52 protein-coding genes and 1 pseudogene (1 of these 53 running past the window's edge) are annotated in these 57,671 nt (G+C 60.7%); 18 read left to right on the forward strand and 35 right to left on the reverse strand.

Features of this window, described 5'->3' with window-relative positions; all coding sequences use genetic code 11:
• Positions 1–123: 123 nt before the first annotated feature.
• The 10 genes from tadA to lptF all read right to left on the reverse strand — a co-directional run bounded on the left by tadA (position 124) and on the right by lptF (position 10,700).
• Complete coding sequence (gene tadA, locus Q7C20_RS20480) at positions 124–621, reverse strand: tRNA adenosine(34) deaminase TadA (protein WP_348060877.1); 498 nt, start codon at positions 619–621, stop codon at positions 124–126.
• Positions 621–1,997 carry a multicopper oxidase family protein gene (locus Q7C20_RS20485; RefSeq protein ID WP_375069820.1) on the reverse strand — a complete coding sequence of 459 codons (1,377 nt, stop codon included), beginning with the start codon at positions 1,995–1,997 and terminating at the stop codon, positions 621–623. Before Q7C20_RS20485 ends, tadA begins: the two co-directional genes overlap by 1 nt.
• A 239-nt stretch (positions 1,998–2,236) precedes the next feature.
• Positions 2,237–2,980 carry a pyridoxine 5'-phosphate synthase gene (gene pdxJ, locus Q7C20_RS20490; RefSeq protein WP_348060881.1) on the reverse strand — a complete coding sequence of 248 codons (744 nt, stop codon included), beginning with the start codon at positions 2,978–2,980 and terminating at the stop codon, positions 2,237–2,239.
• A gap of 51 nt (positions 2,981–3,031) precedes the next feature.
• Entirely contained in the window at positions 3,032–3,715 is a 684-nt protein-coding gene (recO, locus tag Q7C20_RS20495) for a DNA repair protein RecO (protein WP_375069822.1), read from the reverse strand.
• Positions 3,716–3,963: 248 nt separating this feature from the next.
• Positions 3,964–4,866 (reverse strand): GTPase Era, encoded by a 903-nt coding sequence (gene era / locus Q7C20_RS20500; protein WP_375069824.1) that lies wholly within the window; start codon positions 4,864–4,866, stop codon positions 3,964–3,966.
• The gene (rnc, locus tag Q7C20_RS20505) at positions 4,859–5,548 is read right to left on the reverse strand and encodes a ribonuclease III (protein ID WP_076951328.1); all 690 of its coding nucleotides are present in this window, start codon (positions 5,546–5,548) and stop codon (positions 4,859–4,861) included. Before rnc ends, era begins: the two co-directional genes overlap by 8 nt.
• Positions 5,549–5,698: 150 nt before the next feature.
• Complete coding sequence (gene lepB / locus Q7C20_RS20510) at positions 5,699–6,553, reverse strand: signal peptidase I (protein ID WP_375069826.1); 855 nt, start codon at positions 6,551–6,553, stop codon at positions 5,699–5,701.
• Between the two features lie 5 nt (positions 6,554–6,558).
• Positions 6,559–8,358, reverse strand: a complete 1,800-nt coding sequence (gene lepA, locus Q7C20_RS20515; protein WP_049709830.1) for a translation elongation factor 4 — start codon at positions 8,356–8,358, stop codon at positions 6,559–6,561.
• A 151-nt stretch (positions 8,359–8,509) separates the two neighbouring features.
• Positions 8,510–9,589 (reverse strand): LPS export ABC transporter permease LptG, encoded by a 1,080-nt coding sequence (gene lptG, locus Q7C20_RS20520; RefSeq protein ID WP_375069827.1) that lies wholly within the window; start codon positions 9,587–9,589, stop codon positions 8,510–8,512.
• Entirely contained in the window at positions 9,582–10,700 is a 1,119-nt protein-coding gene (gene lptF, locus Q7C20_RS20525; protein ID WP_348062152.1) for an LPS export ABC transporter permease LptF, read from the reverse strand. The genes lptG and lptF overlap by 8 nt, the downstream gene beginning before the upstream one ends.
• A 284-nt stretch (positions 10,701–10,984) precedes the next feature.
• On the opposite strand from lptF, the gene Q7C20_RS20530 reads away from it, so the two are divergent.
• The 5 genes from Q7C20_RS20530 to rlmF all read left to right on the forward strand — a co-directional run bounded on the left by Q7C20_RS20530 (position 10,985) and on the right by rlmF (position 17,690).
• Positions 10,985–12,475 carry a leucyl aminopeptidase gene (locus Q7C20_RS20530; RefSeq protein ID WP_375069829.1) on the forward strand — a complete coding sequence of 497 codons (1,491 nt, stop codon included), beginning with the start codon at positions 10,985–10,987 and terminating at the stop codon, positions 12,473–12,475.
• Positions 12,476–12,530: 55 nt separating this feature from the next.
• Entirely contained in the window at positions 12,531–12,959 is a 429-nt protein-coding gene (locus Q7C20_RS20535) for a DNA polymerase III subunit chi (RefSeq protein ID WP_348062550.1), read from the forward strand.
• Positions 12,960–12,966: 7 nt separating this feature from the next.
• Complete coding sequence (locus Q7C20_RS20540) at positions 12,967–13,341, forward strand: DNA polymerase III subunit chi (protein ID WP_375069831.1); 375 nt, start codon at positions 12,967–12,969, stop codon at positions 13,339–13,341.
• A 207-nt stretch (positions 13,342–13,548) separates the two neighbouring features.
• A complete protein-coding gene (locus Q7C20_RS20545; RefSeq protein ID WP_375069832.1) occupies positions 13,549–16,395 on the forward strand; it encodes a valine--tRNA ligase in 2,847 nt (948 codons plus the stop codon).
• A gap of 275 nt (positions 16,396–16,670) precedes the next feature.
• The gene (rlmF, locus tag Q7C20_RS20550; RefSeq protein WP_375069834.1) at positions 16,671–17,690 is read left to right on the forward strand and encodes a 23S rRNA (adenine(1618)-N(6))-methyltransferase RlmF; all 1,020 of its coding nucleotides are present in this window, start codon (positions 16,671–16,673) and stop codon (positions 17,688–17,690) included.
• Positions 17,691–17,881: 191 nt separating this feature from the next.
• Here the strand turns inward: rlmF and Q7C20_RS20555 are convergent, their stop codons facing one another.
• On the reverse strand, positions 17,882–18,163 hold the full coding sequence (locus tag Q7C20_RS20555) for an HU family DNA-binding protein (protein WP_003212743.1): 282 nt from the start codon (positions 18,161–18,163) through the stop codon (positions 17,882–17,884).
• Positions 18,164–18,559: 396 nt separating this feature from the next.
• Between Q7C20_RS20555 and yejK the strand changes: the two genes are divergently transcribed.
• Positions 18,560–19,564 carry a nucleoid-associated protein YejK gene (gene yejK, locus Q7C20_RS20560; protein WP_348060401.1) on the forward strand — a complete coding sequence of 335 codons (1,005 nt, stop codon included), beginning with the start codon at positions 18,560–18,562 and terminating at the stop codon, positions 19,562–19,564.
• Entirely contained in the window at positions 19,564–19,914 is a 351-nt protein-coding gene (locus Q7C20_RS20565) for a glutaredoxin family protein (RefSeq protein ID WP_375069837.1), read from the forward strand. Before yejK ends, Q7C20_RS20565 begins: the two co-directional genes overlap by 1 nt.
• Positions 19,915–19,980: 66 nt before the next feature.
• On the opposite strand, the gene Q7C20_RS20570 is transcribed toward Q7C20_RS20565, so the two are convergent.
• From Q7C20_RS20570 to Q7C20_RS20595, 6 genes are all read right to left on the reverse strand, one after another.
• A complete protein-coding gene (locus tag Q7C20_RS20570) occupies positions 19,981–22,221 on the reverse strand; it encodes a TonB-dependent receptor (protein WP_375069839.1) in 2,241 nt (746 codons plus the stop codon).
• Positions 22,222–22,410: 189 nt separating this feature from the next.
• Positions 22,411–23,388, reverse strand: coding sequence for a FecR domain-containing protein (locus tag Q7C20_RS20575; protein ID WP_375069841.1), 978 nt, complete (start codon positions 23,386–23,388; stop codon positions 22,411–22,413).
• Positions 23,385–23,963, reverse strand: coding sequence for an RNA polymerase sigma factor (locus tag Q7C20_RS20580; protein ID WP_375069843.1), 579 nt, complete (start codon positions 23,961–23,963; stop codon positions 23,385–23,387). Before Q7C20_RS20580 ends, Q7C20_RS20575 begins: the two co-directional genes overlap by 4 nt.
• Before the next feature lie 7 nt (positions 23,964–23,970).
• Positions 23,971–24,297 (reverse strand): DUF3325 domain-containing protein, encoded by a 327-nt coding sequence (locus Q7C20_RS20585; RefSeq protein ID WP_375069845.1) that lies wholly within the window; start codon positions 24,295–24,297, stop codon positions 23,971–23,973.
• Positions 24,298–25,872 (reverse strand): PepSY-associated TM helix domain-containing protein, encoded by a 1,575-nt coding sequence (locus Q7C20_RS20590; RefSeq protein ID WP_375069847.1) that lies wholly within the window; start codon positions 25,870–25,872, stop codon positions 24,298–24,300.
• A complete protein-coding gene (locus Q7C20_RS20595; protein ID WP_375069848.1) occupies positions 25,869–26,171 on the reverse strand; it encodes a DUF3649 domain-containing protein in 303 nt (100 codons plus the stop codon). The genes Q7C20_RS20590 and Q7C20_RS20595 overlap by 4 nt, the downstream gene beginning before the upstream one ends.
• A gap of 170 nt (positions 26,172–26,341) precedes the next feature.
• Between Q7C20_RS20595 and Q7C20_RS20600 the strand changes: the two genes are divergently transcribed.
• The 3 genes from Q7C20_RS20600 (at position 26,342) to fecA (ending at position 30,195) form a co-directional block, all read left to right on the forward strand.
• A complete protein-coding gene (locus Q7C20_RS20600) occupies positions 26,342–26,830 on the forward strand; it encodes a sigma-70 family RNA polymerase sigma factor (RefSeq protein ID WP_375069849.1) in 489 nt (162 codons plus the stop codon).
• The gene (locus Q7C20_RS20605; RefSeq protein ID WP_375069850.1) at positions 26,827–27,768 is read left to right on the forward strand and encodes a FecR domain-containing protein; all 942 of its coding nucleotides are present in this window, start codon (positions 26,827–26,829) and stop codon (positions 27,766–27,768) included. The genes Q7C20_RS20600 and Q7C20_RS20605 overlap by 4 nt, the downstream gene beginning before the upstream one ends.
• Positions 27,769–27,858: 90 nt before the next feature.
• Positions 27,859–30,195 (forward strand): TonB-dependent Fe(3+) dicitrate receptor FecA, encoded by a 2,337-nt coding sequence (fecA, locus tag Q7C20_RS20610; RefSeq protein ID WP_375069852.1) that lies wholly within the window; start codon positions 27,859–27,861, stop codon positions 30,193–30,195.
• A 58-nt stretch (positions 30,196–30,253) separates the two neighbouring features.
• On the opposite strand, the gene Q7C20_RS20615 is transcribed toward fecA, so the two are convergent.
• Positions 30,254–31,126: a LysR family transcriptional regulator gene (locus Q7C20_RS20615; protein ID WP_348057927.1), complete on the reverse strand. Its 873-nt coding sequence runs from the start codon at positions 31,124–31,126 to the stop codon at positions 30,254–30,256.
• A 106-nt stretch (positions 31,127–31,232) separates the two neighbouring features.
• On the opposite strand from Q7C20_RS20615, the gene Q7C20_RS20620 reads away from it, so the two are divergent.
• Positions 31,233–32,744, forward strand: a complete 1,512-nt coding sequence (locus Q7C20_RS20620; protein WP_375069853.1) for an MFS transporter — start codon at positions 31,233–31,235, stop codon at positions 32,742–32,744.
• Positions 32,745–32,803: 59 nt separating this feature from the next.
• Here the strand turns inward: Q7C20_RS20620 and Q7C20_RS20625 are convergent, their stop codons facing one another.
• On the reverse strand, positions 32,804–33,214 hold the full coding sequence (locus tag Q7C20_RS20625) for an HPF/RaiA family ribosome-associated protein (RefSeq protein WP_348057929.1): 411 nt from the start codon (positions 33,212–33,214) through the stop codon (positions 32,804–32,806).
• 212 nt (positions 33,215–33,426) lie between these two features.
• Positions 33,427–34,374: a LysR substrate-binding domain-containing protein gene (locus Q7C20_RS20630; RefSeq protein ID WP_348057930.1), complete on the reverse strand. Its 948-nt coding sequence runs from the start codon at positions 34,372–34,374 to the stop codon at positions 33,427–33,429.
• Between the two features lie 137 nt (positions 34,375–34,511).
• Here Q7C20_RS20630 and Q7C20_RS20635 point away from each other — a divergent pair, with 137 nt between their 5' ends.
• From Q7C20_RS20635 to Q7C20_RS20645, 3 genes are all read left to right on the forward strand, one after another.
• Complete coding sequence (locus tag Q7C20_RS20635) at positions 34,512–35,888, forward strand: L-serine ammonia-lyase (RefSeq protein ID WP_348057932.1); 1,377 nt, start codon at positions 34,512–34,514, stop codon at positions 35,886–35,888.
• A 60-nt stretch (positions 35,889–35,948) separates the two neighbouring features.
• On the forward strand, positions 35,949–37,235 hold the full coding sequence (locus tag Q7C20_RS20640) for a serine/threonine transporter (RefSeq protein WP_375069855.1): 1,287 nt from the start codon (positions 35,949–35,951) through the stop codon (positions 37,233–37,235).
• A gap of 275 nt (positions 37,236–37,510) precedes the next feature.
• Complete coding sequence (locus tag Q7C20_RS20645) at positions 37,511–37,828, forward strand: DUF3509 domain-containing protein (RefSeq protein ID WP_375069856.1); 318 nt, start codon at positions 37,511–37,513, stop codon at positions 37,826–37,828.
• 8 nt (positions 37,829–37,836) lie between these two features.
• On the opposite strand, the pseudogene Q7C20_RS20650 reads toward Q7C20_RS20645, so the two are convergent.
• A pseudogene (locus Q7C20_RS20650) lies at positions 37,837–37,917 on the reverse strand (phosphate-starvation-inducible protein PsiE); the annotation flags it as partial.
• 145 nt (positions 37,918–38,062) lie between these two features.
• Between Q7C20_RS20650 and Q7C20_RS20655 the strand changes: the two are divergent.
• Positions 38,063–39,196 carry a lactonase family protein gene (locus tag Q7C20_RS20655; protein ID WP_375069857.1) on the forward strand — a complete coding sequence of 378 codons (1,134 nt, stop codon included), beginning with the start codon at positions 38,063–38,065 and terminating at the stop codon, positions 39,194–39,196.
• 268 nt (positions 39,197–39,464) lie between these two features.
• On the opposite strand, the gene Q7C20_RS20660 is transcribed toward Q7C20_RS20655, so the two are convergent.
• Positions 39,465–39,914 (reverse strand): phosphate-starvation-inducible PsiE family protein, encoded by a 450-nt coding sequence (locus tag Q7C20_RS20660; protein ID WP_348057940.1) that lies wholly within the window; start codon positions 39,912–39,914, stop codon positions 39,465–39,467.
• A gap of 571 nt (positions 39,915–40,485) precedes the next feature.
• Here Q7C20_RS20660 and Q7C20_RS20665 point away from each other — a divergent pair.
• Positions 40,486–40,746: a YebG family protein gene (locus Q7C20_RS20665; RefSeq protein WP_003171979.1), complete on the forward strand. Its 261-nt coding sequence runs from the start codon at positions 40,486–40,488 to the stop codon at positions 40,744–40,746.
• A gap of 55 nt (positions 40,747–40,801) precedes the next feature.
• On the opposite strand, the gene Q7C20_RS20670 is transcribed toward Q7C20_RS20665, so the two are convergent.
• Complete coding sequence (locus Q7C20_RS20670; protein ID WP_375069859.1) at positions 40,802–41,821, reverse strand: Leu/Phe/Val dehydrogenase; 1,020 nt, start codon at positions 41,819–41,821, stop codon at positions 40,802–40,804.
• A 187-nt stretch (positions 41,822–42,008) separates the two neighbouring features.
• Between Q7C20_RS20670 and Q7C20_RS20675 the strand changes: the two genes are divergently transcribed.
• On the forward strand, positions 42,009–42,812 hold the full coding sequence (locus Q7C20_RS20675; RefSeq protein ID WP_375069860.1) for a SirB1 family protein: 804 nt from the start codon (positions 42,009–42,011) through the stop codon (positions 42,810–42,812).
• Positions 42,813–43,136: 324 nt separating this feature from the next.
• Here the strand turns inward: Q7C20_RS20675 and Q7C20_RS20680 are convergent, their stop codons facing one another.
• The 4 genes from Q7C20_RS20680 to hmgA form a co-directional block, all read right to left on the reverse strand.
• Positions 43,137–44,507: an MFS transporter gene (locus Q7C20_RS20680; protein WP_375069862.1), complete on the reverse strand. Its 1,371-nt coding sequence runs from the start codon at positions 44,505–44,507 to the stop codon at positions 43,137–43,139.
• A 136-nt stretch (positions 44,508–44,643) separates the two neighbouring features.
• Positions 44,644–45,279 carry a maleylacetoacetate isomerase gene (gene maiA, locus Q7C20_RS20685; protein ID WP_375069864.1) on the reverse strand — a complete coding sequence of 212 codons (636 nt, stop codon included), beginning with the start codon at positions 45,277–45,279 and terminating at the stop codon, positions 44,644–44,646.
• A 12-nt stretch (positions 45,280–45,291) separates the two neighbouring features.
• Positions 45,292–46,578, reverse strand: a complete 1,287-nt coding sequence (gene fahA / locus Q7C20_RS20690; protein WP_375069866.1) for a fumarylacetoacetase — start codon at positions 46,576–46,578, stop codon at positions 45,292–45,294.
• A gap of 3 nt (positions 46,579–46,581) precedes the next feature.
• The gene (hmgA, locus tag Q7C20_RS20695; RefSeq protein ID WP_375069868.1) at positions 46,582–47,865 is read right to left on the reverse strand and encodes a homogentisate 1,2-dioxygenase; all 1,284 of its coding nucleotides are present in this window, start codon (positions 47,863–47,865) and stop codon (positions 46,582–46,584) included.
• 120 nt (positions 47,866–47,985) lie between these two features.
• Between hmgA and Q7C20_RS20700 the strand changes: the two genes are divergently transcribed.
• Positions 47,986–48,765: an IclR family transcriptional regulator gene (locus Q7C20_RS20700; protein ID WP_348057955.1), complete on the forward strand. Its 780-nt coding sequence runs from the start codon at positions 47,986–47,988 to the stop codon at positions 48,763–48,765.
• 1 nt (position 48,766) lies between these two features.
• Here the strand turns inward: Q7C20_RS20700 and dacB are convergent, their stop codons facing one another.
• The 8 genes from dacB to Q7C20_RS20740 form a co-directional block, all read right to left on the reverse strand.
• Positions 48,767–50,218 (reverse strand): D-alanyl-D-alanine carboxypeptidase/D-alanyl-D-alanine-endopeptidase, encoded by a 1,452-nt coding sequence (gene dacB, locus Q7C20_RS20705; RefSeq protein WP_375069869.1) that lies wholly within the window; start codon positions 50,216–50,218, stop codon positions 48,767–48,769.
• A gap of 314 nt (positions 50,219–50,532) precedes the next feature.
• Positions 50,533–52,947, reverse strand: coding sequence for a TonB-dependent siderophore receptor (locus tag Q7C20_RS20710; protein ID WP_375069870.1), 2,415 nt, complete (start codon positions 52,945–52,947; stop codon positions 50,533–50,535).
• A gap of 108 nt (positions 52,948–53,055) precedes the next feature.
• Positions 53,056–53,991, reverse strand: a complete 936-nt coding sequence (locus Q7C20_RS20715; protein WP_375069872.1) for a glutathione S-transferase family protein — start codon at positions 53,989–53,991, stop codon at positions 53,056–53,058.
• 75 nt (positions 53,992–54,066) lie between these two features.
• The gene (locus Q7C20_RS20720) at positions 54,067–54,339 is read right to left on the reverse strand and encodes a GIY-YIG nuclease family protein (RefSeq protein ID WP_348057963.1); all 273 of its coding nucleotides are present in this window, start codon (positions 54,337–54,339) and stop codon (positions 54,067–54,069) included.
• 36 nt (positions 54,340–54,375) lie between these two features.
• Complete coding sequence (locus Q7C20_RS20725) at positions 54,376–54,846, reverse strand: nuclear transport factor 2 family protein (RefSeq protein ID WP_348057965.1); 471 nt, start codon at positions 54,844–54,846, stop codon at positions 54,376–54,378.
• Between the two features lie 280 nt (positions 54,847–55,126).
• Positions 55,127–55,762 (reverse strand): response regulator, encoded by a 636-nt coding sequence (locus tag Q7C20_RS20730; protein ID WP_375069875.1) that lies wholly within the window; start codon positions 55,760–55,762, stop codon positions 55,127–55,129.
• A gap of 188 nt (positions 55,763–55,950) precedes the next feature.
• Positions 55,951–56,775 (reverse strand): response regulator, encoded by an 825-nt coding sequence (locus Q7C20_RS20735; protein ID WP_375069877.1) that lies wholly within the window; start codon positions 56,773–56,775, stop codon positions 55,951–55,953.
• 474 nt (positions 56,776–57,249) lie between these two features.
• Positions 57,250–57,671: the 3' portion of a CynX/NimT family MFS transporter gene (locus tag Q7C20_RS20740; RefSeq protein ID WP_375069879.1), read on the reverse strand. The gene runs 841 nt beyond the window's last position; 422 of the gene's 1,263 nt are visible here — the last part of the coding sequence; its start codon lies beyond the right edge, outside the window — the gene reads right to left on this strand; its stop codon occupies positions 57,250–57,252.

Raw genomic sequence — 57,671 nt, forward strand, 5'->3', positions numbered from 1 at the left:
ATTTTGTTCACACTGGGGGGGGGGGGGGGGTCCCCCCGGGGGTTTTTTTTAATAATTTTTTTGCCCCCCCCCCCCCCCCCGCGCCCCCCCCCCCCCCCTCCCACATTTGATTCTCTGTGTTGGCTAAATCTGGGGCTTGGCTCTGCGGGCCTTGAAGAACTCACTGAGCACAGCCCCACACTCCTGCGCCAACACCCCGCCTTCATACAGCACCCGATGATTCAAAAAGCCCTGGGTAAAAAACTGCCCCTGGCTTTGCACGATCCCCGCCTTCGGTTCCAACGCGCCATACACCACCCGCGCAACCCGCGAATGCACGATCAGGCCCGCGCACATGCTGCAGGGTTCCAGGGTTACATACAGCGTGCTGCCCACCAGCCGATAGTTGCTGATCGCCTGCGCCGCTGCGCGGATGGCGACCATTTCGGCATGGGCGCTGGGGTCGTTGCCGCTGATAGGGCAATTGAAACCACGGCCGATGATTTCACCGTCCTGCACCAGCACCGCGCCCACGGGCACTTCACCCAGGGCTGCGCCTTGTGCGGCGAGGGCCAGGGCTTCGCGCATGAAATCCTGGTCGCGGCTGCGATCAATAATCGCGGCGGGGCGAATCTGGCGCATCACGCCACCTCAATGGCGGCCATCAGGCCGGTTTCCATGTGGTCGATCACATGGCAATGGAACATCCACACCCCCGGATTATCCGCCACCAACGCCACGCGGGCGCGTTCGTTTTTGCCGAGCAGGTAGGTGTCGGTGAAATACGGGATCACCTTGTGGCGGTTCGAGGCGATCACCTTGAAGCTCATGCCGTGCAGGTGAATCGGGTGCTGGTATTGGGTCATGTTTTTCAATTCGAAAATGTAGCTCTTGCCCTTTTCCAGCCTGGCGATCGGGCGGTCGGCGCAGGTCTTGTCGGTGATGTCCCAGGCCTTGCCGTTGATCTGCCACAGGCTCGGCGGCTTGCCGTCATCGACAGACACAGAGCCGACCCATTCGAAATTGAAGTTGAGTTTCTCGGCATTGGCCAGGTCCGGTTCGGCAATCGGGTTGGCGGGCAGCGCCGGCGGCCATTCGCTCGGTGCGTCGCTGTTGGCCACCGAGCGGAAGGTTCCCAGGCGCACCGGGCCGTTGCGGATCGACAGTTCTTCACCCGCAGGCGGCGCCTTGATTGCCAGGCAAATGCGCATGCCCGGGCCCAGCCAGTATTCCTTGCCCAACGGGCGCGGCTCGATGGGGTTGCCGTCCAGCGCGTAGATCTGCGCTTCGACGTCGGGGATATTGATGCGATAAGTCAGGGTGTTATCGAGGTTGAGCAAGCGCACGCGGGTGATCTGCCCCGCCGGTAAATCGACCACCGCCTGGGGCACGCCATTGATCGTCGACAGTCGCCCGGCCGTACCGCCACGCGCCGCTTCACGGGGGATGCTGAAGGCCACGAACGCGCCCTCCTCGTCCACGTGCCAGCTTTTCAGGCTGAGGGTGCGTTCGTGCTTGAAACCGGTGGGCTCGCGCTCTTCGATGATCAGCGGGCCGACGAGGCCCCGGCCAAGTTCTTCGCTGCTGTTCACATGGGGGTGATACCAGTAGCTGCCGGCGTCGGGCACGCGGAATTTGTAGTCGAAATATTCACCGGGCAGCACCGGCAGTTGCGAGACGTAAGGCACGCCGTCCATTTCCAGCGGCAGGCGGATGCCATGCCAGTGGATGGTGGTAGCGACTGGCAGGTGGTTGATGAAGCGCACTCGCAACCACTCGCCCTGACGCACGCGCAGCTCGGTGCCCGGTGCGGAGGGGCCGAATGCCCAGGCTTCGGTTTTGTGGCCCGGCACCAGTTCGACGTCCAGCGGCGCGGCAATCAGTTGGTAATCGTGCCCGGCCTCGGATTCGGCGACTTTTCCCAGCCAGTAGCGATAGGCGCCACCGGCACCGACGCCCACAACGGCCAGGCCTGCAAGGCCACTCAGGATTTGTCGACGGGAAAAGGATCGGGACACAACAACCTCACGTATCTGCGGCGGGCCAGGGGCCTGCAAAGGGCAGATACGATACACCTGCGTCGGCTAAACAGTAAGGCTTCGCATTGCCGCATGTGCTGCATTACTGAATTCACCGGAGTTCAAATGTGGGAGGGGACTTGCTCCCGATGGCAGTGTGTCAGTCAGCTCATCTATAGCTGACACACCGTCATCGGGAGCAAGCCCCCTCCCACACGAGCCCACTCCACACTGGATTTTCAGTGCTTGGCGGCGGCCAAGATCAAGGCCTTCATCTCGGCCACGGCACCTTTGAAACCGACGAACAGCGCATGGGCCACCAGCGCGTGGCCGATATTCAGCTCGTTGATGCCCTTGATCGCGGCCACAGCTTCGACGTTGTGGTAGTGCAAGCCGTGTCCGGCGTTGACGATCAGGCCTTCTTTGAGACCGCAGCTCACGCCGTCAATGATGCGTTGCAGCTCATCGGCGACTTCAGTCGGCGTAGTAGCATCGGCGTAACGGCCGGTATGCAGTTCAATTGCCGGTGCGCCGACGCGGCGCGAGGCTTCGATCTGGCGCTCATCAGCATCGATGAACAGCGAGACTTCGCTGCCGATCTGCGACAGGCGCTCAACCGCAGCCTTGATTCGCGCTTCCTGGCCGGCCACGTCGAGGCCGCCTTCGGTGGTCAGTTCCTGGCGGGTTTCCGGCACCAGGCAGATGTGCGCCGGGCGGATACGCTCGGCGAACTGCATCATTTCCTCAGTGACGCCCATCTCGAAGTTCATGCGGGTTTGCAGCACGTCCTTGAGCACCAGTACGTCGCGCTCCTGGATGTGGCGGCGGTCTTCGCGCAGGTGCACGGTGATGCCGTCAGCGCCTGCTTCTTCGGCGTCCAGCGCAGCCTTGACCGGGTCCGGGTAACGGGTGCCCCGGGCCTGGCGCAGGGTAGCGACGTGGTCGATGTTGACGCCAAGAAGAATGCGATTGCTGGTGGTCACGGAAGCGCTCCTGAAAAGGGAAAGAAACGATGCACAGCATACACGGGGATGTCAGGGCTTTCGAAACAACTCGCGACTGACCAGCGGCCGGCCGCCCAAGTGCACGGCGAGTGCCTGGCGCATCAGGCGCTTGGCGGCAGACAAGGCGCCAGGCGCCGTCCAGTCGGCTTCGCTCATGGCCAAAAGCTCAGTGCCCTGGAACAGGCCGGGTTGCAGCAGGTACACGCGCTCAAGGCCAGCGTCGACTTGCAGCCGGTACATGCCGTCGGCGGCGACGGGTTCGCCGTGCAGGTCGTTGGTGAGTTCAAAGCCGTAGCCCAGGTCGTCGAGCAGGCGCCATTCGAACGCACGCAACAGCGGCTCCAGTGGGCGGCCTTCGGCCAGGGCAAGCAAGGTGGCGGCGTAGTGATCGAAGACGCCGGGGTGAGGGTCTTCGGCCGGCAGCAGGCGAATCAACAGTTCATTAAGGTAAAGGCCACTGAACAGGGCCTCACCGTTCAGCCAGGGGGATATGCCCACGCTTTCCAGACGACCGACGTTTTTCAGCTCGCCCTTGCCCCGAAACTCCACGTCCAGCGCCACGAACGGCCGGGCCTGCGTACCGGCCTTGCCGCGTGCACTGCGCAAGACTGCGCGCAGGCGGCCCTGAGGCGTGAGGAAGTCCACCAGGGCGCTGGTCTCGCGGTAGGCGCGGCTGTGCAGGACGTAGGCGAGTTGGCTGGTGGGTTGGGACATGGGTTCTCACTGCTGGAATGCATTTTTGAAAACTACATAAACCGAATGTGGGAGGGGGGGTTGTACCCCTGGGGGGGTGTGCGGGAACTGATTTTGAGCGGAACCCCCCCCATCGGGGGGCCGGCCCCCCCCCCAATTTTTGGGGGGGGGGGTTGGCCCCGGGTGGGGGTTTTACCGCCTTTTATTCGACCCCGCCCCCCCCCCTTCGGGCCCCACCCCCCCTCCCACATTTTTGTCCTGCGGTGTGCTTACAGGTCGCCGTAGCCCAAGGAGCGCAGTGCGCGCTCATCATCAGACCAGCCACCCTTCACCTTCACCCACAGGTTGAGCATGATCTTGGAATCAAACAGCACTTCCATGTCCTTGCGCGCTTCGGTGCCAATGCGCTTGATGCGCTCGCCCTTGTCGCCAATGATGATTTTCTTCTGGCCGTCACGTTCGACGAGGATCAGCGCGTGGATATGCAGGGTTTTGCCCTGCTGCTTGAACTCTTCGATTTCGACGGTGATCTGGTACGGCAGCTCGGCACCCATCTGGCGCATGATTTTCTCACGCACCAGTTCGGCGGCGAGGAAGCGGCTGCTGCGGTCGGTGATCTGGTCTTCCGGGAAGAAGTGCTCGTTCTCCGGCAGGTGGCCGGCGATTACGCGTTCCAGGGCTTCAAGGTTATGCCCGTGCTGAGCCGAGATCGGCATGATCTGGGCGTTTGGCAGTTGTTCCTGCAGCCAGCTCAGGTGCGGCATCAGCTCGGCCTTGTCTTCGATGCGGTCGGTCTTGTTCAGCGCGACGATCAACGGGCCGGTGACGTACTGCACGCGCTCGAGGACCATCTGGTCTTCGTCGGTCCACTTGGTGCGGTCAACCACGAAGATCACCACGTCGACGTCTTTCAACGCCGCCGAAGCGGTCTTGTTCATGTAACGGTTGAGGGCTTTCTCGCCGCCTTTGTGCATGCCCGGAGTGTCGACGTAGACCGCTTGCACGGTGCCTTCGGTCTTGATGCCCAGCATGTTGTGACGGGTGGTCTGCGGCTTGCGCGAGGTGATCGCGAGCTTCTGGCCGAGGATGTGGTTCAGCAGCGTGGACTTGCCCACGTTCGGGCGGCCGACGATGGCAACATAGCCACAGCGTGTTGCGGTTGAATCAGTCATGGCCATTCTCCACGCCCAGGGCAATCAGTGCTGCAGCGGCCGCTACCTGTTCGGCAATACGACGGCTCACACCCTGACCTCGGCTTTTTTCGTTCAATAAGGTGATTTCACATTCCACGAAGAACACGCGGCAATGCGGCTCGCCCTGGATATCCACCACTTCGTAACGTGGCAGTTCGCAACCACGGGACTGCAGGTACTCCTGCAGGCGGGTCTTGGGATCTTTGTTGGTGTCAACCAGCGTCAGGCTTTCGATCTCCGAAGCGAGCCAGGCGACTACGCGCTCCTTGGCCATCTCCATACCTGCATCGAGGTAGATCGCACCGATCAATGCTTCCAGCGCATCGGCCAGGATCGACTCGCGACGAAACCCACCGCTTTTCAATTCACCGGAACCCAACCGCAGGTACTCGCCCAAGCCGAAACCGCGGGCCAGCACGGCCAGGGTCTCGCCTTTGACAAGGCGCGCACGCAGGCGTGACAGCTGGCCTTCGCGCGCTTGAGGGAAACGCTCAAAGAGCGCCTCACCGGCGGCGAAGTTAAGGATGGCATCACCGAGAAATTCCAGGCGTTCGTTGTTACGCCCTGCAAAGCTGCGGTGTGTGAGGGCAAGGACCATCAATTCCTGGTCCTTGAAGGTGTAGCCGAGCTGGCGCTCGAGACGGCTTAGAGAAACGCTCACGGTTTACCCATATCTGTGTGGTGGCACCGGCGGCCATCGACGATTGACGCAGTGTTCAAATTCAAATCCTATTGGTACAGCAAGGCGCCGGGCCAATGATTGCCCAACCCCAGAAAAGCATTCGGCGCTGTGTTCACAGCGCCGCCTGTATTACTTGATCAGCCCGACCCGCGAGAAGTTCGGCAGGTGGCTGAGTTTGGGTTCCGGCCAACTCATCCAAACTGCAAAGGCCTTGCCGACAATGTTCTCGTCGGGAACCATGCCCAGCAGGTCCTTGGGAATGTTGGGATCATCCCAGTAACGGCTGTCGTTGGAGTTGTCGCGGTTATCGCCCATCATGAAGTAGTGCCCGGCAGGCACCTTCCATTCGCCATCAGGCATTGCACGGTAGCGGCTCATTTCCTTGCGGATCTGGTGCTCGACCGTGCCGAGTTTTTCCTGATACAGCTCGGCGCTGCCCAGGGTGTTCGGTTCGGTACCGAGCAGTTTCTCGGCCACCGACTCACCGTTGACGAACAGACGCTTGTCGCTGGTGTAGCGAATCACGTCGCCCGGCAGGCCGACTACACGCTTGATGTAGTTGACGGTCGGGTCGCTCGGATAGCGGAACACCATCACGTCGCCGCGCTGCGGGTCACCGATCGGGATGACTTTCTTGTCGATCACCGGCAGGCGAATCCCGTAGGAAAACTTGTTCACCAGGATGAAGTCGCCCACGTCCAGAGTAGGTTTCATCGAGCCCGAAGGGATCTGAAACGGCTCCACCAGGAACGAACGCAGCACCAGCACGATGAACAACACCGGGAAGAACGATTTGCCGTATTCAACCAGCAAAGGCTCTTTGTTCAGCTTCTCGACTACCACCGCATCGGGCTGGCTGACGCTGCCCTGATAGGACGCGATAGCCGCCCGCCGACGCGGGGCGAAGAACACCAGATCGAGCAACGCCAGGAGGCCGCAAACGGCGACAGCGATAACCAGCAACAGCGGGAAATTTAGCGACATAGGACCTAACTATCCAACCTGAGCACCGCAAGGAAGGCTTCTTGTGGAATTTCCACGTTGCCCACTTGCTTCATGCGTTTTTTACCGGCCTTTTGCTTCTCAAGCAGCTTGCGCTTACGGCTTACGTCACCGCCGTAGCATTTGGCCAGTACGTTCTTTCTGAGTGCCTTGACGGAGGTCCGTGCAATGATCTGCCCGCCAATGGCGGCCTGGATCGCGACGTCGAACATCTGGCGCGGAATCAGTTCTTTCATCTTTTCGGTCAACTGACGACCTTTGTAGTGCGCGTTGTCCTTGTGCACGATCAGTGCAAGTGCATCTACCTTGTCGCCGTTGATCAGCACATCCAGTTTGACCAGATTAGCCGATTGGTAACGATCGAAATGGTAATCCAGCGAAGCATAGCCGCGACTGGTGGATTTGAGACGGTCGAAGAAGTCCAGGACCACTTCGTTCATCGGCAAATCGTAGGTCACTTGCACCTGGGTACCGAGGAACAACATGTCGTGCTGCACGCCACGCTTTTCGATACACAGGGTAATTACGTTGCCCAAGTGCTCTTGCGGTACCAGGATATTGGCCCGCACGATTGGCTCGCGCATGTCTTCGATGGAAGACAGATCCGGAAGCTTGGACGGGTTATCGACGTAAATCGTTTCACCGGTTTTCAGCAACAGTTCAAAAATAACGGTCGGCGCGGTGGTGATCAGGTCCAGGTCGTATTCGCGCTCAAGGCGCTCCTGGATGATCTCCATGTGCAGCATGCCGAGGAAGCCGCAACGGAAGCCGAAGCCCAGGGCGTCGGAGCTTTCCGGGGTGTACTGCAACGACGAGTCGTTGAGGGTCAGCTTTTGCAGGGCTTCGCGGAAATCTTCGAAGTCGTCGGAGCTGACCGGAAACAGGCCGGCGTAGACCTGCGGCTGGATGCGTTTGAAGCCCGGCAGCACGTCGACGTCAGGGGTGGAGCTCAAGGTCAGGGTGTCACCGACCGGTGCACCGTGAATGTCCTTGATGCCGGCAATGATGAAGCCCACTTCACCGGCTTTCAGGTCAACGGTTGCCGTGTGTTTCGGGTTGAACACACCGACGCTGTCCACCAGGTGGATCTTGCCGGTGGATTTGACCAGGATCTTGTCGCCCTTCTTCACACGGCCATGGCGTACACGTACCAGGGAAACAACGCCCAGGTAGTTGTCGAACCAGGAGTCGATGATCAACGCTTGCAGCGGATCTTCGTAGTTACCGGTGGGGGCAGGGATGGTTTTGACCAGGCGCTCAAGCACCTCATCAACGCCCAGGCCAGTCTTGGCGCTGCACTCGACGGCGTCGGTGGCGTCAATGCCGATGATTTTTTCGATTTCTTCCTTGACGCGGTCCGGGTCAGCCTGCGGCAAGTCGATCTTGTTCAGAACCGGCATGACCTCAAGGCCCTGCTCGATCGCGGTGTAGCAGTTGGCAACGGACTGGGCTTCAACGCCCTGCCCCGCGTCCACCACCAGCAACGCACCTTCACACGCGGCCAGCGAGCGGCTGACTTCGTAGGTGAAGTCAACGTGGCCGGGGGTGTCAATGAAGTTCAGCTGGTACTTGATACCGTCTTTTGCGGTGTAGTACAGGGTAACGCTGTGGGCCTTGATGGTGATGCCGCGCTCGCGCTCGAGGTCCATGGAATCCAGTACCTGGGCTTCCATTTCACGCTCGGCAAGGCCGCCGCACATCTGGATAAATCGATCGGCCAGCGTCGACTTGCCATGGTCAATGTGGGCGATGATGGAGAAATTGCGGATATGACTCAAATCACTCACGGATCAACACTCAAAAAGGCTGCAGGCAGATTGCCCGCTGAAAAATAGCCGGGAATTGTACCTGATGCTCAGGCCGGACGTCATCTTTGCTGACCAGAACAAAAATGCCCCGATCTCTCGACCGGGGCATTTTTTGTCTATAAGCGCAGTATCAGCCGGCTCGGCGCAGTAGCCAGAAGCCCGCCACGCCGCAGATGGCGGTAGGCACCAGCACCGCGAACAGCGGTGAGAACCCGAACACAAGGCTCGACGGGCCGAGCAAGTCCTGGGCGATGCGGAAGGTGAAGCCCACCAGTACGCCGGTAAACACACGCTGGCCGAGGGTCACGGAGCGCAGCGGGCCGAAGATGAACGAAATCGCCATCAACACCAGTGCTGCGGTCACCACCGGCTGCAACACCTTGACCCAAAACGCCAGCCAGTAGCGGCCATTATTCAGGCCTTGCTCCTTGAGGTAGTGGATGTAGCTCCACAACCCGGAGATCGGCAGGGTTTCCGGGATCATCACCACGGTATTGAGCAATTCCGGCTTCAGGGCGATATCCCATGCCTCGGTCGGCACATTGATCACTTCGGTGTAAGCCTTGGTGCCTTGGCCCACATTGCGGAAGTAGGTAGTGGTGACGTCGCTCAGTTCCCACTTCTCGGCAGCGTACTGCGCGCGCTTGGCGAAGCTGGAGGTCAACATGTGACGCTCCTTGTCGAACGTGTAGCGCGTTACCCCGATCAACAGGCCGCCCGGTTGCACGGCGTTGATGTGGATGAACTCGTCACCCTGGCGGTGCCACAGGCCGTGCTTGGCACTTTGTGCGTCGCCCGACCCCTGGGCCAGGGCGCGATTGGCCTGGGCAGTGGCTTCGGCCGGCGGCGCCACGTATTCGCCGATCAGCACGCTGCAGGCCATCAGCATCAGCATCGGCTTCATGACGGCCCAGACAATACGGCCGATGGAGACACCCGCCGCCCGCATGATGGTCAATTCGCTGCTGCTGGCCAGGCTGCCCAGGCCGATCAGGCAACCGATCAGCGCGGCCATCGGCATCATGTCGTAAAGACGACGTGGCGCGGTCAGCGCAACGAAACTGAGAACATTGGTGACCGTGTAGGTGTCGGTGACATTGCCCACTTCATCAATGAAGGCGAACAACGAAGCCAGGCCGAGGATGATGCCCAGTACCGCCAGAATGGCGACCAGTACGCTGCTGCCAATGTAGCGATCGAGCTTAACCACGAGCCAACTCCTTCTGGCCGCGACGGCTCTTCATTTTCAAACGGATAGGTTCCCAATAGAGCAGCCCCAGGCCAATCGCCAGGAAAATGCCATGCACCCACCACAGGCCCAGGGTCGGCGACAGCTTGCCTTTCTCCAGGGAGCCACGGGCGGAAATCAGGATAGTCAGGTAGGCCATGTACAACAGGATCGCCGGCAGCAGCTTGAGAAAGCGGCCCTGACGCGGGTTTACGCGTGACAGCGGCACTGCCATCAAGGTCACGATAAACACCAGCAACGGCAGGGAAATACGCCATTGCAGCTCGGCTATAGAGCGCAGTTCCTGGCTGCCGAACAACGAGGCCGTCGGCAGCGCGTCGCGGTCGGTGACCTCTTCACTTATTTCGGGCTTGGCCAGCATTACGCCATAGGTGTCGTACTTGATCGCCCGATAATCCGCCAGACCCGGGCTGCCGTCGTAGCGATAGCCGTTTTCCAGGATCAGGTAGCGGCTGCCATCAGGGCGCACTTCCTGGCGACCGCTGTCGGCCACCAGAATCGAAATGCCACGGTCTTTCTGGTTTTGCCCGAAGTTTTTCTGGGAAATGAACACACCGCCGAGGTTGGCGCGATCATCCGTCATGGTTTCGGTGTAGGTCACCCGCGTACCGTCGTTCAGCGCTTGAAAGCGCCCCGGCTCAAGGGTGTCGAATTCGGTCATCGCGTCCTGTTTGTTCAGCAACAGCTGAAACTGCATGGCGCCCTGAGGCGCCAGGCTCATGCTCAACCAGGCCACCACCAGCGCAACGCCCGTGGCTGGCACCATGGTCATGGCCAGCAACCGCTGCTGGCTCATCCCGGTAGCGGACAGCACGGTCATTTCACTTTCAAGGTACAACCGGCCATAGGCCAGCAGTATGCCGAGAAACAGGCCAAGCGGCAGGATCAGCTGCAGGAAACCCGGCAGGCGAAAGCCCATGATCAGGAACAACGAGCCCGGATCCAGGGCGCCCGAGGCTGCCTGAGCAAGGAATTTGACGAAACGACCACTCATGGTGATGACCAGCAATACCGCACTCACGGCACTCAGGGTCAACAGGACTTCGCGGGACAGATAACGGAAGACGATCAAACCAGACACTCCAGGGTTGTCAGGCTAAGGCGGCCAAACAAGCAAGCATACCGAGTCGACCCGTTTACACGGGCCGGCTAAAAAGATGGCGCATTATCCTGTGATTGACCCTGCCTGTCACGGTGCTTGCTCATACGCGTGCACAAAGCGTGCGGCAAGGGTTGTCAGGCTCCGCTGGCGAGGTTCAAACTGCGGCCTTTGTCGCGGGCGGTTTACAGAGCTGCCTTCGCTTTAAAGCCTGAGTACAGACTCTTGGCTCACAGACCTTTATAAGGGACCCGAAAATGGAATTGGTTGTAAAAAGCGTTAGCCCCGAAACGTTGAAAACCGCCACCCTCGTGGTCGCCGTCGGCGAAGGCCGCAAGCTCGGCGTCGCTGCCAAGCAACTGGATGAACTGAGCGGTGGCGCCATCAGCGCGATCCTCAAGCGCGGCGACCTGTCCGGCAAAGTCGGTCAGAGCCTGCTGCTGCAAAGCCTGCCCAACCTCAAAGCCGACCGCGTATTGCTGGTGGGCGTGGGCAAAGACGCCGAACTGGGCGACCGCCCGTTCCGCAAGATCATCAGCGCCATCCTCAACACCCTCAAGGGCCTGGGCGGCGGCGACGCGGCACTGGCACTGGACGAAATCGTCGTAAAAGGCCGTGACAGCTACGGCAAGACTCGCCTGCTGGCAGAAAGCCTGGTCGATGGCGGTTATGTCTTCGACCAGTTCAAGAGCACCAAAGCCGAACCCCGCGCCCTGAAGAAAATCACCCTGCTGACCATCAAGGCGGCACAGGCTGAAGTCGAACGCGCTGTGACGCACGCCACGGCAATCGCCAACGGCATGTCGTTCACCCGCGACCTGGGCAACCTGCCACCGAACATCTGCCACCCGACGTACCTGGGCGAGCAAGCCAAGGCGCTGGGCAAAGAGTTCAAGGGCCTGAAAGTCGAAGTGCTGGACGAGAAGAAGATCAAGGAACTGGGCATGGGCTCGTTCTATGCCGTGGGCCAGGGCAGCGACCAGCCGCCACGCCTGATCGTGATGCAATACAACGGCGGCAAAAAGGCTGACAAGCCTTACGCCCTGGTCGGTAAAGGCATCACCTTCGACACCGGCGGCATCAGCCTCAAGCCAGGCCTGGGCATGGACGAGATGAAGTACGACATGGGCGGCGCCGCCAGCGTGTTCGGTACCCTGCGTGCCGTGCTGGAACTCAAGCTGCCGATCAACCTGGTGTGCATCCTGGCCTGCGCCGAGAACATGCCGAGCGGCGGCGCGACCCGTCCGGGCGACATCGTCACCACCCTCAGCGGCCAGACCGTTGAAATCCTCAACACCGACGCCGAAGGCCGCCTGGTGCTGTGCGATGCCCTGACCTACGCCGAGCGCTTCAAGCCGCAAGCCGTGATCGACATCGCCACCCTGACCGGCGCCTGCGTGGTTGCCCTGGGTGCCCATACGTCGGGCCTGCTGGGCAACAACGACGAGCTGATCGAACAACTGCTCAGCGCCGGCAAGGCGGCTGACGACCGCGCCTGGCAACTGCCGCTGTTCGACGAGTATCAGGAACAACTGGACAGCCCGTTCGCCGACATCGCCAACATCGGCGGCCCGAAAGCCGGCACCATCACAGCGGCCTGCTTCCTGTCGCGTTTTGCCAAGAACTTCAACTGGGCACACCTGGACATCGCTGGCACCGCCTGGACCAGCGGCGGCAAGGACAAGGGCGCCACTGGCCGTCCGGTGCCCCTGCTGACCCAGTACCTGCTGGACCGCGCCAAAGCCTGAAACTGATGACCCCGGGGCAGCTGTTATACCGCTGCTCCGGGTTCCAGGAACCGCAATGACCCAAGTCGACTTCTATATATTGCCCAGCGCCGACCCGCTCGCGCGCTTGGACTTTGCCTGCAAACTCACCGAAAAAGCCTGGCGCATGGGCCACCGCATTTACCTGCATTGCAGCGATGCCGCCCAACGCGACGAGCTGGACGCCCGCCTGTGGCGCTTCAAGGGCGAAAGTTTTGTGCCCCACGGCCCGGCAGAATCCGAACCCGAAGGCCTGATAGTGCTGGGTGTGGGCGACAGTTGCGGCGATCACACTGACTTGCTGGTTAACCTGGACCTGAAAGTACCGACCTTCGCCAAGGCGTTTGCCCGTGTGGCGGAAGTGGTAGTGGAAGACCCGGCAATTCGTCAGGCCGCGCGGGAGAGTTTCCGTTTCTACCGCGAACAAGGCTATCCTCTGCAAGATCACCGGCTACAACGACTTTGAGTACACGATGGACACTCCCAACCCTCTAAAAAAAGACGACCACCTGCTGGACGACCTCGAGTCGATCCGTCAGTTGCTCGGTGATGATGACGTGCAACCGCCAATGCTGACCGACACGGTCGACGGCGAGGTACAGATTCCGCTGTTGTTCGACATGGTCGGTGGCAAGCCGGCGCCTGTCGCCCCTGCTGTAGAAGCCGCGCCGGTTGCTGCTGAAAAAGCGCCTGACGCCCTGCTGCTGCACCTGGACAACGAACTGCGCGCCGCCGCGCAATTGATCATGCAAGACGTGATCGACGATTTTGCCCCGCATATCGAAACCGAGATCAAGCGTCGGTTGGATGCGCGCATGGAGCGGCTGCTCAGCCAGTACCAATCCTGAGCCATATACATTCCCCCTGTGGGAGCGGGCTTGTTGTGGCGAGGGAGCTTGCTCCCGCTGGGATGCGAAGCGGCCCCAAAATCCTCGGAGCGCTGCGCACTGGAGCGCCAGCCCGGTCCAACGGGAGCAGCTCCCTCGCCACACACGCCCTCCCCCGTTATACTTGCCGGCTTTCCTGAATAAATGCCAACTAGGGTCCCGCCGCGCATGGATAAGACCTACCAGCCGCACGCTATCGAAACTTCCTGGTACCAGACCTGGGAATCCGAGAATTATTTCGCCCCGCAAGGTGCCGGCGACTCGTACACCATTATGATCCCGCCACCGAACGTCACTGGCAGCCTGCACATGGGCCATGGCTTCAACAATGCGATCATGGATGCGTTGATCCGTTTCCGCCGCATGCAGGGCCGCAACACCCTGTGGCAACCGGGCACCGACCACGCCGGCATCGCCACCCAGATGCTGGTGGAACGCCAACTGGAAGCCACCGGCCAGAGTCGTCACGACCTGGGTCGGGAGAAATTCCTCGAGAAAATCTGGGAATGGAAAGACCAGTCCGGCGGCAACATCAGCCGTCAGATTCGTCGCCTGGGTTCGTCCGTCGACTGGAGCCGTGAGCGCTTCACCATGGACGACGGCCTGTCCGAAGCCGTGAAAGAAGCCTTTGTGCGCCTGCACGAAGACGGCCTGATCTACCGCGGCAAGCGCCTGGTCAATTGGGACACCAAGTTGCACACGGCGATTTCCGACCTTGAAGTGGAAAACCACGACGAGAAAGGTTTCCTGTGGAACCTCAAGTACCCGCTGGCCGACGGCGCCAAGACCGCTGAAGGCAACGACTACCTGATCGTCGCTACCACCCGCCCGGAAACCATGCTCGGCGATGCCGCCGTGGCCGTGAACCCGGAAGACGAACGCTACAAGGCATTGATCGGCAAATTCGTCGAGCTGCCTTTGGTCGGCCGTCGCATCCCGATTATTGCGGATGACTACTGCGACCCTGAATTCGGCACCGGCTGCGTGAAAATCACCCCGGCTCACGATTTCAACGACTACGAAGTCGGCAAGCGCCACAACCTGCCGCTGCTGAACATCTTCGACAAAAATGCCGCCGTGCTGCCCGCCTGCCAGGTGTTCAACCTGGACGGCACGCTGAACGAGAGCATCGACGGCAAGATTCCGGCTGAATTCGCCGGCCTTGACCGTTTTGAAGCGCGCAAGCAGATCGTTGCCGCCTTCGACGCCGCCGGCCTGCTGGTGAGCGTTGACGACCACGGCCTGAAAGTGCCGAAGGGCGACCGTTCCGGCACCATCATCGAGCCTTGGCTGACCGACCAGTGGTACGTCTCGACCAAGCCTTTGGCAGAGCCTGCGATTGCCGCCGTGGAAGATGGCCGCATCGCGTTCGTGCCCAAGCAGTACGAAAACATGTACTTCTCGTGGATGCGTGACATCCAGGACTGGTGCATCAGCCGTCAGCTGTGGTGGGGCCATCGCATTCCGGCCTGGTACGACGAGTCGGGCAAGGTCTATGTAGGTCGCGACGAAGCCGAAGTGCGTGCCAAGCACAACCTGCCGGCCGACCTGGTTTTGAACCAGGACAACGACGTGCTTGACACCTGGTTCAGCGCCGGGCTGTGGACCTTCTCCACGCTGGGCTGGCCGGAAAAAACCGAGTTTCTCGAAAAATTCCACCCGACCGACGTGCTGGTCACCGGCTTCGACATCATTTTCTTCTGGGTCGCCCGGATGATCATGCTGACCATGCACCTGGTGAAAAACGACGACGGCACCCCGCAAGTGCCGTTCAAGACCGTGTACGTGCACGGCCTGGTGCGTGATGGCCAGGGTCAGAAGATGTCCAAGTCCAAGGGCAACGTACTGGACCCATTGGACATCATCGACGGCATCGAACTTGAGGCGCTGGTGCAGAAACGCACCTCGGGCATGATGCAGCCGAAAATGGCCAAGAAGATCGAGAAGCAGACCCGCGACGAGTTCGCCGACGGCATCGCCAGCTATGGCACCGACGCCCTGCGTTTCACCTTCTGCTCGCTGGCGTCTACCGGTCGCGACATCAAGTTCGACATGGGCCGCGTCGAAGGCTATCGCAACTTCTGCAACAAGATCTGGAACGCCGCGCGCTACGTGCTGGATAAGGGCGAGGACTGCGGCCAGAACGGCGAAGCTTACGAGCTGAGCCTGGCCGACCGCTGGATCATCTCGCAGCTGCAGCGCACTGAAGCCGAAGTGACCCGCCAGCTCGACCAGTTCCGTTTCGACCTGGCCGCACAAGCCTTGTACGAGTTCATCTGGAACCAGTATTGCGACTGGTACCTGGAACTGTCCAAGCCCGTGCTGTGGGACGAAAACTCGCCAATCGAACGCCAGCGTGGCACCCGCCGCACGCTGGTGCGCGTATTGGAAGTGGCGCTGCGCCTGGCGCACCCGTTCATGCCGTTTATCACCGAAGAAATCTGGCAGCGCCTCGCGCCGCTGGCCGGTATCGAAGGCAAGACCATCATGCTGCAACCTTGGCCGGTGGCCAATGAAGCGCGCATTGATGAGGCCGCTGAAAACGATATCGAATGGCTCAAAACCCTGATGATGGGCACGCGTAACATCCGTGCCGAGATGAACATCGGGCCAGGCAAGCCATTGGCGGTGTTTGTGAAAAACGCCAGTGCTGAAGATCAGCGTCGTCTCACCGAGAACGATGCGCTGCTCAAGAAGCTGGCGAAGCTGGAATCCATCACCGTATTGGCAGCAGGCGAAGAAGCACCGCTGTCGGCGACCGCACTGGTCGGCGAGATGGAAGTCTTGGTGCCGATGGCTGGCCTGATCGACAAGGGCGCTGAACTGGCCCGTCTCGACAAGGAAATTGCCCGTCTGCAAGGTGAAGTGCAACGAGTGGGCGGCAAGCTGTCCAACGCGGCGTTCGTCGACAAGGCGCCGGCGGAAGTAATCGAGAAAGAACGCGCCAAACTGGCCGAGGCTGAACAGGCTTTGGGCAAGCTGGCGGAGCAACATGCGCGGATTTCCAGCCTGTAAGGTGGAACCTGTGAGAAAAAAGAGGCCTTCGGGCCTCTTTTTTTTGGACTGCTCTCGACCACTCCCCTGTGCAAACCCAATTACTGTGGAAGCTGGACTTTTGTGGCGAGGGAGCTTGCTCCCGCTGGGCTGCGCAGCAGCCCTAAAAACAGGAGCGCTGCGCACTCCAGCGGGAGCAAGCTCCCTCGCCACAACAAGCCCGCTCCCACATTTGAGCGAGTTGTGCTCAGGATGTGTGACAATGCCCACCACTCTAAGCCAACACCAGAATCAACATGACTGCTCCCAGCACGCCAAAACCTCCGCGCAAGAAGCCTCAAACGGCCACCCCGGCCAAGCCTGTGGCACCTCGCAAAGAGGCCACCCTGCACCCGCGCAACCGCCACACGGGCCGTTACGACTTCCCGGCGCTGATCAAGACCACGCCTGAACTGGCGAAGTTTGTGATCCTCAATCCTTACGGCAAGGAAAGCATCGACTTCGCCAGCCCGGATGCGGTGCGGGTGTTCAACCGCGCGTTGCTGAAGGCGTTCTACGGCATTCAGCACTGGGACATTCCGGCAGACTACCTGTGCCCACCGGTGCCGGGGCGTGCCGACTATGTGCACTTTCTCGCCGACCTGCTGGCAAGCGTCAACGACGGCAAGATCCCGCGTGGTTCGATCGTCAAGGTGCTGGACATCGGCATGGGCGCCAACTGCGTCTACCCGCTGATTGGCTACATGGAATACCGCTGGAACTTCCTCGGCTCGGAGGTCGACCCTATCGCCGTGGCAGCCGCCAAGGCCATCGTGCAGTCCAATGACCTGAGCAAGGTTATCCAGCTGCGCCTGCAAGCCAACCCCAAGCACATCCTGCTGGGCCTGCTGGAGCCGGGTGAGCGTTTTGACCTGACCATGTGCAACCCGCCGTTTCACGCGTCCATGGACGAGGCGACCAAGGGCAGCGAACGCAAGTGGCGCGCCCTCGGCAGAGCCGACCCCAAGCGCAAGTTGCCGGTGCTGAACTTCGGTGGCCAGTCGGCCGAGCTGTGGTGTGAAGGCGGCGAAGCGCGCTTTGTGACGCAGTTGATCGCCGAGAGCGCGAATTTTGCTCACAAGGTGTTGTGGTTCAGCACCCTCGTTTCCAAAGCGTCGAACTTGCCCGCGATCGAGACTGCGCTGAGAAAAGCCGGCGTGCTGGAAAGCCAGGTGGTGGAAATGTCTCAGGGGCAAAAGCAAAGCCGCTTCGTGGCCTGGACGTTCCAGACCAAGAACGAACAGCAGCTTTGGCGCCAACGCTGGGTGCGCGACTAATCTGGAGCGAGCTTTTCTGGCGAGGGAGCTTGCTCCCGCTGGGCTGCGTAGCGGCCCCACGATCTTGGGAGCGCTTCGCACTGGAGCGCCAGCCCGGTCCAGCGGGAGCAAGCTCCCTCGCCACAGTTCAAATCGCAGGCAACAAAAAACCGTGCCCGGATCGCTCCGGGGCACGGTTTTTTTGCTGCGTCTTACTTGTTAACAGCGTCGGTCAGGCCTTTGGCCACAACCAGCTTGATAACTTTCTTGGCAGCGATTTCGATGGCAGCGCCAGTCGAAGGGTTACGGCCAGTACGGGCAGGACGCTCGGTCACTTTCAGTTTGCCAACGCCTGGCAGAGTGATTTCGCCGCCGTTTTCCAGCTGATCAGCAACGATCTGGCTCAGTTGGTCCAGCAGAGCGCGCACGGTGGTCTTAGGTGCGTCTACTGCTTCAGCCAGGTCAGCGATCAGTTGGTCTTTAGTAATAGCCATTGTGGTGTTCCTTCCCTATCAAATTCATATGGATTGCAGAGTGCAGTGTCAGCCATCGAGCCCGACCGTCATGGCCTGGCACCCCCGGCTATAACCACGGAGATCGGGGTTATAGATGCTTGAATCGGGGATTGGTTCGACCTGACAGATGCTGAATGCACGCTTAACGCCGAGACTTGGCGTAAGACGGGGCAAAACTAGCACAGAGACGGGGAAATATCCGCCTCTACCTAGCCATTTGGTCAGCTTTATCGCTCTAAACCGTGAAAAAAAGGCATATAGGTCGTCGGAGGTCGGCCAAAACGCCCATGCAGGCGCGTCTTGGCCAACGGGTGCGGTACACTGGGCGACTTTTCGGGGAGGCCACCTGCTCCCCTTCAACCAGCCGAGAAGCCTATGCCGATCCGTCATTGCATCGTCCACCTGATCGACAAAAAACCCGACGGCACACCCGCAGTTCTCCACGCCCGCGACTCGGAACTCTCCGAATCTGCGGCCATCGAGAACATGCTTGCCGACCTCAACGAGAGCTATAACGCCAAACAAGGCAAGGCCTGGGGTTTCTTCCATGCCGAGTCCGGCGCGCACCCGTTCAGCGGCTGGTTGAAAGAGTATTTCGACGGTGGGCAGGATTTCACCACCTTCAGCCGCACCGCCGTTGAGCACCTGCAAAAGCTGATGGAGGAGTCCAACCTCTCCGTTGGCGGCCACGTGCTGTTTGCCCACTACCAACAAGGCATGACCGACTACCTGGCCATCGCCCTGCTGCACCACAGCGAAGGCGTGGCGGTGACCGAGGAGCTGGACGTAACCGCGTCGCGCCACCTGGACCTGGGCCAATTGCACCTGGCCGCACGCATCAACATTTCCGAGTGGCAGAACAACAAGCAGTCCAAGCAGTACATCTCGTTTATCAAAGGCAAAAACGGCAAGAAGGTCTCGGAGTACTTCCGTGACTTTATCGGCTGCCAGGAAGGCGTCGACGGCCCAGGCGAAACCCGCACCCTGCTCAAGGCCTTCAGCGACTTTGTTGAAAGCGAAGACTTGCCGGACGAATCGGCCCGCGAAAAAACCAAAACCCTGGTGGACTACGCCAGCAGCCAGGCCAAGCTCGGCGAGCCGATGGGCCTGGAGGAACTCTCGGGTTTGATCGATGAAGAGCGGCCAAAGGCGTTCTACGACCACATCCGCAACAAGGACTACGGCCTGTCGCCGGAAATCCCGGCCGACAAACGCACCCTCAACCAGTTCCGCCGCTTCACCGGCCGCGCCGAAGGCTTGTCCATCAGCTTTGAAGCGCACCTGCTGGGCGACAAGATCGAGTATGACGAAGCCGCTGGCACCTTGATCATCAAGGGCCTGCCGACCCAGCTCACTGACCAGCTCAAGCGCCGTAACTGATGCTCGGCGGGGTCCTCAAGAAAGTCCTGCTGGTGTTGCTGGTGGTGGTAGTCATCCAGAACTGGGGCAAGATCGAGCGGCTGTTCAACCCGTCACAGGTGGTATCGGAACAGGTGCGCGCTTCGGCGCGCGTTACGCTCTATTCCACCGAGTGGTGTGGCTACTGCAAGCAGATCCGGCGCTTTCTGGACCAAAAGGGCATCCCGTATCAGGCGCTGGATATCGAGAAAGACGCCCAGGCGCGCAAGGCGTACGAGGCGTTGGGCGGCGGCGGGATTCCGTTTGTGGAGGTGAACGGCACGTTGATTCGGGACTACAACCCCGATGCAATCATGGCCGCGTTGAAGTAACCCCGAAGCTATATGCGCTGGCTTGTGTGGGAGCCAGCTCCCACACAAGCCAGCCCTGCTGCGGCATTAGAAGTTAGCTTCCAGCGAGACCATCGCCGTGCGCTCCTCACCGACGTTGTAAAAAGCCGTGCTCGGTGCCAAACCACCCACCGGAGCCGAGTTGAACGCCACGGTGCGCGCCGAGCTCAGGTATTGCTTGTCGAACACGTTAAGCATTGAAAACCGCAGTGCCGCCGACTTGACCACCTTCTTGTCTACCGGCAAATAAATACCCGCGTTCAGGTCAAACACCGTGCGCCCGGAAATCTTTTCATCGTTGGTCAAATCGCCGTAAAAACTGCCCACGTACTTGCCCGCAATGTTGCCGTAGAAGCGCGCGTCGTCATACCCGAACACCAGGTTGAACATGTTTTCCGGCACGTTGGCCAGTTGCTTGCCCGACGTCGGCAACAGCACGTTCTTGCTCAGCACGTTGTCTTGCTGCTCAGACTGGGTGTAGGTGTACGAGGCGTAATAATTGAAGTTGTGCGGCAGCAGCCCACTCCACTCCAATTCCAGGCCTTTGTTTTCGACACTGCCAACGTTGAGCACCATATAGTCACCGGCAGCGTCTGTGGTCGACACCTGGCGGTCCTTGAAGCTGATGTAGAACAGGGTCGCGCTCAGTGCCAGGTCGACTTCGGTGTAACGCCAGCCGACTTCCTGGTTCCAGCTCAATTCCGACCTGAGGCTGACGGAATCGCCCTTGTTGTACAGCACGTAGTTCGGCGGCGTACGCATGTTGCGGGTGACGTTGTAGAACGTCTGGTTACTCTCATCGACCTGGTATTTGGCGCTGAAGCTGGGCAGGAATTGATGGTAACGGGTGTTCCGTTTTTCCGCCTTGTCGTACAGGCTGCCCAGGTTGTTGCCGTCACGCTCAACGTACTGGTACGCCACGCCGCCGTTAAAACTCAAGTCTGGCGTGGCCTGCCAGCTGTCCTGCACCCAGATTTTTTGTGACGGGGTGACGGTGTAGTAGTGGCGCCCCTGCACCGTCGCGCCGTTCTTGTCGACCACCTGGCCGCCAGCGTTGTAGTCGCCCCACACGTCATCCGGAGCGCCTTCGCTATTGATGCCGATAAAGGGCTGGGTTTGGCGCTGGCGCGCGCGTTCATACCAATAGCCGTAATCCAGGCTGTGCTCGTCGTTGATGTCCCATTTCATTTTGGCGGTGAAGCCAGGGCGCCAGGTCTCGGTCCACGAAGGCCGATAGTAGTTGGCCGATTTCAGGTTGCTCAGGGTGTAGTTGCCAGCCTTGTCAGACGTCGGCCCCAGACTGGAAGCGGTCTGGCCGCTGAAACTGCCACCGTTGGCCCAGTAGTAATACGGCGTGACGGTCAGCGACAGGTTGTCTTGCAGGCGCCAGCGCTGAGTCAGCGTGGCGTTGACGCTTTCGAACGGGTTGCGATTGAGCTTGTAGGACGCCGACAACAAACCAGCCTTGTAAACCGGTGTCTCGGCGTAGTCCTTGCGCCGCCCTTCGTTCTCGAACTGCGCCTTGCTCAAGCTGTTGTAGTTGTAGTTTTCCTGGTTGTTGTACTTCACCGTAGCCAGTGTGGAATTGCCGCTGTCGTCTTCAAACAGGCTGCTCCACTCGACTTTGTCGCTGCGCAGGGTACCTTTGCCGCGCCATTTATCACCTTCCAGGTGAGAGGCCGAGACCCAGGTCTTGAGGCCACCAAAATCGCCGGTATTGACCCGCACGAAGCTCTTGCGCAGGTCATTGGCGCCCACGATCTGCTTGGCGAACACCCCGGATTCCTTGGTCGGCCGTACGGTGATCATGCCGATGTTGCCGCCACTCGAGCCGATGTGCGGGCCGTCTGCTTCCGAAGAGCCTTGGGTGGCGAACACTTCCGCGAGGTTTTCCGGGTCGCCCAGCTGGTTTGAATAAACGCTGTAGTTGCCCGAGTCGTTGATCGGCACGCCATCGACCGACACGCCGACCTGGTCGGAGCTCATGCCGCGCATGGTGAAGTTGGTGCCACTGGTGCCGCTGGCGTCATCGCTGGAAACGTTGATGCCGGGGGTGTATTTGAGCTTGTCGATGGCGTTGGCGGTTGACGACATTTCGTCCATGGCTTCCTTGGTCACCGTCGACCGCGCCTTGGCACTTTCTTCGCGAATCATGTGGCCATTGCCGAGGGTTTGTTTGCCGGCGATATTCACCGACCCCACGTCCTGAGCGTCGTCCGCCAAAACCAGCGGCGCAAAACCACCCAGGCCCGATGCTAAAAGCAGGGCATAAAGATTGTTGTAGTTCACGTGTAGATCCCTTACTGACGTTGCTCTGTTGTATGGGGCAGCTGCGTCGGGGCTGGTCTGACAGGCGACGCATGGCTTCCTGACCGTTTGCTCAGGAACCTGCGGATGATCCACGGCACGTGTAACCGTTTGGTGACAGGTTTGGGTGATTGCGATGACGGTTCGGTGAAGGCGCAGCGGTGTATGTGTCTAACGCAACACAATCATTCGGCCCAGCAGGCTGTGTTGCTCGAAGCCCAGCACGGCTTGCAAGGCATTCAACACCGCCTGTGGGTCTTTGCTCGGAAAGCTGCCGCTGACGCGCTTGGCGCCCATCTCGTCATTCAGCAAAAGAATGCGGCCCGGGTAATATCGGCCGAGGTCCTTGACCACATCGGCCAACGGCGCCTTGTAGTAATTGAGCCAGCCGTCACGCCAGGCCAGGCGCGATTCGCTGTCGACCGGGTGCATGGCCTGCGCCACGCCTTCGGTGTAGGCGACTTGCTGGCCTGCCGTCAGAACTTGCTGTTGGCCGGTGTGGGACGGCGTCACGCCGACCCGGCCAGACAACACCGTCACCTCGGCGCCGGCCGGTTGCAGGCGCACTTCGAACTGGGTGCCCAGCACGCGTGCCTCACCGCTGCCCGCCTCCACTACGAAGGGCTGGCCGGTGTGGGTCACGCTGAAAAAGCCCGCGCCGCGACGCAAGCGGATGTGCCGTTCGCCCTGGCTGAAATCCACGTCGATGGCGCTGTCAGCATCCAGGGTGACGCGGGATTGATCAGCCAGGGTGAAGGTTTTGACCTCACCTGGCGCGGTCACGTAATCGGCACCCAGGTCATCGACCCACCGCGACGGCTGCCAACCGGCGCCCATCGACACCATCACCAGCAGGCACGCGGCCATAGCCAACGCGCCGAACCCGCGCACCACCCGCGAGCGTTTGGAGGTGTTCATCGCGTTGAGGTAACCCTGCAAGGCCAGTGCATCTTCGTCCGCCAGTGCGCGTGCGGGCACTTCGCTCAACTCCCACAGCACCTGGGCCTGAGAATAGGCCTGGACGTGCGCCGGGTCGGCTCGCAGCCACTGGCTGAACGTGGCCTGATCGCCACTGCTGGGCCTGTCGTGCAACAGGCTCAACCAGTCAAGAGCGGCCTGTTCCTGAGCGGGCGTGGGGGTGGCGTTCACGGTGCTTTCCCTGGCGAGCGTGGGGTCGATGGTTCGCGAAGGCTGGCTTTGCAGGCTTCGAGGGCGCGCATCATATGTTTTTCCACGGCGCTTTGGGACAGGCCCATGGCTTTGGCGATTTCTGCGTACTTGCGCCCGTGAATGCGGTTGAGCAGGAAAATCTGCCGGGTGCGCTCCGGCAAGCTGCGCAAGGCGGCTTCGACATGGCGCAAATCGTTGCCCGCCTCGAGCGCCGCTTGAGGCTCGGAACCGCCGTTGTCTTGCTGTTCCGGCAACCAGCCTTCGTTGCTGCGTACCCGCGCGCTTTCACTGCGCAGATGGTCGATGGCGATGTTGCCGGCGCAGCGCAGCAAGTAAGTGCTGAGTTCTTCGACCTGCACCAGCGGCCGACGCCAGAAGCGCAGGAACAGGTCCTGCACCAGGTCCGCCGCCGTGGCGCGGCAACCGACGCGCCGGCTGACGAGTGCTTCCATCTGCGAACGCTGGGACAAAAACACCTGCAGGAAATGCGCACGCCCACCGGCCGCATCGGTGTGCGGGTTGTCCTGGGATTCGGGTGGGGTGCTGATCATCACGAGAAACTCAGGAGAAGGCGAAGGCCGCAACAGGGCTGGCGAGCAAGCTAACGCCTGCCAGGATCAAGGCCAGCCTGGGCCGGTACGGCAACAGCAACACCAACAGCAGCGCGCTGAGCATCAGCACGGCGCACCACTCCACCAGTCCCTGGCCCCATCCGGTGGCGGCGACGGCGGGCCAGATCGACACGCTCAACAGCAGCCAACCGGCGACGCGCAGGCTCAAGCGCCGACGCGGTGAAGGTTTGCTGCGCAGTAACTCGCCATGGTGACGGTCGGTGGACAGGCACAGTGCGCAAAAACCGGCGTAGCACATCAGCGACGCGAGGAGCATTCAGTGGGCCTCCTGCTTTAGCGCCAAACCACGCGCACGGGCGGCCTGGGGTTGCGGCACCGTGCGGCGTTGCATCTTCCAGGCTGCCCACATGAGAAACAGCCCGCTGGCGAGGCACGTCAGGTCGAAGCCGGCCATGGCCCAGTCGCCCTTGGCGAGTGACACGCCCAGATGTTGCGAGGTGGTCAGCGCGTTCAGCAGCGGGATCGCGACAAACAGCAGCGCGCCAACACTCAATTGTTCGACCCAGGCCTGGCGGCCCCGACGCGACAGCGCATGCAGCCCACTCAACCCCCAGGCAATAAAGAAGACCTGCACTTCCCAGCCGGAGCGCTCGGCAAAGCTCACCGGCAGCAGGCGGTTAGCCCAGAAAAATGCGGCGATGGCGATCATCAGCCCGGTCATGCTGGCGATGTTCAGCACTTCCACCAGCCGCAATTCAAATGGCATCACGCCCGTTTTGGCGTGCTTGAGCTGACGTTTGCCGAGCCAAATCACCAGGCCGGTGCCGATCATCGCCGTACCTGCCAAGCCACAGATGAAGTACAGCCAACGCAGCACCGGGCCGGCGAAATGGCCCATGTGCAAGCCGTAAAAACTGCCGCCAATCGCTGCCGGTAGCGACTGCTCGCCACTGACCCGCAACACGTCGCCGGTGGTACCGCTGAATGACACGCTGCTGCCGAAATCATGCACCACCCGGTCGGAACCGGCGCGGACCACATTGACCGAGGCATTCACATCACTCGGGTTATTCACCACCAACCGCCCGACATGCCCGCCCGCCCATTGTTCGCGCGCTTGCTGATACATCGGCAGCAAGGGCAACAATTGCCCCGGCTGGCCGAGCGCGGGAAGGTTGTCTGTATTGGGAAACACCTCGTTGAAAAATGCGCGGCTGTCGTCGCCATACGAAGCGACGATGGGTGCGGGCATCACCATGCTCATGAAAATCACCAGGCTGCTGTAGGTGATCATCAAGTGGAACGGCAGCACCAGCACGCCGACGGCGTTGTGTCCGTCGAGCCAGGACCGCTGGCCCTTGCGAGGGCGGAAGGTGAAGAAGTCCTTGAAGATTTTTTTGTGGGTGATGATGCCTGTGATCAGCGCGATGAACATCACCATGGCGGCGATGGTCGACAGCCAGCGGCCCCACGGGTAGGGCATTTGCAGCTGGAAGTGGAAGCGGTAGAAGAAATCGCCGCCCATGCTTTCGCGGGCCTGCACCGGTTGAGCGGTGAGCGGGTCGAGGACTTTCTGAATGAAATTGCCGCGTTTGCCGGGGTCGACCTTGTCTTGCCACATCACCGACAGGCCGGGGTCTCGGCTGTCTGGCAAGGTGATAAACCAGCGCGCAGCATTGGGTGCCTGTTGCTGCAGATAGGTTTGGGCGGCAGCAAGACTGCGCGCGTCGTCCAATGGGTGCGCCTGCACTTCGGGCTGCATCCAGTGGGTAATTTCGTCCTTGAAATACGCCAGCGTGCCTGTCAGAAAAATCGCAAACAGCAGCCAGCCGAAGATCAATCCAGCCCAGGTGTGCAACCAGGCCATCGCCTGACGAAAGCCCTCTTTCATGTGCGCACCATCCAGTAACCCACGCCCGCCAGGGCCGCAAACAGCGCGCTCGGCAGCATCACGCCCCACCAGGCGCGCCACGCGGTGCGGCAAGCGAAGCACCAGATGACGGCGAGCAAATAGAACACAAACGAACTCATCATCCCGGTAATCACGGCGTCGGCGCGCGAAGTGGGCATCCACAGCGCCAGGCAAACGGCTGCCAGGGAAGCCATCAAATAGCCGCCGACCACGGCAGCCAACACGCGGGACGTGACGGCAAGGCGGTAAGCGGCGGGAAGTGAGGTTGTGCTTTTCATGCGGGCAGCGCCAGGTTCATCGGTGCGCAATATTAATGATAAATATTCTCATAAGCAAAAGAGAACGGATGAATCACCTGCCCTGGCGGATTGCCGAACCTTGTCTGGCACCCTACAATGCGAACAATTCTTGTTCTCTAAAGCATGCTATTGCTTATGGAGTGATCGCGTTGCATCCGTCAAACACCGTCGAAGTCTTGTATCAGGACCATCACCACTGGCTCACCGGCTGGTTGCGACGCAAGCTCGGCTGCCCGGAAAGCGCGGCCGACCTGGCCCAGGACACGTTCATCCGCGTGCTGACCGCGCGCGAAACCCCGACCTTGATCGAGCCGCGCGCTTTCCTCACCACAGTCGCCAAGCGCGTGTTGTTCAATTTTTACCGTCGCCAGGACCTGGAGCGCGCCTACCTCGATGCACTGGCGCAGATGCCCGAGCACGTGGCACCGTCGGAAGAAGAACGCGCGATCATCCTGCAAACCCTGGTAGAGCTGGACCAATTGCTCGACGGCTTGCCCGTTCAGGTCAAGCGCGCGTTCCTGCTGGCACAGCTCGATGGCCTGACCTACGCGCAAATCGGCACGGAACTCGGCATCTCCCTCGCCACCGTCAAACGCCACCTGAATAAAGCCGCCATGCGCTGCTACTTTGCCCTATGAATTTCTCCACGCAAGTCGCCGAACAAGCCGTGCACTGGCTGATGGAAATGCAGCAAGGCGCACTCAACCCGCGCCAGCAGGCGGCCTGGCAGCAATGGCTGACAGCGCACAGTGAGCACCAACGCGCGTGGGACCATATCCAGCGCGTCAATCAGCGCCTGCGCGGCATGCCCTCGCCGCTGGCGCATGCGGCGGTGAATGCGCCGAAGTCCAGCAGCCGGCGTCAGGCGTTGAAGCTGTTGCTGATCCTCGGCGCCGGTTCCGCCGCCGCCTGGGGTTTGCGCCAGCAACACGTTCTGCCGCCACTGACTGCCGATTACCGCAGCCCCGTCGGCCAGCGCCGCCGCGTACAACTGGCCGATGGCAGCCAGTTGCAGCTCAATACCGGCAGCGCGGTGGATGTGCATTTCGATGGCGAGCAGCGTTTGATCCGTCTGCTGGAAGGCGAAATCCTGCTGACCGCTCGCGCCGCACAGGCCCCCCTGAAAATCCTCACTGGCCAAGGTTTGCTCAGTAGCCAGGCGGCGCGACTGAATGTGCGCCAGTTCAACGACCATACCCAACTGGCCGTACTCGACGGCCATGTGGACGTCATGCCAAACAGCTACAACGGTTTGCCGCTCACCGTCGAAGCCTCGCGCCAGGTCAATTTCACCCGCAAGGGCTGGGACACTCCGCGCCCCACCGACGCCAACAGCGGCGCCTGGGCCGACGGCATGCTGGTGGCCGCGCATATGCGCCTGGAAGACTTTCTCAATGAGCTGGGCCGCTACCGCCGAGGCCAACTGCATTGCGACCCGCAGGTGGCAAATTTGCTGCTGTCCGGCAGTTACCCGCTGGATGACAGCGAGCGCATTCTCGACCTGTTGGAAGTGAGTTTGCCGGTCAAGGTTCGGCGCTTCACGCGCTACTGGGTGAGCGTCCAGGCACGCGTCTAAACTTTTTTAAAAAACACTGAGCCGTTTTCCAACCCTCGCGTGACAGAGAAGGAAAGCCACCTTGATCCTTCCTTCTCAGGACCGCCCTTCATGCCCCAGCCACCAACGCTTCTCGCCCGCACCTTGCGCCAACTACTGCTCGGCGCCAGCCTCAGCCTGACCGTGCTCTCGCCGGTGATGGCGGCCGACGCCAAGCCGTACCACATCGCGCCGACCTCGCTGGAAACAGCCCTGAACCAGTTTGGCCGCGAAGCCGGCGTACTGATTTCTTTCGGTTCAGAGGTCACGGCGGGCATGCAGAGCCCAGGGTTGTCAGGCAATTACAGCGCCGCTGAGGGCCTGCAAAAACTGCTCGAAGGCACTGGCCTGCAAGCTCGCGCCGAGGGCGAAAACGCTTACAGCCTGCAACCTGCAAACGCCCCGGCGACCCTCGAACTGCAAACCTCAAACGTGGTTGGCGACTGGCTCGGCGACGCTGCGCAAACCAACGTGTTCGAACACCCCGGCGCACGCGATGTGATCCGCCGCGACGAGTTCGAGCGCCAGGGCGCAACCCAGGCCCGCGATGTGCTCAACCGCATTCCCGGCGTCAACGCCCCGGACAACAACGGCACCGGCAGCCACGACATGGCGCTGAACTTCGGCATTCGCGGCCTCAATCCACGCCTGGCGTCGCGCTCCACCGTATTGATGGACGGCATCCCGGTGCCCTTCGCGCCTTACGGCCAGCCGCAGCTGTCGTTCGCGCCGATCAGCATGGGCAACATGGACGCAGTAGACGTGGTTCGCGGCGGCGGCGCGGTGCGCTACGGCCCGCAAAACGTCGGCGGCATTGTCAACTTCGTCACGCGCGCGATCCCGGATGCCCCCACCGTAAAAGGCGGCTTGCAGACCGAAACCAGCCCGTCTTCCAGCCACGACGGCTTCAAAACCACCGGCAACCTGCTGGCCGGCGGCACTGCCGACAACGGCCTGGGCGGCGCGATTTTGTACTCCGGCACCCGTGGCGGCGACTGGCGGGAAAACAGCAACACGCGCATCGACGATTTGATCCTCAAGGGCAAGTACCAGCTCGACGACGCCAACAGCTTTAACGCCATGGCGCAGTACTACGAAGGCCAGGCCGATATGCCCGGCGGCTTGAACGTCAAGGACTACAAGGCCGACCCCTATCAGTCCACCCGCGCCTACGACAAATTCTGGGGCCGCCGCACGATGTTCAACGCCGGTTACCGTTACCAGCAAGACCGTCGCGAATTCACTGCCAACACCTTCTTCACCACCACCTTGCGTAACGGCTACCTCGACCAGGGCAACTTCCTTTCGCTGTCGCCGCGCGAGTACTGGGTGCGCGGCCTCGAAACCCGTTTCGCTCAAGGCTTCGACCTTGGCCCGACCAGCCATGAAGTCGGCGTCGGCTACCGCTACATCAACGAAGCCGGGCATGAATTGCGCTACCGCACGCCGATCAGCGCCAACCAGCAACTGCCCGACACCAACAGCCGTAACGACCGCGACACCCGTGGCGCCACCGAAGCCAATGCATTTTTCGTCGACGACCGCATCGATATCGGCAAGTGGACCATCACCCCGGGCGTGCGCTACGAGATGATCGAGTCGCAGCAGACCAACAACCTGACAAACGTGAAGTACAAAGGCGACTACAACACCGCGCTGCCGGCGTTGAACGTGCTCTACCACCTCACCGAAGACTGGAACCTCTACGCCAACACCGAAGGCTCGTTCGGCAGCGTGCAGTACAGCCAGATGCCAAACCGCGTGACCAGCGGCGAAGTGAAACCGGAAAAGGCCCGCACCTGGGAACTCGGCACGCGCTATGACAACGGCACCTTGCGTGCGGAAATCGGCGCGTTCCTGATCAACTTCGACAACCAGTACGACAGCAACCAGACCAACGATACGGTGATCGCCCGTGGCGAAACCCGCCACCAGGGCATCGAGTCGAGCATCAATTACGCCCTCGATGGTTTAAGCCCGGGGCTGGCCGGTTTTGATGTGTACGCCACCTACGCCTACGTGGACGCAACCATCCGCGAAGACGGCCCGAACAAAGGCAACCGCGTGCCGTTTTCGTCCAAGCACAAAGGCACGCTCGGCGTGGGTTACACCGAAGGCCGCTGGAAACTCAACCTGGACAGCAGCTACCAGAGCAGCCAGTTTGCCGACAACGCCAACACACAGGCAGAAAGCGCTGACGGCAGCACGGGGCGCATTCCGGGCTATATGTTGTTCAGCAGCCGCGCAGCGTATGACTTCGGCCCGCAGCTGTCGGATTTGAACGTGGCGGTTGGGGTGAAAAACATCCTCAACAAGCAGTACTACACGCGCTCGTTTGACGATAACAACAAGGGCAAATACGTCGGCGAGCCGCGCACTGTGTACGTGCAAACGTCCATCGCATTTTAACTGACCTTATTTTGCAAATGCTGTAACCCCCTGTGGGAGCAGGCTTGCAGGTTGGGGTTTAACTGCCCGCCAGGCAGCTGGGAGTGGCCGCCACTAGCGCATCAATGGCGCAGCGCACTTTGGCTGGCATGTGCGCCGCCGTCGGCCAAATCACGTGGATCGGCGCGGGCTGTTCGCGGTAGCCGGGCAGTACCGCTTCCAGGCTCCCGCGCAGCACATAGTGCGCAATCAGCCAACTCGGCAACCAGGCCAGGCCAACGCCCGCAATCGCGGCGTCGGCTACGGCCTGGAGGTCGTCCAGCACCAAGGGCGATGTCACACACGAGCGGAACGCGGTATTGCTCCGGTAGGCAATACCTCGGTGGCCTGCGAGGTCATCGATGCTTTCAATCCGCCCAACACGCTGCAAATACGCCGGTGACGCGGCCAGGCCCACGGACTGCTCGCCCAGACGGCGCGCGCTCAGGCGGTCTGTGTCCGGGAGCGGGCCAATGCGCACCGCAACGTCAAAACCTTCCTGCGCCAGGTCTATCAGCCGGTCAGAAAACGAAATTTCGATCTCCAGTTCCGGGTAACGGTCCATCAAGCCCCACAAGGCAGGGGCGGCGTAATGGTGCCCAAACGCCAGTGGCAGGCTCGCCCTCAACCGACCGCGCGGCTGTTGCCGGCCACTTTCCAGCACCGATTCAGCGGCCTCAAGTTCTGCCAGTGCGCGCAAGCAATGTTCGTAGTACGCCTGCCCGTCTTCGGTCAGGCGCTGGCGCCGGGTAGAGCGCTGCAACAGGCAAGTGCCCAAGCGCGCTTCCAGTCGTGCCAAACCCTTGCCTACCGCAGAACGCGTGAGGTTTAGGCGTTCGGCAGCTTCGGTAAGGTTGCCGCTTTCGACGATCTGCAGAAAGAGCTCGACGCCGTCAAAACGTGGAGTGGCCATGATTTTATTGTCGCCTGTGATTCCCTCATCAGCGGAAAACTTATCACGAATAAAGAATCAGATTCCCCTGAAAATAAGCGTATACCCCCATCGACAGGAGAGTCCCATGCCACCCACCGCCGCAATCGCCACCGCCCGCCCTCCGCGCACCGCCACAGATGGCCTCGCGCTCACCGCCGTGTGCCTGGTGGCATTGATGTTCGGTCTGGAAATCTCCAGCGTGCCGGTCATCCTGCCGACGCTGGAGCAACAACTGGGCACGGGTTTCCAGGACGCCCAATGGATCATGAACGCCTACACCCTGGCCTGCACCAGCGTATTGATGGCGGCCGGCACATTGGCCGATCGCTTTGGCCGGCGGCGGATGCTGGTGGTGTGTTTGGGGGTATTTGGAGTGGCCTCACTGGCCTGTGGGCTGGCAAACGATGCGTCCACGCTGATCGCCGCGCGGTTTGTACAGGGCATCGGTGCCGGGGCGATGATGATTTGTCAGTTCGCGATTCTGTCGCACCGGTTTCGCGAACCGGCGGCGCGGGCGCGGGCCTTTGCAGTGTGGGGTGTAATCGCGGGTGTGGGGCTGGGTTTCGGGCCGATGGTAGGCGCATTGATTCTGGCGGTGGCGGACTGGCGCTGGGTGTTTCTGGTGCATGTGCCGCTGACCCTGTTCACCCTGGTGCTGCTGCGCATCAGCGTGACGGAATCACGCGACCCGGCGAGTCACCGCCTCGATATCGCAGGCATGCTGACGCTGACGCTGTCGGTGTTTGCGCTGGTGTACTTCATCACTCAAGGCTCAGAGAAGGGTTTCGCAACGCCGGCCATGCTGGGTTGGGCAGGTTTGGCGCTGGCCGCGTTGCTGCTGTTCATCGTTGTTGAGCGACGCAGCGCCCACCCGATGTTCGACTTTTGCGTGTTTCGCATCCAGCGTTTCAATGGCGCGCTGATGGGTTCGATCGGCATGAACTTCAGCTTCTGGCCGTTCATGATTTACTTGCCGCTCTACTTCCAGGCGGGGCTGGGCTACGACACCTTGACCACCGGCGGCGCACTGCTCGCCTACACCTTGCCGACGTTGCTGGTGCCGCCGCTGGCCGAACGCCTGGCCTTGCGCTATGGCGCCGAGCGCATCATTCCGCTGGGTTTGGGTTTGATGGGCGCGGGCTTTATGACCATGGCCGCCGCCAACGGCGTTGCGCATCCAAGCATCGTTTTAGTGCTGTTCAGTTGCGCGTTGGCGGGAGTGGGGCTGGCCCTGACCAACTCACCCACCACCAACACCACCACCGGCTCGGTATCGGCTGATCGCGCGGGCATGGCGTCGGGCATCGACCTCAGTGCGCGGTTGATCACGCTGGCGCTCAACATTGCGCTGATGGGGCTGGTGCTGTTGCTGGGGATCAGCCATCACCTTGCAAGCCTGCTACCCGAAACCAGCGCGCTGGAGTGGCCGGCGATAAGTCAGAATATTGCAGCAGGCAAACTGGATGCGTTGGGGTTGGCGCGTGAGGATGCCCGTGCAGCACTGCGTCACGGCGCCGGCTGGGCCATGCTGTTTGCGGGTTTGGGGGCGTGCGGGCTGGCGTTGATGAGCAGGTATTTCTTCCGTCGCAGCCGCTAAACGAAAAACGGGCCTGCGTGTGCAGGCCCGTCTTCATGGGGATGAAAAACTCTCAGCGATCAGCCGTTAAACACAGCGCGTTCTTTTTCAAGAAACTCCTGTTCAAGTTCGTCTTCATTCACTTTGGTGACCGGCAGGTTTTTCCCGGCAGCGCGTGGCTTGCCTTGCAGTCGGCCAAACAGATGTTCCAACGCGTGATCCAACTTGGTGGCGGCACCGTCGATCGCCTGTTCCAGGGTATCGGCTTTATGCAGCACCGAAACCGGCTGGTGACCCTTTGGCCGTGCTTCCAGGCGGCAACTTAAATCGTGGGGACCGGGCTTATCACCGTTCTCATCTTTGAGGTAGACCTCAACGCGGGTGAGGTCCTCTTCGTAACGTTCGAGCGTGCTTTCAATGGTAGTACGTACCCACTCCTCCAGTCGGATGCTGCTTTCAATATGGTTATCGCTATTGACTTGGATTTGCATAGTTTTTCCCTTATTTCAGCTAGCTCGCGAGAGGTCACGACTGCTTTACCAGGCAGGTAAAACCATGACCTCTTGATTACACAATTGGGCAGACCGCAAAACAATTCAACCCCTTTGCGAAGATAAATCACACATTACAAATTAAGTCTGACAACCATCAAACACGCTGTTATGGTCGGGAGTTGGGCACGCCTTCTTACACGCCCACTTCCCTACAATTGCCCCTCTCCGAGGGGGTGCAATCCACGAAAAATCTTCGCTTCTTCCACCAGCCAATCATGGACCGCCCGCACGCCTGGATGGTTCAGCGCACCTGGCGCATACAGCAACACATAGCGTTTATGGTTGGGCACGGCCAGGCCGAACGGCACGATCAAGGTGCCGCGCTCCAGTTCATCGTTGAGCAGCGTGCGCCGCGCGATGGCCACGCCCATGCCGGCGATGGCGGCTTCAATGGTCAGGTGGTTGCGATTGAAAGTGTGGCCGCGCCGAACGTCGGCGCCATGGTAGCCAATGGCATTCAGGTAAAACTCCCACTCGGCATACTCATAACTCCCACGCCAGGCGGTAATGTCGTGCAACAGCGGGAAATGCACCAGGTCGGCCGGGCCATGCAGCGGTGGCCTGCCGCGCAGCAGGCTCGGCGCGCACACCGGGAATATTTGCTCATCGAGCAAGGCTGTGGATAACAAGCCCGGGTAGCTGCCGTCGTTCAAGTCGATGGCCAGGTCAAAATCGCCCTCGTGCAGAGCAATACTGCTGTCTTCGGCAACCATGCGCAGCTGGATATCCGGAAAGCGTTGCTGCAACCGCGGCAAACGCGGGGTCAGCCACTTACCCAAAAACGACGGGATAGAACGCAGGCGCAAGGTTCCGCTGATCATGCCCGCGTCCAGCCGCTGCAACTCTGCATCAATGCTGCCGTACGCCTCTGCCACCGTTGTTGCCAGCCGCTGCCCTTCGGCGCTGAGTTCCACGCCGCGCGCGCGCCGATGGAACAACCGAAAGCCCAAACGCTCCTCCAACTGACGAATTTGCTGGCTCACCGCCCCCGGCGTGATGTGCAGCTCTTCGGCGCAGCGGGTGAACGACAAATGCCGCGCCGCACAGGAAAAAACGTGCAACCAGACGTACGTCTGGCCGTGGAGATGCCGGCTCATAGGGTTTAGTCCTGCTAAAGGGTGTCTTAGGATAATTCGTTGGTCAGTGCCGATCCAGAGGCTCAGTATCGCGCCAATTCCGCTTGCTCTACAAAACATGGCAGCGATTTCTACTCCATTGCTTGTAAGGCTTTAGCATGGCTATCAGTGTTTTTGATCTATTCAAAGTCGGCATCGGCCCGTCCAGCTCCCACACCGTCGGCCCGATGCGGGCGGCGGCGACCTTTGCCCAAGCACTGACAGACACACAGCTGCTCAGCCAGACCCGTCGCATTGAAGTGCGCTTATACGGCTCGCTGTCCGCCACCGGCGTCGGCCACGCGACCGACCGCGCCTGCGTGATGGGCCTGATGGGCGAATGGCCAGATCAGGTCGACCCAACCTCGATCAACGCCCGCATCCAGCAACTGCGCGAATCCGGCAGGCTGCTTCTGGCCGGCACTCATCACATCGCGTTCAACTGGCACACCGACCTCCTGCTGCTGGACGAAAGCCTGCCCTACCACCCCAACGCCATGTCCCTGCACGCCTACGGTGATAACGGACTGTTGAGTGAGCAAACGTATTACTCGGTGGGCGGCGGTTTCATCATAGAAGCTGCAGAAGCCGAGTCAGGCATTGCGCCCACCAGCACTGTGGAATTGCCCTACGACTTTTCCAGCGCCGCCGAACTGCTGGCCTTGTGCAATAAGCACGGCCTGCGGGTTTCCGAGCTGATGATGGCCAATGAACGTGCCTGGCGCAGCGATGAAGAAATCCGCAGCGGCCTGCTGCATATCTGGTCGGTGATGCGCGAATGCGTGGAACAAGGCCTGCGCGATGAGGGCATCCTGCCCGGCGGGCTGGATGTGCCGCGCCGCGCCGCGAAATTGCACCGCAGCTTGCTGGAAATCGGCAAACCGAATGTCATCACCTCGACCTTGTCGGCCATGGAATGGGTCAACCTGTTCGCCCTCGCCGTCAACGAAGAAAACGCCGCCGGCGGGCGCATGGTCACCGCGCCGACCAATGGCGCGGCCGGCATCATCCCGGCGGTGCTGCATTACTACATGAAATTCAACCCCGACGCGTCCGACGATGACGTGGTCAATTTCTTCCTGGCCGCGGCTGCCGTCGGCATTTTGTGCAAGAAGAACGCCTCGATCTCGGGCGCCGAAGTCGGTTGCCAGGGTGAAGTCGGTTCAGCCTGCGCCATGGCCGCTGCAGGGCTGGCGGACATCCTCGGTGCTACGCCTGAGCAACTGGAAAACGCCGCCGAAATCGGCCTGGAACACAACCTTGGCCTGACCTGCGACCCGGTCGGTGGCCTGGTGCAGGTGCCGTGCATCGAGCGCAACGCCATCGCCGCCGTCAAGGCGATCAACGCCACGCAAATGGCCCTGCGCGGTGACGGCAAACACTTCATTTCCCTCGACCGGGTGATCCGCACCATGCGCGACACCGGCGCCGACATGCACGACAAATACAAAGAAACTTCACGGGGCGGCCTGGCGGTCAGCTGGGTGGAGTGCTGACGAGCACTGCTACCCGCCCCACACGTGAGCCCGCGCAAAAATAATAACGAGGCAATACCGATGACCGATGTACGTACACCTGCTGCCGACAATCCTGCTACCGAAACGACCGCAACAACCGGCTGGACCAAGCACGACACCACCTGGATGCTGGGCCTCTACGGCACCGCCATCGGCGCAGGCACCCTGTTCCTGCCGATTAACGCCGGGGTCGGCGGCTTTTGGCCGCTGATCGTACTGGCGCTGCTGGCTTTCCCCATGACCTTCTTCGCTCACCGTGGGCTGACGCGCTTTGTGCTGTCGGGCACATCCGGTGACATCACCGAGGTGGTCGAAGAACACTTCGGCGTCGGCGCGGGCAAGCTGATCACCCTGCTCTACTTCTTCGCGATTTTCCCGATCCTGCTGGTGTACAGCGTCGCGCTGACCAACACGCTGAGCAGCTTTATGGAACACCAACTGCACATGGCGCCGCCGCCCCGCGCGATCCTGTCGCTGGTGCTGATTCTCGGCCTGATGGCAATTGTGCGTTGCGGCCAGGGCGTGATCGTCAAGGCCATGAGCGTGCTGGTCTACCCGTTCGTCGCGGCTCTGTTGTTGCTGGCGGTGAGCCTGGTGCCAAACTGGAACGGCGCCTTCTTCGCCTCCGCCAGCAAAGGCATGCCTCTGCCACTGTTCTTCAAAACCCTGTGGCTGGCGATCCCAGTGATGGTGTTCTCCTTTAACCACTCGCCGATCATTTCCGCCTTTGCCGTCGACCAGAAGCGCGTGTACGGCGCCGGAGCCGAGCGCAAAAGCAGCGGCATCCTCGCCACCGCCCACGGCATGATGGTGCTGACCGTCATGTTCTTCTGCTTCAGCTGCGTGCTGGCGCTGTCACCGGCTGATCTGGCCGCGGCCAAGGCGCAGAACATCTCGATCCTGTCGTACCTGGCCAACCACTTCCAGACGCCGGTGATCGCCTACGCTGCGCCGTTGATTGCCTTGGTGGCCATCACCAAATCCTTCCTCGGCCACTACATCGGCGCCAGCGAAGGCTTCCAGGGTTTGATCGTCAAATCCCTGCGCGGGCGTAACCGCAGCCTGTCGGCCAAATGGCTGGAACGCAGCACCGCACTGTTCATGGTGCTGACCTGCTGGGCCGTGGCCACCTTCAACCCAAGCATCCTGGGGATGATCGAAACCATGGGCGGGCCGATCATCGCGTGCCTGCTGTTTTTGATGCCGATGTACGCCATCCACCGCGTGCCCGCGCTGCGCCAGTATTCAGGGCAGGCGTCGAATGTGTTTGTGGTGGTAATCGGGCTGATTGCGCTGTCTGCGATCGTTTTTTCCGTGCTGCCCTGAAATAGACCACCGACCTCAAGCACAATACAAAAAATGTGGGAGCGGGCTTGCTCGCGAATACGGTGTATCAGCCAATAAATACTCGGCTGAGGGACCGCATTCGCGAGCAAGCCCGCTCCCACATTGGATTTCAGCGTCTGGAAGGTTGCTGTACGGCACGGCCCTTGCTGTACAGCTTCTGAGGGAAACGGAATTTGGCCGGTGGTCAGGAGACGCGAACCAATCCCGACACCGGTCGTCAATGACTGCATGTTCTTATCAGGCGGTAACGCACTATGGACAATCCTTTTCAGATCATCACCGACACGTTCACGCCCACTTACCGTGTCAACTTAAGCATCCAGCGGCTGGATGGCAGCATCATGCTCACCCTCTCGAATGAGGATGGCGTGGTGGCCAAGCGCATGATCAGCGCCGAGCAACGCAACGATCCGCAACGGCTCAAACGCCTGGTGCAAAGCATTCAATTCGGCATTGCCATTGAGCAGGGTCACAGCGCCATGGAGATCCTGGCGGTGATGACCGACGGCGACAGCCATAAACTCCTGCAGCCACCACCCGCCCGCCCCCTGCCCTTCAGCATCGGGCTTTAAAGCTCGTCCTACTTGGTCTCCAGGCTCGCCTCGCCCTTGCGACGCGGGCCTTCGATTTTCACCGAAGGGAACGCCGACGGGGTGTGGCGCTGAACAACCCGTTCTTTCTTCCGATAGGAAGGGCCGTATCGCACGTTCGGCAACGTATCAAATCCGGCCAAAAAACAAATATTGCCGTGCTCCAATTCAAGTCATACGATAACTGATCACAAACATAAAAATAAAAGGATCACCATGAATAAGCCCCTTTTCCTGGCCGCCGTCTGTGCCTGCGGTATCAGTGTTCAAGCCGCGGCCGCAACCTTCGCGTATATCTCCAGCCCCGGCGACGGTCTGATTTCCCAGTACAGTCTTGATGAAAGCAACGGTGCATTGAAGCTGGTTGACCAAGTCAACGCTGGCGACCAGGTCAACCCCATGGCTCTTGGCCCGGACGGGAAAACCTTGTTCGCGGCCTTGCGCGTCAAGCCGTTTCAGGTTCAGGGGTTCAGCATTGATCAGGCGAGTGGGCGCTTGACGCCGCAGTCCAAAGCACCGTTGGCCGAAAGCATGGCCTACCTGGCCACCGACCGCGCAGGGCATTATCTGCTGGCAGCGTCCTACGGTGCCGACACACTCACCGTGCAGGCCATCGAAAACGCCGAGCAGCCTTCGGACAAAATCCTCACCTACAAGACAGGCCCGCATGCGCACTCGCTGCGCACCGATCCAACCAATCGCTTTGCGTACTCCGGCAACTTGGGGGCGGACCATGTGTTGCAATATCGCTTCAATGCCAAAACCGGTGCGCTTACACCTATCGGCAGTGGCTACGTCAGTGTTCCGGCCAACACCGGGCCACGGCATTTGGCCTTTTCGGCGAACGGCAAATACCTCTATGTGGTCGGTGAAATGAGCGGTACTGTCACCGCGTTTTCCATCGAAGGCAGCACGGGTGCGTTGACGCAGATTGGCGTGGCCAATGGCATTCCCGAACGTTTGAAATTGGCCCACGGCGAAGTGCGTGATGCGCGCAACAATGACCTGAAAGACGACCCCACGCCGCGCATTTGGGCGGCTGACCTGCGCATCTCACCGGATGGTAAGCTGCTGCTGATGAGTGAGCGCACCAGCAGTTCTGTGTCGGCTTTTGCGGTGGACAAGGCCACCGGCGGTCTGCGCTTTCTCGACAACTACCCGGTAGAAGAGAAACAGCCTCGCAATATAGCGTTTTCACCCAATGGGAAATGGTTACTGGTGACCGGCGAGAAAAGCGAAAAAGTCGGCACCTATGCGGTCAGCGATAAAGGTGTTTTGAAACGTGTAGGGGAAGCCCCATCGGGCAAAGGTGCGCTTTGGATTGAAGTCCTGCACACCTCGGCCAAATAAACCTAAACCTAGCCGAAACCGTGGGGCGTTATCACTGAAGCTTGGCTGCCTCTGCTCAAGGTGTGCGCCGCGCAGATTAACGCCCCCGTACCAGCATTACCTGTGCTGGTTTTTTACGGTTTTAAAGGCAGCCCTTTCAAGGTCTTTGGAAATCTGTCTGGTAGGGCGAACACGATCCCTGTGGCGAGCGGGCTTGTCGCCTGTTCTGTCTAAAGACCTTGAAAGAGTTGGGTTTTAAAGGTCGTGCAGTCTTGCGTAGGCAACTGAGTCAATTCTCAGACTTGTCTTTTACGGATGGAAATCTAGAAGACGAAAATCTAACGACCAGAATCGCAAATGCCAAGAGAAGCACTCCTCCACACACGTAAATAATCCCAAGGTCTGGTGCGTTGTGATGCGATACATCGCTAATCAACAGCCTAATCAGCGCCGTCACGCCTATATAGAGCAAGAACCGCAGAGGCATATGATTTGTCTTAAAATATATGCCTGACATTGCCAACAGCTCTAAATATATGAAGAGCAATAAGATGTCATCAACGCTGATTTTCTCTTGCCCGAGCATCCCGATGAATGCGCTGATCGCTGCCCAAATCGTAATCAGAGCGATGCCAAAAAGAGCGAGGTAGTGGAACGCCTCAACTACTAAATTCCCAAGCGAATCCGCCCCGCCATGAAGGCTTTTTCGCAGCCTCTCTATTCCACGTATGTCGTTCATTGCTCACACCCCTACCATCAAAAAAACTACCTGGCTGGCTAAAGCGCGCCAAAGCTCAGCAAGCATAAGGATTTAGCCCCTTTTGTGCCCAAAATAAATGTTCGTAACGGGTAGGTGAACAGCAGCAAGATGCCATCGATCTTGATGTGGCCGTTCTCCAGCCCCCCCAGAAATCCATCACCGCCGCCCACGCGGTCACCGCACCAATGGCGCACAGCGCCAGTTAGTGGAACGTCTCCACGATCAGATTGCCCAGCGACTCGGCCAGCCCGGATAGTGCGGGTTGGACGTGACGGTTGTCCTGCATGCAGAAAAAAGGCCAGGAAGTGAGAAATCAGATGACGGCCACGCGACATGAGGCACAGTCGTTCACGCAAACGCACTCCTGTGGCAAAGGAGCTTGCTCCCCCTGGGCTCAGGCCGCTGACTGCGTTTGAGGTGCTCTGCCGGCTATTTCTCGGCTACATTAAAAAGCTGCTACCCAAATCCCGTGGTTTGGCTTATCCTTTTCGCTGTATATAAATACAGTAGTCGCAAAAGACAACTATCGTGAAGGCATGTGAGGTGGTGAATGGCCGTCGAAGTGGTATACCGCAGCAGCCGAGATCTGGAGCGTTTGTTCATGGATAAAGCCGAAGCTGACCGTCATGACAAAATGCTTGAACTCGCTGAGTTGCTGGCAGAAGTGTTGCAAAAAGCCGTGCCGTCCCTGAGCGAGCAGCAGGTGGAAGAAGCCGGGATCTACATGGCGAAGAATCGCGATGTGTTTGCCAAGGCGTTCAAGAGCCAGCCGGACGCGTTGTCCGAGTTGCTCAACGCAGCGGCGGAATAAAGCCCGAATTGAACAGGCCCTGGGTCACTGACTCAGGGCCTTTTTAATGCCTGGGTTATTTGTAGAGCAGGCGCTCGGCCAACTCATTCGCCACCCGCGCGGGGGAGCGTTTTTCGGCTTGGGCGTGGGCGAAGATTTCCGTGAGTCGCGTGCCGATGTTCGCCAGGTGGGCGGTGATGCCCGGCAGTTCGGCTCCGCCGTGCTTGAGGGCGACGTAAATCAGGCCTCCGGAGTTGATGACGTAGTCCGGGGCGTAGAGGATGCCGCGCCCTTCCAACTGGTCGGCCACGTCGAGGTTGGTCAGTTGTGCGCTGGCGGAACCGGCGACGGCGGCGCAGCGCAATTGGCCGACGCTGAGGCGGTTGAATACGGCCCCAAGGCCGCAAGGCGCAAGGATGTCGCACGGGGTGCTGAGCAAAGCGTCGTTGGCGATGGGGTGCGCGCCGAGTTGTTCCATGGCCAGTTGCACCTTGCCGTGGTCGATGTCGCTGACCAGCAGTTCGGCGCCCGCCGCGTGCAGTTGTTCGGCCAGGGCGTAGCCAACATTGCCCAAGCCTTGCACCGCGACGCGCAAGCCTTCGAGGTTGTCGCTGCCCAAGCGGGCCATGGCGGTAGTGCGGATGCCAGTGAACACGCCCATGGCGGTGTGCGCGGAAGGGTCGCCGGCGGCAGTGGTGCTGGTGACGAAACGGGTGTGTTGGGCGATGCAGTCCATGTCGGCGACCGATGTGCCGCTGTCGATCGCGGTGATGAAGCGTCCGTCGAGTTTCTCGATACAGCGGCCAAAGGCTTCAAACAACGCAGCGCGGCTTTCGACGTGTACCGGGCGGATGATCACTGCGGTGCCGCCGCCCACCGGCAGGCCGGCCAGTGCAGCTTTGTAGCTCATGCCTTGAGCCAGGCGCGCGGCGTCGGCCACGGCACTTTCATCGTCAGGGTAAGACAGGTAACGACACCCGCCCAGGGCTGGGCCCAGGCGGCTGTTGTGGATGGCTATGACCGCCTTCAGCCCGGTCACCGGGTCGATGCTCAGGTGCAGCGATTCAAGGCGGGTGCTGTGCATGAGAGCAAACATCGTCAAGCTCCCGAATCACTTCTGGTTGAGGCCCAAGTATAGGCTTGCGGCAGAAAAATGCCGGAGCACGCTGGAATAAGCCGCCCGGTTTTGCGGGCCCTGAGACATAAGCCGCAGGTATATCGCTTAAGGTGCTGGACGAATATTCACAGCAAGGCTAAAACGGGGGCATACGCCGGAGAATGCAATGAATCCCCGCACAGCCTTTTTCGCCTGCCTGGAACGCTCGCCACCTGCGCTGTTTGAAGCCGCGCTGTGGATTGCCGCCGAACACGACGCCAGCGTGCAGCCATTGCTGATCCTGCAAGACTTGGTGGTGCTCCAGCAACAGGTCAGTGTGGGCATGCCCATGCTTCCGGTGGATGAACTCGGCCAACCGCTGCTGCGGCGCCTGAACGACCTGGGGTTCGCCCAGGACGACTTCACCCCACTGCGCCCCGCCGCTGCCCTGCTCGACAAGGTGCTGCAGCGCAAACGCGGGCAACCATTGGTCATGGGCCTGATTGCACTGGAGATGGCGCGTCGCCTGAACATCCCCATGGTGGGCGTGAACTTCCCCGGCCATTTCCTGCTGCGGGTGCCCGGTAACGATCACCTGCTTGACCCCTGCGGCGGTAGACGCCTGTATCCCAACGATTGCCGCGAATTGCTGCACCGTCAGTACGGGCCGAATCTCAAGTTGCAGGCCGACCACCTGCTGACCGCCGCACCGCGCGCGATCCTGCAGCGGCTGTCGCGCAACCTGCGCCAGCTGCACCTCGCCAACGACGCCCCACTGGCCGCCTTGATCGATGCCGAGCGCGTGCTGGAGCTGGGCAATGGCAGCGCCGCCGACTACCTGGCACGCGCCAGCCTGTACCAACGCCTGGATTGCCCAAGCGCCGAGCGCTTCGACCTGGAACACGCTTTGTTGCTCAGCGAAGACCCGATCCAGCGCCTGCGCCTGACCGAGCGGCTGGGGCATCTGCCACCCAACAGCGTTGTGCACTAAGGCTTGATGACGGGGTTTGTTGTGGCCGGGCCTGATGTAGCATCCCCTCTATGGCGAGCGGGCTTGTTGTGGCGAACGGGGCTGTTGTGGCGAGCGGGCTTGCCCCGCGTTGGGCTGCGAAGCAGCCCCTGATACGGAAGAATGCGGTGTGTCAGGATGTACTGGGCGTCAGGTTTTGGGGCTGCTTCGCAGCCCAACGCGGGGCAAGCCCGCTCGCCACAACAGCCCCACTCACCATAACAGGCCAACTCGCCCCAGCAAGCCCGCCCACCACAACAAGCCAACTCACAACAGGTGCCCACTCACCACTAACCCAAGCAAACCTCAGTGATTCGCCGGGGCCTTGAGGATATCGCCCTGCAGCGGGCTCTTCGGCATTACAGCCCCCGGCGAACGCACTTGAATAATCAACAACGCCGCTATCACCGCCGGAATCGCGCAGAAGAAGAAAATCTGCTCCACCGGAATGTGCATTGCCAACAGCATGCTGCCAAACAGCGGCCCCAGGATTGAGCCAAATCGCCCCACGCCCAGCGCCCAGCCGGTACCGGTAGCGCGCACGTGCGCCGGGTAGAAGTTGCTGGCAAAGGCGTTGAGGGTCAGTTGACCACCGATGATGCAGAACCCGGCGGCAAATACGCAGGCCACCAAGTAACGGGGGTTGTCGTGGTTCAGGCCCAGCAGAATGGTGCACACGGCAGCCGCCGCCAACACGCCGGACAGCAACCGCACCTTGCTTTTCAGGCGGTCGGCGAACCAGGCCATGCCGATGGCGCCCAGCGTGCCGGCGAACAGGAACATCGAGGTCACCAGGTTGGCTTCTTTCAATGCCAGGCCACTTTCCAGCAACAGCGACGGCAACCAGCTGATCATGAAATACAGCAGGATCAGGCTGACAAAAAAGGTCGCCCAAAGCAGCAGGGTCGCACGCGCATAGCCGTGACGGAACAGCTCAACAACCGTCAGTTTGCTGCCTTGCTCCTTCTGATTTTCCGCCTCAGTCGCCAGCGGCGGTTGCCAGTCGGGCAACATGCGCGAGGTGACCTTGTGCAACCGCACATACGGCGGCGCATCACGTAACAACCGTGGCAAGGATTCCGGCAGCAGCCACATCAGGAAGGGAAACAACAGCAACGGCGTCACACCGCCCGCCAGAAATACCGCCTGCCAGCCGTAACCCTCGATAAACCCTGCGGCCACAAACCCTCCTGCCGCACCGCCGAACGAAAAGCCGCACGCCGCCAGGGTCACCATCAAGGTGCGCATGCGCGGCGGCGAATATTCCGACATCAATGCCATGGCGCTGGGCATCGCGCCGCCCATGCCGATGCCGCAGATAAACCGCGCGGCCATCAGCGTGGTCAGTGAATTGGCAAACACCATCAGCACGGTGAGGCTGGCGTAGATCAGCACACAGCCGAGCAGGATTCGTCGCACACCAAAGCGATCCGCCAGCGGCGTTACCAGCAGCGAGCCCAACGTCAGCCCCAGCAGGTTGGCGCTGAAGACCGGGCCGAACGCGGCTTTTTCCAGGCCCCAATCCTTGGCCAATGCAGGCACCACATAGCCGAGCACCTGGGCGTCGTAGCCGTCGGTGACCAGCAGCAACGCCAGCAGCAGGAGAATCAACCACTGATAGCGCGACACCGGACGGGCGTCGAGTGCCGCACGAAAACTGGCAATCTGATTGTGCATCGCAAGGTACCTTTATTATTTTTATTCGGGTGAATCCGATCAACTGTGGGAGCCGGCTTGCCTGCGATAGGATCACCTCGATATACCTGATGTACCGAGGTGACTGGATCGCAGGCAAGCCAGCTCCCACATTGATTTAGGGGGTGTCAGGTTGGTTGGCAGGGTGCGCCTGAATGAACGCCGGATGCTGCGCCGCCAGCGCGGCTACGCGCCCAATGCGCGGGTACGCCGTCAGCGGTACCTTGAAGCGCTCCGCCGCATACAGCTGCGGGATCAGAAACGTATCCGCCAACCCCGGCTGCTCGCCGAAACAAAACCCTGCGTCCCCAATCAACTGCTCCACTGCGCCCAATCCCTGGCTGATCCAGTGCCCGATCCACTCCAGCAATTGCGCCTCGTCATGCCCCCATTGGCGCAGCAGGTTCTGGGTGCTGGAGTTGTGCAGAGGATGAATGTCGCAACCGATGATCGCGGCCACCGCACGCTCATGCGCGCGAATCGTCAGGTCCCTGGAAAGCAACGGCACCTGTGGATAACGTTCGTCCAGGTACTCAATGATCGCGAGGGATTGAATCAGCAACTCGCCCTCGTCGGTGCGCAACGCCGGCACTCGCCCTTGCGGGTTGATTGCCAAATACTCGGGCTGGCGATTGGCGCCTCCCGGCGGCGCCAGCAGGTTGACCGGCAGCGCGGCAAAATCCAAACCCTTGAGCGCCAGGGCGATACGCACCCGGTACGACGCGGTAGAACGGTAGTAGGTATAGAGTTCCATCGCCTTGCCCTCTTAGCGCGCCGCGACCACGGTGCCACGGCATTCGCCGAAGCCGATGGAGGCAAACCCTTCACGGCTGCAACGGGCGCGCAGGATGATTTCATCGCCGTCTTCGAGAAACTTGCGCACCTCGCCTGAGGCCAGTTCAATCGGCTTTTTACCGCCTTCGGTGATTTCCAGCAGGCTGCCGAACTGCCCCGGCTGCGGGCCGGACAACGTGCCCGAACCGAACAGGTCACCGGCCTGCAACTGGCATCCGTTAACGCTGTGGTGCGCAACCATTTGCGCCACGGTCCAGTACATGTGCCGGGTGTTGCTCAGTGTCAGGCGATGGGCCGGCAGGTTTTGCTCACGCATCGAGGCGGTGGTCAGCAGCACTTCCAGTTCGATATCAAAACCACCCGCAGCCTGATCACGTTTATCCAGCAGGTACGGCAACGGCTGCGGGTCGCCTTCCGGGCGTGCCGGTTGCGCTTGACGGAACGGCTCCAGGGCCTCGGCCGTTACCACCCACGGCGAAATGCTGGTGATAAAACTTTTCGACAAAAACGGCCCCAGCGGCTGGTATTCCCAGGCCTGGATATCCCGCGCCGACCAGTCATTGAGCAGGCAGAAACCGGCGATGTGCTCAGCGGCGTCACCAATGGCGATCGAGTCGCCCATGGCATTGCCCTGGCCAATCCAGATCCCCAGTTCCAACTCGTAATCCAGGCGTGCGCACGGGCCGAAAGTCGGCTCGGTTTGCCCGGCTGGCAGCGTCTGGCCTTTAGGGCGGCGCACTTCGGTGCCCGACGGGCGAATGGTCGAGGCGCGGCCGTGATAACCGATCGGCACGTGCTTGTAGTTCGGCAACAAGGGGTTGTCCGGACGGAACAGTTTGCCGACGTTCTGCGCGTGTTCGATACCGACATAGAAGTCGGTGTAGTCGCTGATTTTCGCCGGCAAGTGCATCTGGCAATCTACCGCGCGGTGCAGCACCTGCGCTTCACGGGTGTGCAGCTTGCTGCCTTCGGCGAGCAGCTCCAGCAAGCGCTCGCGCAAAGCCACACGCGGGCCACGGCCGAGTTCGAAAAACGCGTTCAACTGGCCGCCCGCGGTGGCTTCAACAGCGTGGCGCGCTTCGCCGTCGAACTCGTCCAGCGCCGCGTGCAGGTCGAGGATCGCGTCGCCAATCGCCACGCCACTGCGCGGTGCCGAACCGTTGATGCTGAACACGCCCAGCGGCAGGTTTTGCAGGGGGAAATCGGCGTGACCGTTGGCGGAGGCCACCCAGCTGCGGGTAGGTGTTGGCTGAGTCATGGGTTATCTCCGATTCGGGTTGAAGGTGGCGGGCAGCGAGGCCCAGCAGGCGTCGTAAGTGTTTTGCAGTTGCGGGCATTGGAGGGCGAACTGTGTGGGACGCAGCACTTGGCTGGTCTCGAACATGAAGGCCATGGTGTTATCGATCTTGTGCGGCGCCAGGTCCGCGGCTATCGCCTTGGTGCAGGTTTCACCGTCCGGGCCGTGGGCGCTCATGCAGCTGTGCAGCGAGGCGCCGCCGGGCAGGAAGCCTTCGGCCTTGGCGTCGTAGGCGCCCCTGATCAGGCCCATGTATTCGTTCATCAGGTTGCGATGGAACCACGGCGGACGGAAGGTGTTCTCGGCCACCATCCAGCGCGGCGGGAAAATCACGAAGTCGAGGTTGGCCAGGCCGTGCACGCTGGTGGGCGAGGTCAATACGGTGAAGATCGACGGGTCCGGGTGATCGAAGCTGACGGTGCCGATGGTATTGAAGCGACGCAGGTCGTATTTGTACGGCACGTTATTGCCATGCCAGGCGACCACGTTGAGCGGCGAATGGTCGAGCTCGCAGGCCCACAGTTCGCCCAGGAATTTCTGCACCAGCGTTGTCGGTTGTTTCAGGTCTTCGTAACGGGCAACCGGCGTGAGGAAGTCGCGTGGGTTGGCCAGGCCGTTGCTGCCGATAGGCCCCAGGTCCGGCAGGCGCAGCGGTGCGCCGTGGTTCTCGGCGACGTAGCCACGCGCCTGCCCATCAAGCAGTTCAACGCGAAATTTCAGGCCACGGGGCAGCACTGCGATTTCCAGCGGTTCAACGTCCAGCACACCCAATTCGGTGGCGATGCGCAGGCGACCATTCTCGGGAACAATCAACAGTTCGCCGTCGGCATTGAAGAACACGCGCTCCATCGACTGATTCGCGCGGTAGTTATAGATGCTGATACCCGAGGGGTTTTCCGATCCGCTGTTGGCAACCATGCCTACCAGCCCGTCGATAAAATCGGTCGGCTCGCTCGGCGTATCCAACGGGTTCCAGCGCAGACGGTTAGGCGTTACGGCGCCCAACGGCCCGCCGGCCAACTGCCGTTCGAGTTTGACAAATGCCGGGTGGTTGGCCGACGGCTGAATGCGGTATAGCCACGTGCGACGGGCTTCGCTACGCACCATGGTGAAGGCCGTGCCGGAGAAGAGTTCGGTGTAGAGGCCGTAGGGGGCTTTTTGCGGGGAGTTCTGGCCAACGGGCAGCGCGCCGGGCAAGGCTTCGCTGGCGAATTCATTGCCGAAGCCCGACAGGTATTCGAGGTGCATGGATCATCCTCTTGACGGAAGTTGTTTTTATCGTAATCCAGTTACGCATAACGTAATTTGATCACTACTGACCGTCAAGCTATAAAGACGCCCATTCATCTCTCGGATTCTCGCCCTTCCATGGAAAAGCCCCGCGACACCGGTAAACAGAAAGTCCGCTCGGCCGAAGTGGGCACCGACATTCTCAAAGCCCTCGCCGAATTGGCGCCGGCAACGTCGCTGTCGCGCCTGGCCGAGCACGTGCAGATGCCAGCAAGCAAAGTGCACCGCTATCTGCAGGCGTTGATTGCCTCAGGCTTTGCCGAACAGAACACCGCCACCAACCACTACGGCCTTGGCCGCGAAGCCCTGCGCGTGGGCCTGGCTGCGCTCGGCAGCATGGATGTGCTGAAAGTCGGCGCGATGCCCCTGGCAGAGCTGCGCGATGAGTTGAATGAAACCTGTTTTCTGGCGGTGTGGGGCAATCAGGGCGCAACGGTTGTGCACATTGAACCGGCGGTGCGCGCCATCACCGTCGTGACCCAGTTGGGTTCAGTGTTGCCGCTGCTCAGCTCGTCCACCGGGCTGGTGTTCAGCGCTTATTTGCCGTCGCGCGAAACCGTGGAATTGCGTGAGCGTGAGGTTCAGGCCGGCACTGCCCACGCCTTGGCGGACGACACCGCGTACGCCAGCGCCTGTGAACACATCCGCAGCCGTGGCCTGCACTTTGTGCATGGCTTGCTGATGCCCGGCGTGGATGCGTTGTCGGCACCGGTCTTCAACGCGGTCGGGCAGGTGGCGGCGGTAATGACCGTGGTCGGCCCCACCTCGCTGTTTCATGCCGATGAAGATGGCCCGGCGGCTCAGCGTTTGCTGGCGGCGACCCGGGCCGTGAGTTGGCGCATGGGTTACCAGCCCTGAATCAATCGCCCCAGCGTGACAGCGCCACTGCCACGCGGTTTTCCACGCCTTTGACGTGTGCGCCAGAGACCACATAGTTATTGGTGATCATCGAGAACACCAACCGGCGCCCGTGGGCATCAGTAACGTAGCCGCTCAGGGACGACACGCCGCCCATCGAACCGGTCTTGGCATGCAGGTTGTTCTGCGCGGGCGTTTCGCGCAGGCGATAACGCAGGCTGCCGCCGGTCATGCGGTCGGGGTTGCCGGCAATCGGCAACGCGTTGTACCAGGCGTTGAACCACGGCTGTTTGCTCGCGGCCAGCAACAGGTCGGTGAGGGTTTGCGACGACACCAGGTTAAGCCGCGACAAGCCCGAACCGTCGACCTGATTCAGCGCCGCCGTATCCAGCCCCTGACGCTTGAGAAACCCGGCCACCGCCACCACACCCGCCGCCGCCGTGCCGCTGTTGGACGCTTTGCGCCCCATGGCCTTGAGCAAGGCTTCGGACATGTTGTTGTTTGACAGTTTGAGCAGCGGCGTAATCAGTTCCTGCAACGGCGCCGATTGATGCTCGGCCAGCACGGTAACGGCAGCCGGCGTTGCGCCGCCGATCAGGCGACGGCCGGATACGCTGATGCCCTGCTGCGCCAACGCTTGCTCAAACAGGTTGGCAACCAACTGCGTCGGCTCCCACACGCTGACCAATTGCTTGCTTTGCTTGCCCGGTGCCACGGCGCCGCTGAGCTGCAACAGGTTGGTGCCGTGGCGGCGGTTGATCCCGTAGGTGTTGCCCGGCCCGCTGATGGCGCGATTGCTCAATTGCAGGTAATCGGTGGGCGGGAAAATCTCGACACTCACCGGCTGACCACCGCGCATCGGCGCCCTGGCCGTGACCAGCACGGTGCCTGCGTCAAAATCGGTATTGGGCGCCACGGTCAGCGCCGAAATCTGCGCGCCGTAGTAGGTGCTTTCGTCGTCCTGGGACCAGTCGACGCCCAGCCGCTCGGCGTCAAACCAGGTGTCGTCGAACACCAGGTCGCCCTGCACTTGGCGGATTCCCTGGCTGGCGAGTTGCGCCGCGAGTGCCTGGTAATCGGCGAACTGAATGGTCGGGTCACCCAGGCCGCGCAGGTAGAGGTTACCGGTCAGGCGGTCGCCCTGGCGTATGCCGTTGCTTAATAGCTGCGTGGCGAAGCGGTATTGCGGGCCCAACACGTCCATCGCCGCCGCCGTGGTCAGCAGTTTGAGATTGGAGGCAGGCACCAGCCGCGTGCGCGGGTTGTGTTGATAGAGCGTGTTGCCGCTGCGGGCGTCGCGCACTGTGAGGGACACCGTGGCGCCGTGCAGTGCAGGGTCGGCCAGCAATTGGTCCAGCGAGGTAGAGGTCGGTGAAACACTCGCGCAGCCTCCCAGTAAAAAACTCAAGCCCACCAGCATCGCGCTGGTGTGTATCCATCGACCCAATTGCATCAGTACCGTTTTCCGCAAAGCCTTTAGTGGCGGCAACGCTACCAGCTCGGCTCACTTGTGGCGAGTGGGGCTCATTGTGGCAAGCAGGCTCGCTGTGGTGAGTGGGCTTGTTGTGGCGAGCGGGCTTGTCCCGCGTTGGGCTGCGCAGCAGCCCTAAAACCAGGCAGTGCGGTGTGCCTGGAGAAATGCGGTGGCTTTAACAGGGGCCGCTTCGCGCCCCAACGCGGGGCAAGCCCGCTCGCCACAACAAGCCAGCTCGCCACAGGCCCCCTCACCACATCAAGCCAGCTCGCCACAGGCCCCTCACCACAGGGTTAGAACGTCAGGGTACTGGACACCGACACCTGCCGCGCATCGCCAATCGACACAAACTGCGTGTTCACCGATGAGGTGTAGTACGTGCGATCAAACAGGTTCTTCACGTTGAGCTGAAACTTGACCTTCTGCCCTTCGACTTTGGTGTCGTAGCTGGCAAACGCGTCGGCCACGGTGTAGCCCGGCAGTTCGAAGCTGTTGGCCGCGTCCCCTGCCCGCTCGCCGACATAGCGTGCGCCCGCGCCGACACGCAGTTGGTCGCCGCCCAGGATGCTGCCGAAGTCATACACGGCCGACAGCGAGCCGGTGTTTTTCGCGACGTTCTGCAGGCGGTTACCTTTGAAGTCCGGGTCTTCAGTCACCTCGGCGTCGGTGTAGGCGTAACTGCCGATCAGGCTCCACTGGTCAGTCAACTGGCCGCTGGCGTCGAGTTCCAAACCACGGGAACGTACTTTGCCCGCGACGCTGTACACCGAGGTCAGGCCATCGCCGACCTGCACCAGCACATTGCGTTTTTCGATGTTGAACAGCGCCGCGCTCGCAGTGATGCGCCCCGGCAGGTCGAACTTGGTACCCAATTCCCAGGCCTTGGATTGTTCCGGCTCCAGGCTGCCATCCAGCACGCTTTTGTTGGCCAGCGGCGCGATGGTGGAGTTGGGTTTGAACGACTCGGTGTAGCTGCCGTAGAACGACAACTCATCGGTGTAGCGGTACACCAGGCCCGCGCGCGGCACCCACTTCTGGCCGTTGCCATCGGTGTTGGCGGTGAACGGCACGCCTTTGCCGGCGTATTGGTCGTACATCTGATAGCGCGCGCCGCCCACCAGAATCCACTGGTCGGTCAGGTGAATGGCGTCCTGGAAGAACAGCGAGTCGCTGCGCAGTTGGTCCATCTGGTTGCTGTCCGGCGCGCTGACGGTGGTGCCCGCCACTTCATTGCCGTACACCGGATTGTTGTAGTTGAAGGTGCCACGCGGCGCCTGGCGGATGAGGTCGGCGCGGTAGATTTTGCGGTACTCATCGTCCAGGCCGAACACCAGGTCATGCTGCATGCCAGCCACGTTGACCTTGCCTTCAAGGCTGGTGGTGGCAAAGCGGTCGGTGGTCAGCGCACCTTGCGTGCCGTCCATGCTGCGGGTCAGGGTGCCGTTGGTGTTGACCTTGGCCACGCGCACCTGGCTGGCGTCGTAAGTTTCGCGGTTCCAGCTGTAGCCGAAATGCGCTTTCCAGTCGTCGTTCAAATCGTGATCGACTTCCAGGCGGTAGAGGTCGGAGCGGCCTTCCATGTTATTGAACGGCTCATCCAGGCGACGCGTCGCCGGGATGTTCAACGGGTGGTTGGTCTTCGGGTCGATGGCGGTGCCACGGTCGAACGGCGAGAGGAATTCGCGGTGTTCATAGGCGAACACGACCTGGGTCGTGTCGCCGTACCAGGCCAGAGACGGCGCCACCAGCGTCTCGCGGTGGGTGCCGTAGTTGCGCCAGTAATCTTCGTCTTCATGGTCGACGATCAAGCGATAGGCCAGGCCGCTGTCACCAATGGGGCCGGTGGTATCGAGGTTGCCGCCGCTGCCGTTTTTGCCGTCGCCGAAGGTCGAGCCGCGCGCGGTCAAGGACGTGGACTGCACCAGTTCAGGCTTTTTGCTGACGATATTGACCACGCCGCCCGGGTCCTGAATGCCATACAGCAACGACGATGGGCCTTTGAGCACCTCGACACGTTCGGCGGTGGCGTTCAGCGCGCGGCCCTGCACCACGGGCATGCCGTCCTGCATGATCGAGCCGTTACGGTTGTCGCCAAAGCCGCGCAACATCACCGCGTCCTGCGTGCTGCCAAGGGTGTTGGACTGGGTAATGCCGCTGACATTGCCCAGGGCGTCGTCCAGGTTGCGCGGTTGTTGGTCACGCAGCACTTGGGCGGGCACCACGTTGACGGTTTGCGGGGTTTCCAGCAGCAAGCCGTGGGAGCGCATCACCGAGCTGGTCGGCGGTGGCTGGTAACTGGTGCTGTCCTGGACGGGGCTGGCGCCGCTGATGGTGGTGGCGCCGAGGTTGACTGCGCCGTCGGTGGGCACCGGCTCCAGGGCCAGCGTGTGAGCGTCGACCTGGCGGAAGGTAAAGCCCGAGTTGCCGAGCAAGCGTTGCAGGGCCTGGGTGGCGCTCATCTGCCCGCTCACCGCTGGGGCACTGAGGCCGTAGGGCGCTTCGTCGGTGTAGATTACGCTGATGCCGGTGACGCGGCTGAAATCGCTCAAGGCCTGGGGCAGCGGTTTGGCTGCCAGGGCAAAGGTAAACCGGGCGCTTTGCTGCTCCTGCGCCTGCGCGATGCTCAGGGGCAGCAACGCCAACCCCGAGATCGCCAATACCGAGGCTCCCAGCCACTGTTTAACCAAACCGCCCGCCGTCGACTTCATGCTGTGAGAACCCGTGTAGAAAACGCTGTTAATGCGAATAGATCGCAGTTTCAAGCACTACACGGTTGGGCGGTGGATTTACCTCACCTGTTTTTGAAAATAATCTGTTTATTGCGCCTGCAGGCGGAACCCGAAACGCGGGAAATGTACGTGGACGATGCCACCGCGTTCGTCTGTGCGGCGCAGAATCAGCTCTTCGCGCCCGGCAAAGAGCAACTCGCCGGCGATCGGATCGACGCCGTAGTCCGTTGCGGCAATGGTGACCTGTTGGCCAGCCTTGAAGCCGTTGGGGTCAACAAAGACTTCGTCCGGCAATGGCGCGGGCGTCGCGTTGCGGGCAATTTCCAGCGCCTGCTCGGCACTTATGTCGCTGGCGGTGCCATGCCCAAAGCCCAGCACCCGACCCAGCCAGGCCACGACCGCCGGGTACTCATCCACCAACGGCGCAGTAACCGGCGTGGCCTTGAGAAACCACATTACGTGGGCCAGGGCAAAGTCGGCAATCGACGCTTCGCCAAACAGGAAGTCGCCCGACTCATGCTGCAACTGCTGCTCCAAACGCAGCATGATCGCTGGCCATTGATGCCGCGCCAGCTCGGGCGGAATCTTGTTCGCCGTGCCGCCGCTGAAGAGCGCCACGCGGTCAGCGACAAACGCCTTCAACACGTCCGGCGGCAATCTGGCAAAACGCACGGCCACCGATTCCGGCTGGAAGACCAGGCTCACGGCATGGTGAAACACCACGCTGTCGGCCCAGGCGGCGAAGGCTTGGGTGGTGATTTCATGCCCACGCGGAAAGAGCGCTGGCGCGGCTTTTTCCTGCTCCAGGCGACGGGCGATCAAGGCGGTGTCGCAGTAGATATCCGCGCCAACCTGCAACACCGGCGTCTTGCGATAGCCGCCGGTCAGTGCCGTGAGGTCAGGTTTTGGCAGCATCGGCGGCACCGGCACGGAGTGCCAGGACAAGCCTTTGAAGCCCAGCAGCAAGCGGGCTTTTTCAGCAAAGGGAGATTGCGGGTAATGGTGGAGGATCAACTCAGACATGCCAGGCTCCGCTAAACAAATGAGCCGCTAGCTTAGCGCGAGACACCGTGAATGGGCGTGATGAGCACCTATCAGTCAGCGTGATTCACCACTCGCCGCCAGGCACTCCTTGGCGCTCTTCTTCAACTTCTTGATCAACCGCTCCTGGCGCAGCGCATCACCTTTGCTCGCGCATTGCTCGGTGTACACCAGCGCTACCGCCGGGCTCGACAGAAAAAACCGCGCGCCCTTGCCGCTTTGATGCGAGGCAAAGCGGCGCTGCGGGTCATTGCTGATGCCGCAATACAGCGAGCCGTTAGCGGCGCGCACCAGGTAGACAAACCAGGGTTTGGGTTCAGGCGTGGTCACGGGTGAATTCGGCACAGCAAAGGGGCACCAATCTTATCAACGACTGGCCTGAAATGCCTTCAAGCCTTTGAGTGCCTGCACGCGCACGGCGTTTTTCAACGCGGGCGACCAGCCCAGCAACAGGCCCTTGATACCCAGCGCCTGCCGGGACCAGCGCCACAGGTCAAAGTGGTCGTGGTGTTCGCTGATCTTGCCGTCGCGAAACACAAACCGCGCGCCAATGTCGTTGACCACCGTATTGCCGGTGGCGCTGAACAGGTACGTCGCTACCCAATGGGCGCTGCCGGTGGTTTCGTCACTGCGCACATGGTCGAACGTCAGAGAAAAGTCTTTGGCGCGAGTGGTGAGCATGCGCCACATGTCGCCGGCGTCACGGCCGCGCAGCTCACCAAAAGCCGGGTCGCTGAACACCACGTCGTCGGTGTAACAGGCGGCCATGGCTTCGGCGTCGAGGCGTTGGAACGCCTGGTAAAAACTCGTGATCAGGGCGTTGTGGGCATCACTCATAAGCAGGCTCCGCAGTTCATTGTTATCAGGGCTGCACGATAGTCTGCGGACGCGGGGAAGGCCATGACCATTTGCTCTGTAAATGAGCGGGATGCGCGTGCTCGGCGTGCGTCCCTCGGCTTTTATGATGCCTGGTCATTGTCAGACCAGGCCTTCAGCCGTAATGCGTTCAGCTCCAGCGTATGAAAACAATCATGCGCCGAACTTTAAACACCGCCTGAACATTGTCATTAGTTGCCTTTACTACCCGAATAAGATCCGAAGAAACTTGCCACGAAGTTTAAGGCACCATGCCCGCGTCACGCGCGTAATTGAACAAATCAACATCTGTGGTAATACACAACCGATGCATCGCTGTACTCTTCTGTTTGCTAATAGTCGAAATACTCCGATTAACCCGTGCAGCAATTTGGGTGACCGTCATTCCGCTGGCCAACATGCGCACTACTTCCTGTTCTTTACCCGACAACTTGGGCGTTTGAGTGGGCCGCGCCAAGCAGGCCTGGTCCAGTTGCACGCGCAGGCACTCACTGACAAAAGTGCGCCCCTGCGTCACCGACATCAATGCTTTGGGTAACTCCCTGGCAGACGCGCTTTTGGCAATAACACCCTTGGCACCGTGGCCAAAGGCGGCTCTCAGGGTCGCGACATTGGCAAACATGGTCACCAGGATCACAGGCAAGTCAGGGTACCTGCGGTTCAACAAACCCAACAACCCGCAGCCGTCGGCCTGTTGATTTCCGGGCATCGCGAAATCCGTGACGATCACGTCGCAAGGGATTCGATCGACCAGATCAAGCAGTTGATCGGGGCCATCTGCCTCGCCGACTACTTTGTATTTACCACTCGCCTCGATCACCACTCTTTGGCCCACACGAACGATAGGGTGATCGTCAGCAATAATGACGCGGATCATCGACTTTTCCATGATGGCAATTTGAGACTGCAAACATAGCGCGATAGTCTTTTAGCAACAATAGGAAATAATTAGCCACTTTCTGTTCCGCCCCGTGTTTAAAGAGCCCGCCACAAACTCCCACATAACAAAGAGAAAAAACATACGGAAACGTACTACGCACAAATGTATAAATTCCTTCGTCAACTCTACAGCTGAGCCAAATAATCAAGATACAAGTTGATGCCCTCGCGCAACTGATTCAAGGCGGTTTGGTTCAGCTCGACCCCGGATAAATGCACGGCATTGATCAGCTTGATCGCCTCGTCTTCCAGACCGCTCTCACCCAAAAAGGCGACACTGCCTACCAAACGGTGCAAACACTGCGTAGTCAGGCTGGCGTCCAGGCTCGCTTGGGCACCTGTCAACACGGCAAGGTCCGCGTGGGCCTCCTGAAGCAGACTGAGCAGCATCGGCTCGACCACCTCCCACGTGCCGAACGTCTCGATCAGGCTCGCTCGGCTGGGAATGGAAATGTTGCGCACACGCGGTGAGCCCGTGGGCTTGTCGGCAGGCGCTGCGGCTTGCGAAGGGTTCAACCAGCAACGCAGCACCTCGTCCAACTGCGCGAGACCAAGGGGCTTGGTCAGCCAACCATTCATCCCGCACGCCTCACATTGGCGGATGTCCTCCGGCCCCAGGCCTGCGGTCAGCGCCAGCACAATGATTCCCGCACGCCCCTCGGCCCTCTCGCGACGGCGCAGCTCACGGGTCATGGTGAAACCGTCCATCACCGGCATTCGACAGTCAGTGATCACCAGGTCGAAGCGGTCAGCGTCCAGCGCGTGCAATGCCTGCTGGCCGTTGTCACAACACCGATAGGCCACACCGAGCTTTTCCAGCATGGCCCCCAGCAGCAAACGGTAGGTGCGATGGTCATCCACCACGAGCACTTGAGCGTGAGACCAGTGAGCCAACGTGGCCGAGTCAGAAGCCGCCTGCCGCGAACCTCGGTCTGCAGAGTTGCCCGCCATAGCGCCCTCATCGAGAGCGACCAACTCGCCCGGCCTGCCTGCCGCAGCGGGACATCGAACCGTTTCGAACTGTTCGCAGCAACATGATTACCGGAACCCAATTAACAGATTGCGGAAATCAACCCGCGCGAAAACATAGCCGAATGTTTATGGCGCAGCGATACAACAACTACGACAACGATGGCCAAACTGTGATTTTTTAATCAACACGCTCGGCGCTTCATTGCCACCCTGACATAAGGGAAAGTTGCATCCCCGCGTTTCATCCCGGCGATAAATTCTCTCCCGTTTTCCCGGTCGCTGCGCGTGCCTAAAACAACGCTATAACAGGGGGCAACTTCACCGCACGCGTTTGCCCCACACACCCTTTCACAGCAAGACCTGCTGAAAGAATAGACGCTGAGGCGCTCATCGACGGCTCCGTCACCCTGACCGCTAAATACCGGTGCCGCATTCAAAGCATCTGATCCAGGCCTATGAGCGCTTGACGCTCTCGCTGGTGACACCCACGTAGGCCGCGCGGCCTGCGCCCAGCCCCGCAACAATCGCGCCCAGGCCGATCACGCCAAATACCCAGCCCGTGGCGCCCCAGCCACCGGTCCAGTCGTGCAGCACGCCGACGGCCAGCGGGCCCAACGAAGCCAAGGTGTAGCCGATGCCCTGGGCCATGCCTGACAGGTTGGCTGCCACGTGAGCATCGCGCGAACGCAAGACGATCAGGGTTAACGCCAGGCTGAACGTGCCCCCCTGGCCCAATCCCAGCAGAATCGCCCAGCCCCACAGCCCCTCAAGCGGCGCATACAAACAGCCGAACAGCCCACCCAGCGTCAACAGCATCACCACCACAATGGCCAGGCGCTGGTCCTTGCCACGGGTCGCCAGCCAAGGCGCGGTCA

The organism is Pseudomonas sp. AMR01 (assembly GCF_041946035.1).
In the GTDB taxonomy this organism is placed as follows: domain Bacteria; phylum Pseudomonadota; class Gammaproteobacteria; order Pseudomonadales; family Pseudomonadaceae; genus Aquipseudomonas; species Aquipseudomonas antarctica_B.

Excerpts from the sequence above, each read along its gene's own strand:
- Q7C20_RS20640 (WP_375069855.1), top strand. The coding sequence starts at position 35,949 with ATGACCGATGTACGTACACCTGCTGCCGACAATCCTGCTACCGAAACG.
- Q7C20_RS20670 (WP_375069859.1), bottom strand. The coding sequence starts at position 41,821 with ATGTTTGCTCTCATGCACAGCACCCGCCTTGAATCGCTGCACCTGAGC.
- Q7C20_RS20630 (WP_348057930.1), bottom strand. The coding sequence starts at position 34,374 with ATGAGCCGGCATCTCCACGGCCAGACGTACGTCTGGTTGCACGTTTTT.
- Q7C20_RS20625 (WP_348057929.1), bottom strand. The coding sequence starts at position 33,214 with ATGCAAATCCAAGTCAATAGCGATAACCATATTGAAAGCAGCATCCGA.
- rlmF (WP_375069834.1), top strand. The coding sequence starts at position 16,671 with ATGACTGCTCCCAGCACGCCAAAACCTCCGCGCAAGAAGCCTCAAACG.
- Q7C20_RS20675 (WP_375069860.1), top strand. The coding sequence starts at position 42,009 with ATGAATCCCCGCACAGCCTTTTTCGCCTGCCTGGAACGCTCGCCACCT.
- hmgA (WP_375069868.1), bottom strand. The coding sequence starts at position 47,865 with ATGCACCTCGAATACCTGTCGGGCTTCGGCAATGAATTCGCCAGCGAA.
- lepB (WP_375069826.1), bottom strand. The coding sequence starts at position 6,553 with ATGTCGCTAAATTTCCCGCTGTTGCTGGTTATCGCTGTCGCCGTTTGC.
- Q7C20_RS20605 (WP_375069850.1), top strand. The coding sequence starts at position 26,827 with ATGAATTTCTCCACGCAAGTCGCCGAACAAGCCGTGCACTGGCTGATG.
- maiA (WP_375069864.1), bottom strand. The coding sequence starts at position 45,279 with ATGGAACTCTATACCTACTACCGTTCTACCGCGTCGTACCGGGTGCGT.
- Q7C20_RS20615 (WP_348057927.1), bottom strand. The coding sequence starts at position 31,126 with ATGGCCACTCCACGTTTTGACGGCGTCGAGCTCTTTCTGCAGATCGTC.
- recO (WP_375069822.1), bottom strand. The coding sequence starts at position 3,715 with ATGTCCCAACCCACCAGCCAACTCGCCTACGTCCTGCACAGCCGCGCC.
- tadA (WP_348060877.1), bottom strand. The coding sequence starts at position 621 with ATGCGCCAGATTCGCCCCGCCGCGATTATTGATCGCAGCCGCGACCAG.
- Q7C20_RS20595 (WP_375069848.1), bottom strand. The coding sequence starts at position 26,171 with ATGAAAAGCACAACCTCACTTCCCGCCGCTTACCGCCTTGCCGTCACG.
- Q7C20_RS20555 (WP_003212743.1), bottom strand. The coding sequence starts at position 18,163 with ATGGCTATTACTAAAGACCAACTGATCGCTGACCTGGCTGAAGCAGTA.
- Q7C20_RS20710 (WP_375069870.1), bottom strand. The coding sequence starts at position 52,947 with ATGAAGTCGACGGCGGGCGGTTTGGTTAAACAGTGGCTGGGAGCCTCG.
- fahA (WP_375069866.1), bottom strand. The coding sequence starts at position 46,578 with ATGACTCAGCCAACACCTACCCGCAGCTGGGTGGCCTCCGCCAACGGT.
- Q7C20_RS20545 (WP_375069832.1), top strand. The coding sequence starts at position 13,549 with ATGGATAAGACCTACCAGCCGCACGCTATCGAAACTTCCTGGTACCAG.
- Q7C20_RS20530 (WP_375069829.1), top strand. The coding sequence starts at position 10,985 with ATGGAATTGGTTGTAAAAAGCGTTAGCCCCGAAACGTTGAAAACCGCC.
- Q7C20_RS20725 (WP_348057965.1), bottom strand. The coding sequence starts at position 54,846 with ATGAGTGATGCCCACAACGCCCTGATCACGAGTTTTTACCAGGCGTTC.
- Q7C20_RS20730 (WP_375069875.1), bottom strand. The coding sequence starts at position 55,762 with ATGATCCGCGTCATTATTGCTGACGATCACCCTATCGTTCGTGTGGGC.
- Q7C20_RS20540 (WP_375069831.1), top strand. The coding sequence starts at position 12,967 with ATGGACACTCCCAACCCTCTAAAAAAAGACGACCACCTGCTGGACGAC.
- Q7C20_RS20645 (WP_375069856.1), top strand. The coding sequence starts at position 37,511 with ATGGACAATCCTTTTCAGATCATCACCGACACGTTCACGCCCACTTAC.
- yejK (WP_348060401.1), top strand. The coding sequence starts at position 18,560 with ATGCCGATCCGTCATTGCATCGTCCACCTGATCGACAAAAAACCCGAC.
- Q7C20_RS20620 (WP_375069853.1), top strand. The coding sequence starts at position 31,233 with ATGCCACCCACCGCCGCAATCGCCACCGCCCGCCCTCCGCGCACCGCC.
- Q7C20_RS20680 (WP_375069862.1), bottom strand. The coding sequence starts at position 44,507 with ATGCACAATCAGATTGCCAGTTTTCGTGCGGCACTCGACGCCCGTCCG.
- Q7C20_RS20660 (WP_348057940.1), bottom strand. The coding sequence starts at position 39,914 with ATGAACGACATACGTGGAATAGAGAGGCTGCGAAAAAGCCTTCATGGC.
- era (WP_375069824.1), bottom strand. The coding sequence starts at position 4,866 with ATGACTGATTCAACCGCAACACGCTGTGGCTATGTTGCCATCGTCGGC.
- dacB (WP_375069869.1), bottom strand. The coding sequence starts at position 50,218 with ATGCAATTGGGTCGATGGATACACACCAGCGCGATGCTGGTGGGCTTG.
- Q7C20_RS20655 (WP_375069857.1), top strand. The coding sequence starts at position 38,063 with ATGAATAAGCCCCTTTTCCTGGCCGCCGTCTGTGCCTGCGGTATCAGT.
- Q7C20_RS20635 (WP_348057932.1), top strand. The coding sequence starts at position 34,512 with ATGGCTATCAGTGTTTTTGATCTATTCAAAGTCGGCATCGGCCCGTCC.
- Q7C20_RS20565 (WP_375069837.1), top strand. The coding sequence starts at position 19,564 with ATGCTCGGCGGGGTCCTCAAGAAAGTCCTGCTGGTGTTGCTGGTGGTG.
- Q7C20_RS20590 (WP_375069847.1), bottom strand. The coding sequence starts at position 25,872 with ATGAAAGAGGGCTTTCGTCAGGCGATGGCCTGGTTGCACACCTGGGCT.
- Q7C20_RS20535 (WP_348062550.1), top strand. The coding sequence starts at position 12,531 with ATGACCCAAGTCGACTTCTATATATTGCCCAGCGCCGACCCGCTCGCG.
- Q7C20_RS20735 (WP_375069877.1), bottom strand. The coding sequence starts at position 56,775 with ATGGCGGGCAACTCTGCAGACCGAGGTTCGCGGCAGGCGGCTTCTGAC.
- Q7C20_RS20715 (WP_375069872.1), bottom strand. The coding sequence starts at position 53,991 with ATGTCTGAGTTGATCCTCCACCATTACCCGCAATCTCCCTTTGCTGAA.
- Q7C20_RS20700 (WP_348057955.1), top strand. The coding sequence starts at position 47,986 with ATGGAAAAGCCCCGCGACACCGGTAAACAGAAAGTCCGCTCGGCCGAA.
- fecA (WP_375069852.1), top strand. The coding sequence starts at position 27,859 with ATGCCCCAGCCACCAACGCTTCTCGCCCGCACCTTGCGCCAACTACTG.
- Q7C20_RS20585 (WP_375069845.1), bottom strand. The coding sequence starts at position 24,297 with ATGCTCCTCGCGTCGCTGATGTGCTACGCCGGTTTTTGCGCACTGTGC.
- Q7C20_RS20665 (WP_003171979.1), top strand. The coding sequence starts at position 40,486 with ATGGCCGTCGAAGTGGTATACCGCAGCAGCCGAGATCTGGAGCGTTTG.